Origin of the sequence: Rubrivivax gelatinosus (assembly GCF_004340905.1) — a bacterium.
Taxonomy (GTDB): Bacteria; Pseudomonadota; Gammaproteobacteria; order Burkholderiales; family Burkholderiaceae_C; genus Rubrivivax; species Rubrivivax gelatinosus.
Window position 1 is genome coordinate 443870 of the sequence record NZ_SLXD01000001.1, and the last position, 56991, is coordinate 500860.

49 protein-coding genes (2 of these 49 only partly in view) are annotated in these 56991 nt (G+C 71.9%); 19 read left to right on the forward strand and 30 right to left on the reverse strand.

The window, feature by feature from the left end; translation table 11 throughout:
- From EV684_RS02175 to def, 12 genes are all read right to left on the reverse strand, one after another.
- Positions 1-848, reverse strand: partial view of a hypothetical protein gene (locus EV684_RS02175; RefSeq protein WP_132644557.1) — the 5' portion only. 256 nt of this gene lie to the left of the window's left edge; the window shows 848 of its 1104 coding nt (coding positions 1-848); the start codon lies at positions 846-848; the stop codon falls past the left edge of the window.
- A gap of 4 nt (positions 849-852) precedes the next feature.
- Positions 853-1755 (reverse strand): phosphoribosylaminoimidazolesuccinocarboxamide synthase, encoded by a 903-nt coding sequence (locus EV684_RS02180; RefSeq protein WP_132644558.1) that lies wholly within the window; start codon positions 1753-1755, stop codon positions 853-855.
- 113 nt (positions 1756-1868) lie between these two features.
- Positions 1869-2933 carry a class II fructose-bisphosphate aldolase gene (gene fba, locus EV684_RS02185; RefSeq protein WP_132644559.1) on the reverse strand — a complete coding sequence of 355 codons (1065 nt, stop codon included), beginning with the start codon at positions 2931-2933 and terminating at the stop codon, positions 1869-1871.
- 132 nt (positions 2934-3065) lie between these two features.
- The gene (gene pyk, locus EV684_RS02190; RefSeq protein WP_132644560.1) at positions 3066-4493 is read right to left on the reverse strand and encodes a pyruvate kinase; all 1428 of its coding nucleotides are present in this window, start codon (positions 4491-4493) and stop codon (positions 3066-3068) included.
- Between the two features lie 91 nt (positions 4494-4584).
- The gene (locus EV684_RS02195; protein WP_132644561.1) at positions 4585-6912 is read right to left on the reverse strand and encodes an NADP-dependent malic enzyme; all 2328 of its coding nucleotides are present in this window, start codon (positions 6910-6912) and stop codon (positions 4585-4587) included.
- Positions 6913-7025: 113 nt separating this feature from the next.
- On the reverse strand, positions 7026-8219 hold the full coding sequence (locus tag EV684_RS02200; RefSeq protein WP_132644562.1) for a phosphoglycerate kinase: 1194 nt from the start codon (positions 8217-8219) through the stop codon (positions 7026-7028).
- Positions 8220-8280: 61 nt separating this feature from the next.
- Positions 8281-8622 carry an AzlD domain-containing protein gene (locus tag EV684_RS02205; RefSeq protein ID WP_200222369.1) on the reverse strand — a complete coding sequence of 114 codons (342 nt, stop codon included), beginning with the start codon at positions 8620-8622 and terminating at the stop codon, positions 8281-8283.
- Positions 8619-9338 (reverse strand): AzlC family ABC transporter permease, encoded by a 720-nt coding sequence (locus EV684_RS02210; RefSeq protein ID WP_132644767.1) that lies wholly within the window; start codon positions 9336-9338, stop codon positions 8619-8621. The genes EV684_RS02205 and EV684_RS02210 overlap by 4 nt, the downstream gene beginning before the upstream one ends.
- A gap of 57 nt (positions 9339-9395) precedes the next feature.
- Positions 9396-10124 (reverse strand): head GIN domain-containing protein, encoded by a 729-nt coding sequence (locus EV684_RS02215; protein WP_132644563.1) that lies wholly within the window; start codon positions 10122-10124, stop codon positions 9396-9398.
- Positions 10125-10219: 95 nt separating this feature from the next.
- Positions 10220-10591 (reverse strand): hypothetical protein, encoded by a 372-nt coding sequence (locus EV684_RS02220; protein WP_132644564.1) that lies wholly within the window; start codon positions 10589-10591, stop codon positions 10220-10222.
- A gap of 49 nt (positions 10592-10640) precedes the next feature.
- On the reverse strand, positions 10641-11582 hold the full coding sequence (fmt, locus tag EV684_RS02225) for a methionyl-tRNA formyltransferase (protein WP_132644768.1): 942 nt from the start codon (positions 11580-11582) through the stop codon (positions 10641-10643).
- 5 nt (positions 11583-11587) lie between these two features.
- Positions 11588-12106 (reverse strand): peptide deformylase, encoded by a 519-nt coding sequence (gene def / locus EV684_RS02230; RefSeq protein ID WP_132644565.1) that lies wholly within the window; start codon positions 12104-12106, stop codon positions 11588-11590.
- A gap of 237 nt (positions 12107-12343) precedes the next feature.
- Here def and EV684_RS02235 point away from each other — a divergent pair, with 237 nt between their 5' ends.
- Genes EV684_RS02235 through EV684_RS02245 form a run of 3 tightly spaced genes read left to right on the forward strand, consistent with a single transcriptional unit; the run spans position 12344 to position 15126 of the window.
- Positions 12344-13504, forward strand: coding sequence for a LysM peptidoglycan-binding domain-containing protein (locus EV684_RS02235; protein ID WP_165908366.1), 1161 nt, complete (start codon positions 12344-12346; stop codon positions 13502-13504).
- 22 nt (positions 13505-13526) lie between these two features.
- Positions 13527-14627 (forward strand): DNA-processing protein DprA, encoded by a 1101-nt coding sequence (gene dprA, locus EV684_RS02240; RefSeq protein ID WP_132644567.1) that lies wholly within the window; start codon positions 13527-13529, stop codon positions 14625-14627.
- A gap of 46 nt (positions 14628-14673) precedes the next feature.
- Entirely contained in the window at positions 14674-15126 is a 453-nt protein-coding gene (locus tag EV684_RS02245) for a DUF494 family protein (RefSeq protein WP_132644568.1), read from the forward strand.
- 24 nt (positions 15127-15150) lie between these two features.
- Here EV684_RS02245 and EV684_RS02250 read toward each other — a convergent pair whose 3' ends face one another.
- From EV684_RS02250 to EV684_RS02275, 6 genes are read right to left on the reverse strand one after another with little or no spacing between them, the layout of a single operon-like run.
- Positions 15151-17472, reverse strand: a complete 2322-nt coding sequence (locus tag EV684_RS02250; RefSeq protein WP_132644569.1) for a DUF1631 family protein — start codon at positions 17470-17472, stop codon at positions 15151-15153.
- Between the two features lie 49 nt (positions 17473-17521).
- Complete coding sequence (gene secF, locus EV684_RS02255; protein WP_132644570.1) at positions 17522-18556, reverse strand: protein translocase subunit SecF; 1035 nt, start codon at positions 18554-18556, stop codon at positions 17522-17524.
- Between the two features lie 9 nt (positions 18557-18565).
- Positions 18566-20473: a protein translocase subunit SecD gene (gene secD, locus EV684_RS02260; protein WP_132644571.1), complete on the reverse strand. Its 1908-nt coding sequence runs from the start codon at positions 20471-20473 to the stop codon at positions 18566-18568.
- 51 nt (positions 20474-20524) lie between these two features.
- Positions 20525-20848, reverse strand: a complete 324-nt coding sequence (gene yajC / locus EV684_RS02265; protein ID WP_132644572.1) for a preprotein translocase subunit YajC — start codon at positions 20846-20848, stop codon at positions 20525-20527.
- Between the two features lie 51 nt (positions 20849-20899).
- Entirely contained in the window at positions 20900-24055 is a 3156-nt protein-coding gene (locus EV684_RS02270) for a VanZ family protein (RefSeq protein ID WP_132644573.1), read from the reverse strand.
- A gap of 52 nt (positions 24056-24107) precedes the next feature.
- Positions 24108-24533, reverse strand: a complete 426-nt coding sequence (locus tag EV684_RS02275) for a hypothetical protein (RefSeq protein WP_132644574.1) — start codon at positions 24531-24533, stop codon at positions 24108-24110.
- 214 nt (positions 24534-24747) lie between these two features.
- On the opposite strand from EV684_RS02275, the gene EV684_RS02280 reads away from it, so the two are divergent.
- From EV684_RS02280 to EV684_RS02310, 7 genes are read left to right on the forward strand one after another with little or no spacing between them, the layout of a single operon-like run.
- On the forward strand, positions 24748-25938 hold the full coding sequence (locus tag EV684_RS02280; RefSeq protein ID WP_132644575.1) for a right-handed parallel beta-helix repeat-containing protein: 1191 nt from the start codon (positions 24748-24750) through the stop codon (positions 25936-25938).
- The gene (locus tag EV684_RS02285; protein WP_132644576.1) at positions 25935-27650 is read left to right on the forward strand and encodes an asparagine synthetase B family protein; all 1716 of its coding nucleotides are present in this window, start codon (positions 25935-25937) and stop codon (positions 27648-27650) included. Before EV684_RS02280 ends, EV684_RS02285 begins: the two co-directional genes overlap by 4 nt.
- A gap of 4 nt (positions 27651-27654) precedes the next feature.
- Positions 27655-28470: a capsular polysaccharide synthesis protein gene (locus tag EV684_RS02290; RefSeq protein ID WP_132644577.1), complete on the forward strand. Its 816-nt coding sequence runs from the start codon at positions 27655-27657 to the stop codon at positions 28468-28470.
- 26 nt (positions 28471-28496) lie between these two features.
- Complete coding sequence (locus EV684_RS02295) at positions 28497-29450, forward strand: glycosyltransferase family 2 protein (RefSeq protein ID WP_132644578.1); 954 nt, start codon at positions 28497-28499, stop codon at positions 29448-29450.
- Positions 29447-31153, forward strand: coding sequence for an asparagine synthase-related protein (locus tag EV684_RS02300; RefSeq protein WP_132644579.1), 1707 nt, complete (start codon positions 29447-29449; stop codon positions 31151-31153). The genes EV684_RS02295 and EV684_RS02300 overlap by 4 nt, the downstream gene beginning before the upstream one ends.
- Entirely contained in the window at positions 31150-33543 is a 2394-nt protein-coding gene (locus tag EV684_RS24150) for a glycosyltransferase family 4 protein (protein WP_200222273.1), read from the forward strand. The genes EV684_RS02300 and EV684_RS24150 overlap by 4 nt, the downstream gene beginning before the upstream one ends.
- Complete coding sequence (locus EV684_RS02310; RefSeq protein WP_132644580.1) at positions 33540-34496, forward strand: glycosyltransferase family 2 protein; 957 nt, start codon at positions 33540-33542, stop codon at positions 34494-34496. The genes EV684_RS24150 and EV684_RS02310 overlap by 4 nt, the downstream gene beginning before the upstream one ends.
- A 22-nt stretch (positions 34497-34518) precedes the next feature.
- Here EV684_RS02310 and EV684_RS02315 read toward each other — a convergent pair whose 3' ends face one another.
- Positions 34519-35520 (reverse strand): class I SAM-dependent methyltransferase, encoded by a 1002-nt coding sequence (locus EV684_RS02315; RefSeq protein ID WP_165908368.1) that lies wholly within the window; start codon positions 35518-35520, stop codon positions 34519-34521.
- Between the two features lie 368 nt (positions 35521-35888).
- Here EV684_RS02315 and EV684_RS02320 point away from each other — a divergent pair, with 368 nt between their 5' ends.
- The 7 genes from EV684_RS02320 (at position 35889) to EV684_RS02350 (ending at position 42465) form a co-directional block, all read left to right on the forward strand.
- Positions 35889-36839 (forward strand): sulfotransferase family protein, encoded by a 951-nt coding sequence (locus tag EV684_RS02320; RefSeq protein WP_132644582.1) that lies wholly within the window; start codon positions 35889-35891, stop codon positions 36837-36839.
- A gap of 129 nt (positions 36840-36968) precedes the next feature.
- Positions 36969-37745: a polysaccharide deacetylase family protein gene (locus tag EV684_RS02325; RefSeq protein WP_200222274.1), complete on the forward strand. Its 777-nt coding sequence runs from the start codon at positions 36969-36971 to the stop codon at positions 37743-37745.
- Between the two features lie 40 nt (positions 37746-37785).
- Positions 37786-39255, forward strand: coding sequence for a lipopolysaccharide biosynthesis protein (locus tag EV684_RS02330; protein ID WP_132644583.1), 1470 nt, complete (start codon positions 37786-37788; stop codon positions 39253-39255).
- 35 nt (positions 39256-39290) lie between these two features.
- Positions 39291-40151 carry an O-methyltransferase gene (locus EV684_RS02335; protein ID WP_132644584.1) on the forward strand — a complete coding sequence of 287 codons (861 nt, stop codon included), beginning with the start codon at positions 39291-39293 and terminating at the stop codon, positions 40149-40151.
- Between the two features lie 23 nt (positions 40152-40174).
- A complete protein-coding gene (locus EV684_RS02340) occupies positions 40175-41119 on the forward strand; it encodes a glycosyltransferase family 2 protein (RefSeq protein WP_132644585.1) in 945 nt (314 codons plus the stop codon).
- Positions 41120-41140: 21 nt separating this feature from the next.
- Entirely contained in the window at positions 41141-42088 is a 948-nt protein-coding gene (locus EV684_RS02345) for a glycosyltransferase (protein WP_132644586.1), read from the forward strand.
- A complete protein-coding gene (locus EV684_RS02350; RefSeq protein WP_132644587.1) occupies positions 42085-42465 on the forward strand; it encodes a hypothetical protein in 381 nt (126 codons plus the stop codon). The genes EV684_RS02345 and EV684_RS02350 overlap by 4 nt, the downstream gene beginning before the upstream one ends.
- 9 nt (positions 42466-42474) lie before the next feature.
- On the opposite strand, the gene EV684_RS02355 is transcribed toward EV684_RS02350, so the two are convergent.
- From EV684_RS02355 to EV684_RS02385, 7 genes are all read right to left on the reverse strand, one after another.
- Positions 42475-43755 carry a putative O-glycosylation ligase, exosortase A system-associated gene (locus tag EV684_RS02355; RefSeq protein WP_132644588.1) on the reverse strand — a complete coding sequence of 427 codons (1281 nt, stop codon included), beginning with the start codon at positions 43753-43755 and terminating at the stop codon, positions 42475-42477.
- Complete coding sequence (locus EV684_RS02360; protein WP_132644589.1) at positions 43748-45136, reverse strand: phenylacetate--CoA ligase family protein; 1389 nt, start codon at positions 45134-45136, stop codon at positions 43748-43750. The genes EV684_RS02355 and EV684_RS02360 overlap by 8 nt, the downstream gene beginning before the upstream one ends.
- 5 nt (positions 45137-45141) lie before the next feature.
- A complete protein-coding gene (locus tag EV684_RS02365) occupies positions 45142-46380 on the reverse strand; it encodes a glycosyltransferase (RefSeq protein ID WP_132644590.1) in 1239 nt (412 codons plus the stop codon).
- Complete coding sequence (locus EV684_RS02370; RefSeq protein WP_132644591.1) at positions 46377-47336, reverse strand: methyltransferase domain-containing protein; 960 nt, start codon at positions 47334-47336, stop codon at positions 46377-46379. Before EV684_RS02370 ends, EV684_RS02365 begins: the two co-directional genes overlap by 4 nt.
- Before the next feature lie 2 nt (positions 47337-47338).
- The gene (locus EV684_RS02375) at positions 47339-48547 is read right to left on the reverse strand and encodes a TIGR04063 family PEP-CTERM/XrtA system glycosyltransferase (RefSeq protein WP_132644592.1); all 1209 of its coding nucleotides are present in this window, start codon (positions 48545-48547) and stop codon (positions 47339-47341) included.
- Between the two features lies 1 nt (position 48548).
- Positions 48549-49586 (reverse strand): acyltransferase family protein, encoded by a 1038-nt coding sequence (locus EV684_RS02380; RefSeq protein WP_165908369.1) that lies wholly within the window; start codon positions 49584-49586, stop codon positions 48549-48551.
- Between the two features lie 61 nt (positions 49587-49647).
- Positions 49648-51591, reverse strand: a complete 1944-nt coding sequence (locus tag EV684_RS02385; protein ID WP_132644594.1) for an XrtA/PEP-CTERM system amidotransferase — start codon at positions 51589-51591, stop codon at positions 49648-49650.
- Between the two features lie 317 nt (positions 51592-51908).
- Between EV684_RS02385 and EV684_RS02390 the strand changes: the two genes are divergently transcribed.
- Complete coding sequence (locus EV684_RS02390; protein ID WP_132644595.1) at positions 51909-52208, forward strand: type II toxin-antitoxin system RelE/ParE family toxin; 300 nt, start codon at positions 51909-51911, stop codon at positions 52206-52208.
- The gene (locus EV684_RS02395) at positions 52205-52525 is read left to right on the forward strand and encodes a BrnA antitoxin family protein (RefSeq protein ID WP_243651018.1); all 321 of its coding nucleotides are present in this window, start codon (positions 52205-52207) and stop codon (positions 52523-52525) included. Before EV684_RS02390 ends, EV684_RS02395 begins: the two co-directional genes overlap by 4 nt.
- A 184-nt stretch (positions 52526-52709) precedes the next feature.
- Here the strand turns inward: EV684_RS02395 and EV684_RS02400 are convergent, their stop codons facing one another.
- The 4 genes in view from EV684_RS02400 to EV684_RS02415 are tightly spaced (at most 35 nt apart) and all read right to left on the reverse strand, a layout consistent with a single transcriptional unit that may run on beyond the window.
- A complete protein-coding gene (locus EV684_RS02400) occupies positions 52710-53888 on the reverse strand; it encodes a TIGR03088 family PEP-CTERM/XrtA system glycosyltransferase (protein WP_132644596.1) in 1179 nt (392 codons plus the stop codon).
- 22 nt (positions 53889-53910) lie between these two features.
- On the reverse strand, positions 53911-55191 hold the full coding sequence (locus EV684_RS02405; RefSeq protein WP_132644597.1) for a nucleotide sugar dehydrogenase: 1281 nt from the start codon (positions 55189-55191) through the stop codon (positions 53911-53913).
- 35 nt (positions 55192-55226) lie between these two features.
- The gene (gene xrtA, locus EV684_RS02410) at positions 55227-56780 is read right to left on the reverse strand and encodes an exosortase A (RefSeq protein ID WP_132644598.1); all 1554 of its coding nucleotides are present in this window, start codon (positions 56778-56780) and stop codon (positions 55227-55229) included.
- A gap of 11 nt (positions 56781-56791) precedes the next feature.
- Positions 56792-56991: the 3' end of a TIGR03087 family PEP-CTERM/XrtA system glycosyltransferase gene (locus tag EV684_RS02415; RefSeq protein WP_132644599.1), read on the reverse strand. 1012 nt of this gene lie beyond the right edge of the window; the window shows 200 of its 1212 coding nt (coding positions 1013-1212); the start codon falls outside the window, past its right edge — the gene reads right to left on this strand; its stop codon occupies positions 56792-56794.

Consider the following 56991-nt stretch of genomic DNA (forward strand, 5'->3'; position numbering starts at 1 on the left):
AGGCAGGCGGCACGCTCGAGTTCGAGCATCGCGCGGTCGGCATGGAAGCCGAAACGCGTCCGGGCCGGCCGCAACATCTCGTCGTAGAGCGCGACGGCCTGCGCCGCCTCGCCGGAGAGCATCGCGACGCGGGCGCGACAGGCCTGCATCAGCTGCATCAGCGAGAACTGCCGCGCGCCCAGGCAGTAGGCCCAGGCCGACTCGACACCGATGGCCGTCATGCGCAGCTCGTCGCTGTCGAGCCGGCCGCGCAGCGCGTCCAGCCGCAGCGTCACCAGCGCCATCGCCGGCCGGTTGTAGACCAGCGCACCGATCGTCGCGTCGTCGCCGAGCACGATCGCCTCGCGGCGCGCACGTTCGTACCAGGGGCGCGCCGCCTGGCCGTCGCCGGCGAACTGCTGCGCGATGCCGACGACGACGCAGACGCGGCTGCTGGCCTCCAGGCAGGACCCGGGGCGATCGAAGCAGGCGCGCAACGAAGCCAGCATCGCGCCGAAGTCGCCGAGCACGAACTGCATGTGCGCCAGCCACGAGGCGCTAAGGCGGATGAGGTCGTCGTGGCGCCAGGCGAGCGCGACGGTGTGGGCCCGCAGGATGCGGTCGGGGGCGGCCGGATCCATGTTGTCGAAGAACAGGATCAGCCCTTCGAGCAGCATGATGCGCACGGCGACGCGGCTCGCGCGGCCGTCGCCGTGCTCGCGCCGCAGGTCGGCGGCGGCGAGCTGGGCCGCGGCGATGTCGCCGGCGCGCGCGAGGTAGCAGGCGCGTTCGGCGGCCAGTTCGGCACGCTGGAGCGGGTCGCGACAGCCGGCGAGTTCGCGGTCGAGCCGTTCGAGCAGCCGGCTCATCGCATCACGCCGGCGCGGTGAGGCGCTCGCAGGCGAGCGCGTAGCGCGCGGTACTGGCCGCGGCCACTTCGGCCGGCAGCCGCGGCGCCGGAGCGCGTTTGTTCCAGGGCTGGCCGTCGACGGTGGCGGTCTCCAGCCAGTCGCGCACCGGCTGCTTGTCGTAGCTCGGCGGGTTCTCGCCCTCGCGATAACCGGCGGCGTCCCAGAAGCGCGAGGAGTCGGGCGTAAGCACCTCGTCCATCAGCGTCAGCGTGCCGTGTTCGTCGAGGCCGAACTCGAACTTGGTGTCGGCGATGATGATGCCGCGCGTCAGCGCGTGCGCCGCGGCCGCCTCGTACAGGCGGATCGAGACTTCGCGCACCTTGGCGGCGAGCTCGGCGCCGATCATCTCTTCCATGCGCGCGAACGGGATGTTCTCGTCGTGGTCGCCGACCGCCGCCTTGGTGGCCGGCGTGAAGATCGGCTGCGGCAGGCGGCTGGCGTTCTTCAGCCCCGGCGGCAGCGCGACGCCACAGACGGTGCCGCTCTGCTGGTACTCCTTCCAGCCCGAACCGGCGAGATAGCCGCGCACGACGGCCTCGACCGGCAGGCCCTTCAGCCGCTTGACCAGCATCGAGCGGCCGCGCACCTGGGTCACCTCGTCGGGCGCGACGACCGAACACGGATCCTCGCCGGTCAGGTGGTTGGGCACGATCGCGCCGAGCTTGTCGAACCAGAACAGCGCCATGCGCGTCAGCAGCTCGCCCTTGCCCGGGATCGGATCGTCGAGCACGACGTCGAAGGCCGACAGGCGGTCGCTGGCGACCATCAGGATGCGGTCTTCGCCGACGGCGTAGTTGTCGCGGACCTTCCCGCGTGCCAGCAAAGGCAGCGAGTGGAGATCGGACTGGTGCAGGGCGTTGCTCATGCGCTATCGCGGGCGGGCCGCGTCAAAGTTTGGGGCGGAAAATGCACGAGGGGGCCACGATGGCGGCCCCCTCTTCGTCTCGGCGACGGACGCTGCGGCGCCCGCGCAGAACCTCAGTTGACGAGCTGCGCCAGCGTGCCGGCGGTGTAACGGCGCGCCATCTCGCTCATCGCCAGCGGCTGGATCTTGGCGCCCTGGCCTTCGCAGCCAAACTCGAGATAGCGCTGCTTGCAGACCTGCTTGGCGGCCTCGCGCGCCGGCTTGAGCCATTCGCGGGCGTCGAACTTCGACGGGTTCTCATGGAGGAACTTGCGCACCGCCGCGGTCATCGCCAGCCGGATGTCGGTGTCGATGTTGATCTTGCGCACGCCGTGCTTGATCGCTTCCTGGATCTCCTCGACGGGCACGCCGTAGGTCTCCTTCATCTCGCCGCCGTACTGGTTGATCAGCGCCAGCAGGTCCTGCGGCACCGACGACGAGCCGTGCATCACGAGGTGGGTGTTGGGGATGCGCGCGTGGATCTCCTTGACGCGCGAGATCGCGAGGATGTCGCCGGTGGGCTTGCGCGAGAACTTGTAGGCGCCGTGGCTGGTGCCGATGGCGATCGCGAGCGCGTCGAGCTGGGTCTGCTTGACGAAGTCGGCGGCCTGCTCCGGGTCGGTCAGCAGCGCCGAGTGGTCGAGCTTGCCGACGGCGCCGATGCCGTCCTCCTCGCCCGCCTCGCCGGTCTCCAGCGAGCCCAGGCAGCCGAGCTCGCCTTCGACGGTGACGCCGACCTCGTGCGCCATCGCGACGACCTTGCGCGTCACGTCGACGTTGTATTCGTAGCTCGACGGCGTCTTGCCGTCTTCCATCAGCGAGCCGTCCATCATCACCGAGCCGAAGCCCAGGTCGATGGCGCCGCGGCAGATCGCCGGGCTCTGGCCGTGGTCCTGGTGCATGACCAGCGGCACGGACGGGAAGGCTTCGACGGCGGCCTGGATCAGGTGCTTGATGAAGGCCTCGCCGGCGTACTTGCGGGCCCCGGCGCTGGCCTGCAGGATGGCCGGCGCGCCGACTTCCTTGGCCGCTTCCATCACGGCCTGCACCTGCTCGAGGTTGTTGACGTTGAAGGCCGGGATCCCGTAGCCGTTTTCGGCGGCGTGGTCCAGCAGCTGACGCATCGAGACGAGTGGCATGGTGGTCTTCCCGCGGAGTGAAAAAGGTGGCGCCCGGCCGCGCGACCGCGCGCCGGGCATGCGGAAGATTCTAGCCACTGCCCCCTGCCCCGACCCGGTACGACCAGGTCGCAGGCGGGTATGCGCCGCGCCTCAGGCGACGCGGCAGACCTTGAGCATGTTCGTGCCGCCCGGGTGCCCCATCGGCTCGCCGCAGGTGATGGCATAGGTGTCGCCGGGGCGCAGCACGCCGCGCTGCACGAGGATGCGCTCGGCGGCGGCCAGCGCCTCGTCGCGGTCGGTGAACTTGGGCACCAGCAGCGGCGTGACGTTGCGGTACAGCGTCATGCGGCGCTGCGGCGCCGGCGCCGAGGTCAGGCCGTAGATCGGCACCTTGATGTGGTGACGGCTCATCCACAGCGCCGTCGAGCCCGACTCGGTCAGCGCCAGGATCGCGCGGCAGCCCAGGTGGTGCGCGGTGAACAGCGCGCCCATCGCGATCGACTGGTCGATGCGGCCGAAACGTTTGTTGGTGAAGTCGGTCTCGAGATGGAAGTCGTCGGCGGCCTCGGCCTCCAGCGCGATCGCGGCCATCTGCTGGATGGTCTCGACGGGGTAGCGCCCGGCGGCGGTCTCGGCGCTGAGCATCACCGCGTCGGTGCCGTCGAGCACCGCGTTGGCGACGTCGCTGACCTCGGCGCGCGTGGGCACCGCGTTGACGATCATCGACTCCATCATCTGCGTGGCGGTGATGGCGATCTTGTCGGCTTCGCGCGCCATGCGGATCATGCGTTTCTGCAGCGCCGGCACCGCGGCGTTGCCGACCTCGACGGCGAGGTCGCCGCGCGCGACCATGATGCCGTCGGAGGCCTTCAGGATCTGCTCGAGCACGGGGATCGCCTCGCTGCGCTCGATCTTGGCGATCAGCCCCGGCTTGTGGCGCCAGGGTTCGCCGGCGACGTTGCACAGCTGGCGCGCCATCTCCATGTCGGTGGCGCTCTTGGGGAAGCTGACGGCGACGTAATCCGCCTGGAAGCTCATCGCGGTGCGGATGTCCTCCATGTCCTTGGCCGTCAGCGCCGGCGCGGTGAGGCCGCCGCCGGCCTTGTTGATGCCCTTGTTGTTGGACAGCTCGCCGCCGACGACGACGCGGGTGAAGACGCGGTCGCCGACCACCTGCTCGACCGACAGCCGGATCAGCCCGTCGTTGAGCAGCAGCGTGTCGCCCGGGCGCACGTCGCGCGGCAGGTCCTTGTAGTCCAGGCCCACGCCGTCGGCGTCACCCGGCTCGGTGCGCGAGGCGTCGAGCACGAAACGTGCGCCGTTCTGCAGATCGACCTTGCCCTCGGCGAACTTGCCGACGCGGATCTTCGGGCCCTGCAGGTCGGCCATGATGGCGACCTCCTTGCCCGCCGCGGCGGCGACCTGGCGCACGAGGCTGGCGCGGTCGATGTGGTCCTGCGCCTTGCCGTGCGAGAAGTTCATGCGCACGACGTCGACGCCGGAGCGGATCATCGCCTCCAGCACCTCGGGCGACGAGGAGGCGGGTCCGAGGGTGGCGACGATCTTCGTGGCTCGCATGGCGGCTCTTTTCTCGAAACGCTGGAAACCCAGCGCCTGCGATTATCGGCAGAAGGCCTGCCGCCGCCACGTTTGCCCGGGTACGGCCCGATTACGCCGTGGCCTGTCTCACGATCGACAAGGTCGCCGCCTCGGCCACCGCCAGCGCGGTGATGTTGATGACCCGGCGCACGGTGGCCGACGGCGTCAGGATGTGCGCCGGCGCTGCGGTGCCCAGCAGCATCGGGCCGACGGTGACGCCGTGGCCGCTGGTCATCTTCAGCACGTTGAACAGGATGTTGGCGGCATCCAGGTTGGGCAGCACGAGCACGTTGGCGCTGCCGGCCAGCGTGCTGTCGGGCAGGTAGCGTGCCCGCACCTCGGCCGACAGCGCGGCGTCGCCGTGCATCTCGCCGTCGCACTCGATGTGCGGCGCCATGCGCACGAACAGGTCGCGCGCCGCGCGCATGCGCTGCGCCGAAGCCCGCGCCGACGAGCCGAAGATCGAATGCGAGAGGAAAGCCACCTTGGGCGGCAGGCCGAAGCGGCGCACCTCCTCGGCGGCCATCAGCGCGATCTCGGCGAGTTGCTCGGCGCTGGGCTCCTCGTTGACGAAGGTGTCGGCCAGGAACAGCGTGCCGCTGTCCAGCGGCAGCGCGTTCATCGCCGCCAGCGTCCTGGCGCCGGGTTTGAGGCCGATCGCCGCACGCACGTGCTCCAGGTGCGAGTCGTAGCGCCCGGCCAGGCCGCAGACCATCGCCTCGGCCTCGCCGCGGCGCACCATCAGCGCCGAGGTCAGCGTGTGCGAGCGCCGCACCGTCGTGCGCGCCGCCTCGGGCGAGATGCCGTCACGGCCCATCAGGCGGTGGTAGGCCTGCCAGTACTCGTCGTAGCGCGGGTGGTCGGCCGGGTCGACGACCTGGTAGTCGCGGCCGGCTTCGAGCCGCAGCCCGGCCTGCGCCGCACGCTCGGCGATGACCGCCGGGCGGCCGACGAGGATGGGCTGGGCCAGCCCCTCGTCGAGCACGGCCTGCACCGCACGCAGCACACGCTCGTCCTCGCCTTCGGCGTAGACGACCCGCGCCGGGCGCGCCTTCGCGGCGTTGAACACCGGGCGCATGAACATGCCGGTCTGGTAGACGAAACGCGTCAGCGACTGGCGGTAGGCCTCCAGGTCGGCGATCGGCCGCGTCGCGACGCCCGACTCGGCCGCCGCCTTGGCCACCGCGGGCGCGATGCGCAGGATCAGGCGAGCGTCGAACGGCGTCGGGATCAGGTAGTCGGGGCCGAACTTCAGCTCCTTGCCGGCGTAGGCCGCGGCGACCTCGCTGCTGGCCTCGGCCTTGGCGAGCGCGGCGATCTCGTGCACGCAGGCGACCTTCATCGCCTCGGTGATCTTCGTCGCGCCACAGTCGAGTGCGCCGCGGAAGATGTACGGGAAGCACAGGACGTTGTTGACCTGGTTCGGGTAGTCGCTGCGGCCGGTGGCGATGATGCAGTCGGGCCGCACGGCCTTGGCCAGCTCGGGGCGGATCTCGGGCTCGGGGTTGGCCAGCGCCAGGATCACCGGCTGGGAGGCCATTGTCGCCACCATCTCCGGCGTCAGCACGCCGGCAGCCGAGCAGCCGAGGAAGACGTCGGCCCCGGCCACCGCGTCGGCCAGCGTGCGGCCCTCGCTGCGCTGGCAGTAGCGCATCTTCGACTCGTCGAGCCTGCCGGCCAGCACGTCGGCGCGCTGGTCCTGGATCAGGCCCTTGGAGTCGCAGACCCAGACGTTCTCGCGCCGCACGCCCAGGTCGACCATCAGGTCCAGGCAGGCGATGGCCGCGGCGCCGGCGCCGGACACGGCCAGCTTGACGCTCGCGATGTCCTTGCCGACGAGTTCCAGCGCGTTGAGCAGCGCCGCCGACGAGATGATCGCCGTGCCGTGCTGGTCGTCGTGGAAGACCGGCACGTTCATGCGCTCGCGCAGCTTGCGCTCGATGTAGAAGCACTCGGGGGCCTTGATGTCCTCGAGGTTCACGCCGCCCAGCGTCGGCTCCAGCGCGGCGATGATCTCGACGAGCTTGTCGGGGTCGCGTTCGGCGAGCTCGATGTCGAAGACGTCGATGCCGGCGAACTTCTTGAACAGACAGCCCTTGCCTTCCATCACCGGCTTGCCGGCCAGCGGGCCGATGTCGCCCAGGCCCAGCACCGCGGTGCCGTTGGTGACCACGGCCACCAGGTTGGCGCGCGAGGTGTACTCGGCGGCCAGCGCCGGGTCTTCCTCGATCGCCAGGCAGGCGTAGGCGACGCCGGGCGAATAGGCGAGCGACAGGTCGCGCTGGTTGGACAGCGGCTTGGTCGGGGTGACGGAAATCTTGCCGCGCACGGGGGCGCGGTGGTAATCCAGCGCCGCCTCGCGCAGTGCGGCTTCGGCGTCGGAGAGCTTCTTGTCCAAGGGGGAACTCCTCGCGCCCCGGCGTTGATGCCTTGCCGGGGGCGAATGCAAAACGGCCGGCGGCGCCCGCCGCCGGCTCGTGGGCACCGGCGTGCGCCGGTGCCGCCGGGGCTTCAGGCAGCCGCGCGGCGGGTCAGGATCTCGAAGGCCGGCAGCGTCTTGCCCTCGAGCACCTCGAGGAAGGCGCCACCGCCGGTGGAGATGTAGCCGATGTCCTTCTCGATGCCGTACTTGGCGATCGCGGCCAGCGTGTCGCCACCGCCGGCGATGCTGAAGGCGTCGCTTTCGGCGATCGCACGCGCGACGGTCTCGGTGCCGTGCGAGAAGGCGTCGAACTCGAAGACACCGACCGGGCCGTTCCAGACGATGGTGCCGGCGGCCTTCAGCTTGTCGGCCAGCAGCGCCGCGGTCTTCGGGCCGATGTCCAGGATCAGGTCGTCGGCGGCGACGTCGGCCGCGTCCTTGACGGTGGCCGGCGCGTCGGCGGCGAAGGCCTTGGCGGTGACGACGTCGACGGGAATCGGCACCTCGGCGCCGCGCGCCTTCATCGCCTCGATGACGGCCTTGGCCTCGCCGACCAGGTCGGCCTCGGCCAGGCTCTTGCCGATCGGGAAGCCCGCGGCGAGCAGGAAGGTGTTGGCGATGCCGCCGCCGACGATCAGGCCGTCGACGTTCTTGGCCAGGCTCTGCAGGATCGTCAGCTTGGTGCTGACCTTGCTGCCGGCGACGATGGCCACCAGCGGCCGCTTCGGGTTCGCCAGCGCCTTGCTGATGGCGTCGATCTCGGCGGCCAGCAGCGGGCCGGCACAGGCGATCTTGGCGTACTCGGCGATGCCGTAGGTGCTGGCCTCGGCGCGGTGCGCGGTGCCGAAGGCGTCGTGCACGAAGATGTCGCACAGCGCGGCCATCTTGCGCGCCAGCTCTTCCTTGTTCTTCTTCTCGCCCTTGTTGACGCGGCAGTTCTCGAGCAGCACGACCTGGCCGGGCTGCACGTCGACGCCGTCGACCCAGTTCGCGACCAGCGGCACCTCGCGGCCGAGCAGCTCGCCCAGGCGCCTGGCGACCGGCGCCAGCGAGTCCTCGGGCTTGAACTCGCCTTCGGTCGGGCGGCCCAGGTGCGAGGTGACCATCACCGCGGCGCCGGCGTCCAGCGCCATCTGGATGCAGGGCACCGAGGCGCGCACGCGGGTGTCCTCGGTGATCTGGCCGTCGTCGGACAGCGGCACGTTGAGGTCGGCACGGATGAAGACACGCTGGCCGCGGGCACGGCCGGCCGCGGCGAGGTCGGAAAAGCGCAGGACGTTCATGGTGTTGAGCGACAGGCTGACGTAAGACGGCCGCTAGTGTCGCATCCCGCCCGGCGCGGGGCTACCAGCCGAGGCCCAGGCGCAGCGCGACCATCACCGCGCTGCCGACGACGATGGTGCCGAGGATGCCGCGGCGCCAGAAGAACCAGCCCGCGCCGGCGGCCGCGGCGAACAGCCGCGGGTCGCGCCAGGTGTCGATCAGCTGGCCCTGGGACATCACCACTTCGGGCGCGACGACGGCCATCAGCGCCGCCAACGGCGCGTAGCGCAGGCCTTCGCGCAGCCAGCCCGGCATCGGCAGCTCGCGTTCGGGCAGGATGAAGAAGGCGCGCGTGAGCAGCGTGATCACGGCCAGCCCGGCGATCGTCAGCGCCATCTTCAGCAGTTCGGCCCAGTCGATCATCGTGTGCCTCCGACCGGCGTCGCCGGGCCCGGGCGCGAACGGTCCATCAGCAGGCCGATGGCCACCGCGGCGGCGATCGCGACGACGATGTTCAGCCTGAGCGGCAAGGCGTAGGCCGCCACCGCGGCGCAGCCGGCGACGGCCGCGGAGACCAGCGACGAGCGGCTGCCCAGCAGCGAGCAGGCCAGGCCGATCAGCGCCAGCGTGCCGGCGAAACCGATGCCCCACTCGGTCGGGATCACGTCGGCCAGGGCGATGCCGACCAGCGACGGGATCTGCCAGGCGAACCAGTTGGACACCGCACCGCCCCAGAAGTACGGCTTCTGCTCGGGCGCGGGCACCGGCTCGGGAAAGCGGCGCATGAACAGGATGTAGTTCAGGTCGCCGCTGAAGAAGGCCATGCGCGTGCGCTCGGCGCGCGGGTAGGCGGCGAAGTAGGGCCGCCACTGGGCGCTGAAGATGACGAAACGCAGATTGACGCAGAAGGCCGTGGCCCAGACCACCCAGATCGGCGCGCCGGCGGCGATCAGCGGCAGCGCGGCGAGCTGCGCCGAGCCGGCGTAGACGAACAGTGTCATCGCCACCGCCGCCGGCACCGACAGGCCGGCCTTGATCATCGCGACGCCGGTGATCAGGCCCCAGGCGCCGATGCCGGGCAGGATGCCGGCGATCTCGCGGGCGCCACGGCGGAACTCGGGGTGGCGCCAGCCGAACATCCCATCAGACATTCGGTGGATTGTCCCATCGGCCCGCCCCGGCCGCCCGCGCGGGGTCTAGCGGCGGCGCACCGAGCCGCTGCCGAGCACGCTGACCGCCGGGGTCGCGGCGCCGCCGTGGCGAACGTCGCCGGAGCCGACGATGGACACCGACAGGCTCGCGTCGGCGGTGACATCGGCGTCGCCGCTGCCGGCGATCGACACGGTGGCGCTGTCGGCGCGCAGCGAGGCGAGGTCGGCATCGCCGCTGCCGGCGATCTTCAGCGACAGCTGGCCGGCGCGGCCATCGGCGGCGACGTCGCCGCTGCCGGCGATCGACACCGCCAGCGCGCCGGCGTCGAGCGCGCGCAGCTTGACGTCGCCCGAACCGGCCACCGCGACGGCGAGCGACGGCGTCTTCAGGCCCTCGACGACGGCGTCTCCCGAGCCCTTGACCGCCAGCCGCGTGAGCTGCACGGCTTCGACCGTGACGCGGATCGGGCGCGACCACGAGAAGCCGCGATCCTCGCGCAGTCGCACGACCAGCGTGCGCACGCCGCGGCGCTCCTCGACCAGGGTCTCGACACGCGCCTGGTCGGCGGCGTCGGTCTCGACCTGCACCGACTCCCGGCCGGTGGCGCGCACGACGAGGTCGACCGGGCCTTCCAGCTCGATCGCCGAGAACCCGGTAGCACTGCGCGCCTGGCTGGCGGTGGCCGCCTGCGCGGGCGTGGCGGCAAAGGCGGTGAACGCGGCGAAGACGGCGGACATCGCGGCGACGGCGGCAGTGGAAATCAGGCGGTTCATCGTGGGCTCCGGGTGCATGGAGCGCACTGTGCCGGCCAGCGCCGCATGCCGCGACAGCGGCGCGACGAAACGCAGCCGGCGCCGACGAAGCGTCGTCAGGAGCGCTTCTTGCGGCCGGCGTCGGCCGCCGGCTCCTCGTCCTTGGCATCCTCGGTCGCCGCGTCCTTGGCGACCGCGGTGCCGCCGCCCTGCGGCGGCACGACCTCGAGGTTGTTCTCGCGCATGTAGTCGTTCATCTCCTTCCAGCCCGCGAACACGGCGGCCTTGTCGGCCTTCTTGTTCATGCCGAAGCAGTCCTCGATCGCGCGGCCGGCGTGGCGGCAGGCGGCACCGATGGCGCGGCCGTCGGCGTCCTTCTTCGCGGCGACGGCGGTGGCCGACTCGATGCCGAGCTGGTCACAGCCGGCGATCGCCAGCGGCAGCACGACGGCCGCCGCGACACGGAGCGGGGAACGGAGGCGAAGCATCTTCACCCCCGGAATATCGGCCGCCGCGGCGGCGGCTTGAGCGCCGGGTTCAGGCCAGGCGCACGCCCGGCGCGACCGGCCGACCCTTCAGGAACTCGCCCGCCGGCACGCGCCGCCCGCCGGTGCGCTGCAGCTCGCGCAGTTCCAGCGCGCCCTCGCCGCAGGCGACGACGAGACCGCCCTCGCCCGCCGCGAGCACCGTGCCGGGCTCGCCGGCGCCGGCCACGAGCGCGGCGCGCCAGAGCTTGAACGCCTCGCCGTCGAGCGTGAAGCTGCAGCCGGGGAAGGGGTCGAAGGCGCGCACACGGCGTTCGATGACCGCCGCCGGCAGCGTCCAGTCGACGGCGCCTTCGGCCTTCTCGATCTTGGCGGCATAGTTGGCGCCTGCTTCGGGCTGGGGCGTGGGCGTCAGCGTGTCGAGCCGGCCGAGTGCGTCGACGACGAGGCGCGCGCCCAGCGCCGCCAGCTTGTCGTGCAGCGTCGCCGTCGTGTCGTCGGCGGCGATCGCCAGCGACTCCTTCAGCAGCATCGGCCCGGTGTCCAGGCCGGCGTCCATCTGCATGATCGTGATGCCGGTCTCGGCGTCACCGGCCTCGATCGCGCGGTGGATCGGCGCCGCGCCGCGCCAGCGCGGCAGCAGCGAGCCGTGGATGTTGATGCAGCCCAGCCGCGGCAGGTCCAGCACCCACTGCGGCAGGATCAGGCCGTAGGCGGCGACGACGAGCACGTCGGGCGCCGCCTGCTGCAGCGCCGCGCGGCCGGCCGCCGCCTCGTCGGGGTACTTGCCGTCCAGGCGCAGGCTGCGCGGCTGCGCCACCGGCAGGCCGTGCGCCAGCGCGCACTGCTTGACCGGCGAGGCCTGCAGCTTCATGCCGCGGCCGGCCGGGCGATCGGGCTGGGTCAGCACCAGCGGCACGTCGATGCCGGCGGCGAGCATCGCGTCGAGCGCGACGCGCGCGAACTCGGGTGTACCGGCGAAGGCCGCGCGCAAACGGCTCATGCGACGCCGCGCGCTTCTTCGCGGGCGCGCTTGGCCATCTTGATCTTGATGCGCTCGCGCTTGAGCAAGCTGAGGTACTCGACGAACACCTTGCCGTCGAGGTGGTCGATCTCGTGCTGGGCGCAGACCGCGGCCAGGCCCTCGAGCGCGATCTCGAACTCGGCGCCGTCACGGTCGAGCGCACGCACCGTCACGCGGGCGTTGCGCGTCACCTTGTCCCAGACCTGCGGCACCGACAGGCAGCCCTCTTCCCAGATCACCAGCTCCTCGCTGCGGGCGACGATCTGCGGGTTGATGAAGACCATCGGCTGGTCGTGCTCGGGCGAGGTGTCCATCACGAACAGGCGCTCGTGCACGTCGACCTGGGTCGCGGCCAGGCCGACGCCTTCGGATTCGTACATCGTCTCGAGCATGTCGGCGACGAGCTGCTTGATGCGCGCGTCGACGGCTTCGACCGGCTTGGCGAGCTTGTGCAGCCGGGGATCGGGATAACGCAGGATGGGGAGTTGGGCCATGGTGCGGCGGCGAAGGGCGCCCGGTCGTCGGAGCCGGGCCACGTCGCGGCGCCCGGCAGCGTGAACGGCTGCACGCGGGCGCGGCGGCAACGACGAAATCGTTTCGACAGCAAGGGTTTACGGGCAGAATCTGCCAATTCAAGTGAGCAGTTCGCGCCCGCAGCCTTTGCGAATTGTCGCACCGCCGCGCGACGCCCCTTGCGAGGAGAGCCAAGACCCATGAGCCGCCCAAGGCCGATGAAGATCACGCGCTGGGGTGCCGTCGCCGCGCAGGCCGCCATGGCCGCCGCCGTCGCCGCCGCGCTGCCCGCCCTGGCCGCGCCGAACTACCCGGTGACGCCCACGCAACGCGACACCGCGCGCCAGGTCGCCCAGGCCGGCGTGCCGCTGTCCGAACTGGCGCCCGACGCGCCCGAGTCACACGTCGTCAAGCGCGGCGACACGCTCTGGGACATCTCCAGTCTGTTCCTGAAGAGCCCCTGGCGCTGGCCCGAGCTGTGGGGCATGAACCTCGAGCAGATCCGCAACCCGCACCTGATCTTCCCCGGCCAGGTGCTGGTGCTGGTCAAGCGCGACGGCCGCGCGACGCTGCAGGTGGGCCAGTCGCTGAGCGCCGACCCGCCGACCGAAAGGCTGTCGCCGCGCGTGCGCGCCGAACTGCTCGAGAACGGCGCGATCGCGGCCATCCCGCTGCACCTGATCGGCCCCTTCCTCAACGAGGCGGTGGTCTTCGAGACCAACGAGCTCGAGCTCGCGCCGCGCATCGTGGCGACGCAGGAAGGCCGGGTGCTGCTGTCGCGCGGCGAGACCGCCTACGTGCTCGGCGACCTGGGCGGCGCGCGCGAGTTCCGCGTCTTCCGCCAGCCGCAGCCGGTGCGCGACCCCGAGACACGTGAGGTCCTCGGCTACGAGGCGCGCTACGTCGGCACCGCCGACTACGTGCGCCCCGGCGAGGAGCGCCTGGGCGCCGACGGCAAGCCGCGCATCGTGCCGGCGTCCTTCGTCGTCAGCTCGATCCGGATGGAAGCCGGCGTCGGCGACCGGCTCTCGCCGGTGCCGCAGCGTGAACTCACGGCCTACGCGCCGCATGCACCGGCCGCGCCGATCGAAGGCCGCATCGCCTCCATCTACGGCGAAGCGTTGTCGGCCGGACAGAACCAGATCGTCGCGCTGAACAAGGGCCGCCGCGACGGCCTCGAGCGTGGCCACGTGCTCGCGCTCTGGCGCGCCGGGCGTGCCGACTTCGACACCACCAGCGGCAAGAAGACGCCGATCCAGCTGCCCGACGAGCGCCACGGCCTGCTCTTCGTCTTCAGCGTCTTCGAGCGCGTGTCCTACGCCTTGATCGTCAACGTCAAGGACCCCGTCACCCCGGGCGACCGCTTCACGGGCCCCTGAGGCCGCCGATCCGCAGAGCGCGATGGCGTGCCCGGACGACTTCGACGCCTGGTTCCGGCTGCTGCAGACGCCGGGGCTGGGGCGCGAGGGGGCCAGGCGGCTGCTGGCGGCGTTCGGCGGCCCCGAGGCCGCGCTGGCCGCCGCGCCGCAGGCGCTGAGCGACCTGGGCGGCCCGGCACTGGCTGCCACGATGGCGCGGCCGGCACCCGAATGCGACACGCGGCTTGCCGCCGCGCAGGCCTGGCTGGCCGGCGGCGAAGACCGCCACGTGCTCACGCTCGGCGACCCGCTGTATCCGCCGCTGCTGCTGCAGACCGCCGACCCGCCGCTGCTGCTGTACCTGCAAGGCCGGCCGGAGCTGCTGAGCGCCGAGTCGGTGGCCATCGTCGGCAGCCGCGAGGCGACGCCGCAGGGCCTGGCCAACGCGCGCGAGTTCGCCCGCGCGCTGGCCGAGGCCGGCCTGGCGATCGTCTCGGGCCTGGCCGCCGGCATCGACGGCGCGGCGCATGAGGGTGCACTCGCCGCCGGCGGCACGACGATCGCCGTCGTCGGCACCGGGCCCGACCGGGTCTACCCGGCGCGCCACCGGGCGCTGGCGCGGCGCATCGCCGAGACCGGCGCGATCGTCAGCGAATACGACCCCGGCACACCGGTGCTGCCGGAGCACTTTCCGCAGCGCAACCGCATCATCGCGGCGCTGACGCGCGGCACGCTGGTCGTCGAGGCCGCACCTCGCTCGGGTTCGCTGATCACCGCCCGGCTCGCCGCCGAAGCCGGACGCGAGGTGTTCGCGCTGCCAGGCTCGATCCACTCGCCGCAGTCACGCGGCTGCCACGCGCTGATCCGGCAAGGCGCGCTGCTCGTCGAAAGTGCCGGCGAGGTGCTGGAAACGCTGCGCGGCATGCACGCGGCCGTGCCGGCGGCGCCCGCGCCACCCGACCCCGACGAACCGTGCGACCCGGTGCTGGAGGCTCTCGGCCACGACCCGGCGACGCTGGACGCGCTGCTGGCGCGCACCGGCTGGCCGAGCGCCGAACTGAGCGCACGCCTGCTCGAACTGGAACTCGACGGACGGGTCGCGCGCCTGCCCGGCGGACTTTTCCAACGCCGCAGCGCAGGCTGAAAACAGCCCCCCGGCACCCGCCGCCCCCCTGGGTTATAGTGGTTCCATGTTCGACGTCCTCGTGTACCTCTACGAGAACTACTGGCGGCCGGACGCCTGTCCTGACCCCCAGCAGCTCCAGCGCAAGCTGTCGGCCGTCGGATTCGAGTCCGACGAGATCCAGGAAGCGCTGCGCTGGCTCGAGGGCCTGGCGAGCAGCGCCGACTCCTGCGTCGGCAGCACGATGTCCGGCAGCCTGCGGGTCTACACCGAGTCCGAGCGCGACCTGCTCGGCGAGGAGTCCATCGGCTTCATCTGCTTCCTCGAATCCGCGGGCGTGCTGCCGGCACCGATGCGCGAGATGGTCATCGACCGCGCCACCGCGGTCGGCAACGGCCCGATCGACCTGGAGGACCTGAAGATCATCGTGCTGATGGTCTTCTGGAGCCTTGGCGAGGAGCCCGACGCGCTGATCCTCGACGAACTCTTCGTCGCCGCCGAGGACCGGCTGATCCACTGAACGGCGCCCGGCGCCGGCCGCCCCTTAGCTGAGCAGGCGCGACGCGTCGACGTCGAGCTTGGCCAGCGCGCTGCGCGTGGCGCGCACCGTCAGCGCCTCGTCCTGCGCCGGCAGCAGCAGCCCGGCCTGCAGGTACGACGCCAGACGCTGCTGCTGGAACAGCACGCAGCGGCCCTGCGAGGTGACGAACAGCGACAGCTGCCGGCGCATGCCCTGCCAGGCCAGCTGCACCGCCTCGTGGCGCTCGCGGTACTCGAGCATGAACCAGCTGCCGACCTGCAGCTCGCGTGCCCAGGCCAGCATCGCCGGCGACGGCATCGAACCGCCGTCGAGCACGACCTCGAGGTCCGAGCTCTGGTGGCCCGAGAGATCCAGCACCATCGACTCGTCGATGCGCACGTCCTCGGCGTCGGGCAGCAGCTCCTCCAGCGTCTCCAGGCGGTCCATCAGCTCGCGCAGGCGGTCGTCGGGTATGGCCGCGGTCTTGGCGGTGAAGGCCGCCGCCAGCGAGTTGTTGAGCTGCTGGATCTGTTCGTCCTGACGCTCGGCGTCCATGCCGGCCGAGGCCATGCCCTCGCGCAGCGACTTCAGCAGCGGCGGCAGGCGGCGGATGACCTCGGCACGCTCCTCGCGCGTGACCTTGGCGCTGGCCGACCAGATCAGGTCGGCCGCGGCGCGTTTCATCGCGCGCGTCTCCTGCCCCTGGGCGCCGTAACGCACGGCGGTGGTCGCCAGCACGTCGGCCCAGACATGGAACAGGAACTGGCGCACGCCCTCCTGCACCGGCATGTCGTTCAACATGCGGCGCAGCTCGATCGTGTACTGGATCGCCAGCGTCTCGCGCTGCTCGACCTGCTGCGCCAGCGAGACCCCGCGCCGCGTGGCCTCGTTCTCGTTGCGGAAGTAGTGCTCGAGGAACTTCTCGAACTCGGTGAGCACGGTCTGGAACACGCGCCGGCCGGTGTCCGGATAGGCCTCGACGACCTGGACGATGCGCTTGATCTCGCGCTCCAGCGCGTCGCCGACCTTCTGCGCCGCGCTGTCGAAGCCCATCACGCAGGCACCCATGCGGTCGATCAGGCGCCGCGCCGGGTGGTCGACGGTGGCGAAGAAGTCGGGTTCGGTGACGGCCACGCGCAGCACCGGCATCTGCAGGCGCGCGAACCACACGCGCACCGCCGCCGGGATGCGCTCCTCGGTCAGGATGCTCTGGAACAGCAACGCGACGATCTCGATCGTGGCGCGCTCCTCGGGCGTCGCCGCGGCCTTCTTCAGCTGCTGCTTGCGCTGCTGGATGTCCTCCAGCAGCACCGGCGCGGAGGCCTGTGCCTCGGCACCGGCGGCCGTCGTCGTCAGACGCTGGCGGATGCCGGCCTCGGCGGTGTCGATGGCACGCGCCAGACCGGGCGACAGGCCCTGCGGCCGCGTCGACTGGCCGAAGGCCGGCACCTGGCGTCCCACCAGCCGGTTGAGCCGGCCGAGCACCGCCTCGGCGTGGTCGCGGCCGCGCGCCAGCGGCGCGGCGCGCGTCATCAGCCGCGTCTCGTCGCCGACGCCGCGCATCAGCCCGCTGGCCGAGCCGTAGGCCGACGGCGGCCCGGCGACCGGCACGTGGCCGAAGCCCGACGACGGAGTGGCATCGCCGCCGCCGCCGGCGTAGCCGCCGCCCGAGGGCAGCGCCGCGGGATGCGCGCGCGAACGCCGGATGAACGGCCTCAGGTCGACCTCGGGCAGCACGCCGCGTTCGGCGAGCCAGCGGTTGGTCTCGTGGTAGGCCTCCTCGACGAGCAGCGAGAACTCCTCGTGCAGCACCGGCTGCAGCTCGCGCCAGGACGCGAGCGTCTGGCCCGACGAGCGCCAGGCCTCGAAGACGATGCGCGCCAGCACGTGCGCGCGCAGCATGTCGTGGGCATCGAGCTCGGCACGGCCTTCGAGGTGGGCCACGCGCGAACGCAGGTCGGCGAACTCCCAGGACGCGCGGTCCATCATCGCCAGCGCCAGGCGCGAGGTGACGATCTCGAGCTCGATGGTGTCGTCGTCGACCAGCGTCAGCTGGCCCGGCGACATCGACGGCAGGTCACCCAGCCGGGTGGTGGAGCCGCCGTGCAGCAGCGCGTGGCGCAGCCCGTTGACGAGGCCGCGGTGCCAGGACTGCGCGCCTGCGTTCAGCCCCTGCATCATGTCGCGCCGGCGCTGGAACGAGGCGTGTTCGCTGGGCTTCTCGAACAGCGCGCGCGCGCCATCGAGCGCGGCCTGCACGAGCGCCGGCAGGCCCTTCACCAGTTCCTCGGTGTACAGGCGCCGGGCCTGGCTCGCGAGGTTGGTGTTGGGGGCGCCGGTCGCCATCGGTCGGTCGTCCGTCTTTGCAAGGCCGCGGGCGGCCGTTGCGTCGACTCTACACCACGGCCCCGGCGTTCGGGTCGTTCGGATCGTTCTCCTTGCCGCCCGTCTTCACGAGATCCTCGCGCTTGACGCCCAGCCACATCGCGATGCCGGCGGCGACGAAGATCGACGAGTAGATGCCGAACAGGATGCCGATCGTCAGCGCGACGGCGAAGTAGTGCAGCGTCGCGCCGCCGAAGAACAGCATCGACAGCACCATCATCTGGGTGGAACCGTGGGTGATGATCGTGCGGCTGGTGGTGCTCGTGATCGCGTGGTCGATCACCTGGTGCGTCGACATCTTGCGCATCTTGCGGAAGGTCTCGCGGATGCGGTCGAAGATGACCACCGACTCGTTGACCGAGTAGCCCAGCACCGCCAGCACCGCCGCCAGCACCGCCAGCGAGAACTCCCACTGGAAGAAGGCGAAGAAGCCCAGGATGATGACCACGTCGTGCAGGTTGGCGATGATGCCGGCGACCGCGAACTTCCACTCGAAGCGGAAGGCCAGGTAGGCCATGATGCCCAGCACCGTGAAGGCCAGCGCCATTGCCCCGTCGCGCGCCAGTTCAGCGCCGACGGAGGGGCCGACGAGTTCGGTGCGCGACAGCCGCAGCGGCTCGTCACCCGAGGCCGTGGTGCACGACGGGCGACTCACCTGCTCGCCCTGAGGCGTCGTGTATTCCTTGGTGCCGACGCTGCCGCTCTCGGCGGCGCACAGCGCGCCAAAGACCTGGCCCGAGACCTGGTCCTGCTTCTGACCCTCGCGCAGCGGCAGCCGGATCATCACGTCGCGCGAGGTGCCGAAGTTCTGCACCTGCACCTCGCCGAAACCCAGCGTCTCGACCGCCTGGCGCGTGCGCTCCAGATCGGCCGGCTGCGAGTACGCGACCTCGACGACGCTGCCGCCGGTGAACTCGATCGACAGGTGCAGCCCGCGCGTGAACAGGAAGAACACCGCGGCCAGGAAGGTCAGGAACGAGATGAGGTTCAGCGCCAGCGTGTAGCGCATGAACGGGATGTCGCGACGGAAACGGAAGAACTCCATATGTCCCCCTCAGGCCTTGGCGTTTTGCTTGTCTTCGGCGGGCACGGTGTTGCCGCCGTTCGGGCGCCAGACCTGGCCGATCGCCACCGTCTTGAGCTTCTTCTGGCGGCCGTACCAGAGGTTCACCAGGCCACGCGAGAACATCACCGACGAGAACATCGAGGTCAGGATGCCCAGGCAGTGCACGACGGCGAAGCCGCGCACCGGGCCTGAACCGAAGGCCAGCAGCGCCAGGCCCGCGATCAGCGTCGTCACGTTCGAGTCGAGGATGGTGGCGAAGGCGCGCTCGTAGCCGGCGCTGATCGCCACCTGCGGCGGCGCACCGTTGCGCAGCTCCTCGCGCACGCGTTCGTTGATCAGCACGTTCGAGTCGATCGCCATGCCCAGCACCAGCGCGATGGCGGCGATGCCCGGCAGCGACAGCGTCGCCTGCAGCATCGACAGCAGCGCGATCAGCATCAGCAGGTTGAACGCCAGCGCCACCGTCGAGAACACGCCGAACAGCATGTAGTAGGCGCACATGAAGACCGCGATCGCGACGAAGCCCCACAGCACGCTGTTGAAGCCCTTGGCGATGTTCTCGGCGCCCAGGCTCGGGCCGATGGTGCGCTCCTCGATGATCTCCATCGGCGCGGCCAGCGAGCCGGCACGCAGCAGCAGCGCCTGGTCGCTCGCCTCCTCGGTCGTCATGCGGCCCGAGATCTGCACCCGGCCGCCGCCGATCTCGGTGCGGATCACGGGCGCGGTGACGACCTCGCCCTTGCCCTTCTCGAAGAGCAGGATGGCCATGCGCTTGCCGACGTTCTCGCGCGTCACGTCCTTGAAGATGCGCGCGCCGCGGGCGTCCAGCGTCAGGTTGACGGTGGGTTCGTTGGTCTGGCCGTCGAAGCCGGGCTGGGCGTCGGTGAGGTTCTCGCCGGTCAGCACGACGTTGCGGTAGACGATCACCGGCTGGCCGCCGCGCTCCAGGAACCGCTCGCTGCCGAAGGGCACCGGGCCGGCGCCGCGCACCGCGTCGACCGCCTCCTGGGTCTCGTTGACGAGGCGGATCTCCAGCGTCGCGGTGCGGCCGATGATGTCCTTGGCCTTGGCCGTGTCCTGCACGCCGGGCAGCTGCACGACGACGCGGTCCAGGCCCTGCTGCTGGATCACCGGCTCGGCGACGCCGAGCTCGTTGACGCGGTTGTTCAGCGTCGAGATGTTCTGCTTGAGCGCCTGCTCCTGCACGCGCGTGGCGGCCTGGGGCTTGAGCGTGCCGACGAGCTTGAGGTCGCCGGTGGCGGCGTCGGCCGTCGCCGTCCAGTCCAGGTCCTGCAGCTGGTCGGCAAGCACGCTGCGCGCCTGCTCGGCCAGCGCCGTCTCGCGGAAACGCACCGCGACGGCATTGCCCTCGCGCGTGATGCCGGCGTGGCGGATGTTCTTGTCGCGCAGCAGCGTGCGCACGTCGCCGGTGACGGCCTCGGCCTTCTTCGTCAGCGCGGCCTTCATGTCGACCTGCATCAGGAAGTGCACGCCGCCGCGCAGGTCCAGGCCCAGGTACATCGGCAGCGCGTGCAGGCTGGCCATCCACTGCGGCGAACGCGACACCAGGTTCAGCGCGACGACCCAGGTGGGATCGTTCGGATCGGGGTTCAGCGCATGCGCGATCGCGTCCTTGGCCTTGATCTGCGTGTCGGTGTCGTCAAAACGCGCGCGCACCGAGCTGCCCTCGAGCAGGACGAAGTCGGCCTTCAGCCCGGCGCCCGAGAGGATCTGCTCGACGCGCTGGACCATCGCCGGGTCCATCTTGACGGTGGCCTTGCCCGAGGACACCTGCACCGCGGGCGCCTCGCCGTAGAAGTTCGGCACCGTGTAGAGCAGGCCGACCACGAAGGCGAAGGCGAGGATCGCGTACTTCCACCAGGGGTAGCGGTTCATGGGGATTCCTGGGACAGCGTCGGCTGCGGCCGCGCGGGCCGCCCGCGGGTTTTACTTGTAGGAGCCCTTGGGCAGGACCTGGAGCACCGACACGCGCTGCACCTGCAGCTCGACGCCGTCGGCCACCTCGACGTGCAGGATGCTGTCGCTGAGCTTGGCCACGCGGCCGATGACGCCGCCGGCGATGACGACCTCGTCGCCCTTGGCCAGCGCCTCGACCATCGTCTTGTGTTCCTTCTGCTTCTTCATCTGCGGACGGATCATGATGAAGTACAGCACCACGAACATCAGCACCAGCGGCAGCAGGCTGAAGAGCGAGGACTCGGTGCCGCCCGCGGGAGCGGCGGCCTGGGCGAAGGCGGAAGAGATGAACACGGCGATCCTTCTGGATGTCTGGAGCCCGCTGGCGCGGGCGAACCGGCAATTCTAGGGGGCGGCCCCGTCCCGCGGAGCGTGCGGGCCCTCGCTGTGCGGGGAGTCGGGCGGCGCGGCGGCGGCCAGCCAGGGCAGCAGCAGCGCCAGCAGCAGGAAACGCGGCGTGTCCACCAGCGTGTTGAGCAGCCCGCTGGCGACGAAGGCCGCGAGCGCCCCGGCGGCGGCGGCCGACAGCGGCTCGCCGCGGCGCGCACGCGACAGCGCCGCCGCGGCGGCGAGCCCCAGCACCACCGCCCAGGCCGCCAGGCCGAACCAGCCCTGCTCGAACAGCAGGGCCACCGGCAGGCTGTCGATGTGCCAGGCGGGTTCGTAGTCGGTCGAGAAGAACCAGCGCGCCAGGCCGGCGTCGAAACCGCCGTTGGCCAGGCGTTCGGTGCCCGCGGCGTCGCGCAGCGAGACCGCGTCGACGTCCAGCGCCGGGCCCTCGGCCGGCGTCAGCAGCGCCAGCTTCAGCGGCAGCGCACCCGGCGGCACCTCCAGCGTCAGCGGCGCCGCGGCGGCCCAGGCGCCGCCGCCGGCGCCGGCGTCGAGCTGCGCGAAGCGGCAGTCCTGCGAGCTGCGCATCGTCTTGCGGCACAGCGCCACGGCCAGCGTCGCCGGGCCGGCACTGCGGCGCAGCGTCGCGGCGAGCGCGAGCGTCGCGGCGTCGCCCGGCTCGACGATCTGCTCCAGGTACAGCGTCGTGCCCGGCCCCAGGCGCACGAAACGCCGGCCGCCTTCGTCGTGCCAGTGCAGGCTGCCGGCGTGCCGGGCCTCGCGGCTGCGCCAGTAGTGCAGATCGGGGAAACGCCCCAGGCCTTCGCCGAACAGGCGCGAGGCCGCCCCGGGCGCGCGCAGCGCCAGCGCGTCGGCCCAGTGCGCCTGGCGCGTGGCCAGGTCCTGGCCGCTGCGGCCCAGGCGCTCCTGCGCGAAGGAGCCCAGCAGCACCGGCAGCGCCGCGGCCGCCGTCAGCACCAGCGCCACCCCGGCCAGCATGCGCGCGCCACGCGCGGTGCCGCGGCGCGACAGCATCAGCGCCGCGGTGACCACCAGCGCCAGCGCTCCGGCCACCCAGCCGTTGCGCGAGTACGTCACCGCCAGCGCGTAGGCCGCGGCGCCCAGCAGCAGCAGGCCGCCGGCGCGCGCGGCCAGCGTGCGCGCCTGCAGCGTCGCCGCCAGCACGAAGGCCAGCCCGACGGCCAGACAACACTCGACATACGCGCCGCCGCGGTGCATCGCCGAGAACGGCCCGGTGACACGGTAGCCGGCGCCGAAGTCCAGCAGCCCGGCGAAGGCCGAACGTTCGGCGACGATCCAGGCCACGGTCAGCGCCAGCCCCGCCGCCATGCCGGCGCCGAAGACCGTGGCCCGCGCCGCGCCGTCGCGCTCCAGCCGCCGCCACAGCCCGACCAGCAGCCAGGCCTCGAGCGCGCCCTTCAGCAGGCGCAGCGCGTTGACCGGGCTCGTGAAGCTCCACCAGTCGCCCGCCGCCGGCAGCGCCAGCGGCCACAGCGCACGCAGGCCCGATATCGCCAGCGAGACCGCCAGCAGCCCGAAGGCCAGCGCCAGCGCCCGCGGCACGCGGGTGGCCGCCGCCGGCGGCGGCACGCGCGCCGCCACGACGGCCACGCAGGCCAGCAGCAGCAGGTCGAACTCGTCGACGAAGAAGCGGCCGGTCCACGGCGCCAGGTCCAGCACCGGCAGTGCCGCCGGCACCAGCGCCAGCGCCAGCACCGGCCGCCAGGCCACCGCCGCGCAGGCCGCCAGCAGGCCGGCCAGCAGCAGGCCGGCGAAGGGCTGGTAGGCCAGCGCCGCCGCCAGCAGCAGCGGCGGCAGCAGCCAGGGCAGACGCGGGGGCCGCAGCGGCCCGGCGGGCTCCGGGCGGGCCGCCGGCGCAGGCGCCGCGCGCGGCGCTGCGGCCAGCGCCCGCAGCAGCGCGTGCAGCCCCCAGGCCGCTGCCGGCGCGATCAGCAGATTGGTCGGGTCGGGGTGGCGGCCGCCGCCGAGGAAGAGCTTGCCCGCCTCGACCAGCGCCACCGCCGTCAGCACCCACAGCGCCGACGTGCGCGCCGGCCGGCCCCAGGCCCAGCCCAGCGCCGCCAGCGGCAGGTAGGCCAGCGCCACGCTGCCCGCGCTCTGCAGGGCCTGCGCCTCGGTCGTGTAGTAGTGGTAGTAAAAGGGCAGCAGGTGCAGCTCGCGCCAGGACGCCAGCGCGCCGGGCAGGCCGTGCCAGGGCCCGCGCAAGCCACCGTTCACCGCCACCAGCACCGGCAGCCAGGCGATCAGGATCCAGGGCGTCAGCCGGCGCAGCCAGCCGGCGGCCGCCGGTGCGCCGCCGGCGGCCAGCCGCGGCGCCAGCGCGGCGCCGGCGGCGAAACCCGCCGCGCGCGCCAGCACCGAAGCGCCCTGGCTGACCCCCGAAGCCAGCAGCAGCTGCACCACTTCCAGCGCCACGCCCACCGCCACGCCGGCCAGCGCCGCCGCCGCCGCCTCGCGCCGCCAGCGCAGCGCCAGCAGCCAGCCCACCGGCGCCGCGACCGCCGCCTCGACGGCGAGCTTGAGCAGCGCCAGCGCCCCGCCGTCGATCGGCGCGAAGACCCAGCCCCACTGCGGCGAACGCAGCTTGGCCGCCAGCTCGCCCGGCGTCAGCAGCAGGTCGTAGGGAAACAGCGACAGCGCCAGCCAGGCCAGCGCGTACAGCTCCAGCAGGCGCGGCCCCCACAGCCGCGCGCCGCCGTGCAGGCCGTCGAGCAGCCGCCGCACGCCGGCCGCGGCCACCGGGGCCAGCACGATGCCCAGCCCGGCACCGATGAACTCGGCCAGCAGGTCGTTCTGCGAGACCGTGCGCGGCGGGAAGAAGAGCTGCGCGAACTCCACCGCGACCGCCAGCGCCGCCACCCCGACGAAGGCCAGCCACGGCGCCGCCGCGCCCAGGCCCAGCGCACGCGCGCTGCGCGCGGCGAGCACGCCCAGCGGCAGGTACAGCACGCCGTTGGCCACCCAGTCGGCACGCGAACCCACGCCCAGCGACAGGAACGGGATGCGTGTGAAACGCGCCAGCGCCTCGCCAGGCGCCAGCGCCACCGGGTCCAGCGGCACCAGGCTGCCGTAGACGACGAAGAGCGCGTAGGCGGCGAAGGCCGCGATCAGCCGGGAACGGTCAGCCATGCGGGACGGTCGGCGCGATGCGCCGAACCCCCGGGACACACACCGGGGCGGATCAGCGGCAGGAGACTTGGCCGTCCATCATACGAACGCTGACCGACGCCTGGCTGCCCCCATGCGGCAACAGCGTCAGCTGGCGCGGGCCGGTGCGGCACACGCGCCAGCTGTAGCTCGTGCCGTCGTAGGTCTGCACCAGGACCCCGGTGGCGCCGATCTTGTCGGTGCGCCAGCGGCCCACCGGCTTGCTCGGATCCATCTTGCTGGTCGGCCCGAGCTTGTAGTCGACCAGCACGTTGTCGCTGCGATGGAACTCCTGCCAGCGCTCGTCGCCACGCTGGGCGCACATCGTGCTGTTGTTCACCGCGGCGAGGATCTGCCTCTGCATGAGCTCCTCCGAGCCGCTCGGACAGGCGGCCTGCGCCCAGGTGGCCGGAGCCGCGGCCAGCGCCAGCAGCGCGGCGGCGATCGTCTTCGTCGTCATCTCTCGGATCCCTCGTCCCTCGCCCGCCCCTCGCGGACGCTCCGCCGGGCAGTCTAGGGGGGCGTCACCGTTGGAAACAGCCGCACCACCCCCCCGGGAAACGGGGAGCCGCCTCGGGCGGTTCGTGAAGAACGCACGCGGGCGCGTGGCTACACTGCCCCGCGCCCCGAGCCGGTGCCCGGCCGCGGCTGCCACCCGCCTCATGCGCCCGGCCATGCCCTCACGACGCCCTCCCCCTCCGCCGCGTCCCGACCGCCGGCGCGCGCTGGCCGCGCTCGCCGCGGGCCTGGCGCTGCCGCGGCTGGCCGCAGCCGCCGCGCCGCTGCAGGTGGGGCCGGGCCGCCGCTTCGAGCGCATCGCCGATGCCGCGCGCGCCGCGCGCGACGGCGACGTCATCGAGGTCGACGCCGGCGAGTACCGCGGCGACGTCGCCGTCTTCACCCAGCGCCGCCTGACGCTGCGCGCCCGCGGCGGCCGCGTGCGCCTGCTCGCGGACGGACGCGCCGCCGAGGACAAGGCGATCTGGGTGCTGCGCGGCGGCCACTTCGTCGTCGAAGGCTTCGACTTCGAGGGCTGCCGCGTCGCGAGCCGCAACGGCGCCGGCATCCGCTTCGAACGCGGCCGCCTCGTGGCGCGCGACTGCCGCTTCGTCGGCAACGAGATGGGCCTGCTGACCAGCAACGACCCCCAGGCCGAGCTGCGCGCCGAGCGCTGCGAGTTCGCCCACAACCTGCGCCCCGACGGCCACAACCACCAGCTCTACGCCGGCGCGATCCGCACCCTGGCCGTGCACGGCTGCTGGCTGCACCACGGCAGCATCGGCCACCTGATCAAGAGCCGCGCCGCCGCCAGCCTGGTGCTGCACAACCGCCTCACCGACGAGCGGGGGGGGCGCTCCAGCTACGAGCTGGAGTTCCCCAACGGCGGCGTCGCCGTCGTCGTCGGCAACCTGATCCAGCAGTCGCCGGGCACCGACAACCCGATCCTCGTGTCCTTCGGCGCCGAGGGCTACCGCCCGACGCGCCAGGCGCTGGTGCTGGTGCACAACACGCTGGTCGACGAACGTGGCGGCGACAGCCGCTTCCTGCGCGTGGCGCCCGGTGCCGAGGTCGAGCTGCGCGCGCTGAACAACCTGCTGTGCGGCGACGCCGCGCCGCTGGAAGCCGCCGGCCCCGGCGAGTACCGCCACAACCCGCGCGTCGCGCGCAGCGCCTTCGCCGACGCCGCCGCTTTCGACTACCGCCCGGCCGACGATCGCGCCGTGCCCGCCGACGCCGTCGACTGCGGGCGCTTCGACGGCCACGCGCTCGCCCCCGCCTTCGAATACCGACACCCTCGCGGCCTGGCGCCGCTGGCCGGCGCGGCACGCCGGCCCGGCGCCCTGCAGCAGATCGCCCACGCATGATGACCACGACCACGCTGCCGCTCACGCGGCGCGCGCCCGACCACGAACTCGCCGTCGGCGAGCCCCGCTTCAGCGACCCGCAGCTCGCCGAACTGGCGCGCCGCGACGGCCCCGCCGCCGCCTGGCACCGCGCCGCCGCGACCATCGACAGCCTGGACGCGGCGGTGCGCGCGGCCGCCGCCGTCGACGGCCCGTTCGCCGTCGGCCTGGCCGACGCGCGCGGCCGCGTCTTCCTCGCCGTCGACCGTTTCGCGGTGCGCACGCTGTGCTGGCGCCGGGTCGGCACCCGGCTGCTGTTCGCCGAGCGTGCCGACGCGCTGGCCGCCGCCGAGCCCGCGGCGGAGCTGTCGGCGCAATCGATCTACGACTACCTCTATTTCCACGCCATCCCCTCGCCGCGCACCGTCTTCGAAGGCGTGTTCCGCCTGCCGCCGGGGCACTGCGCCTGGTTCGACGGCCAGCACATCGAGGTGCGGCGCTACTGGGACGCACGCTTCGAGGAGCCGGCGCGGCCCGACTTCGACGCGCTGGCGCGGGGTTTCCGCAGCCGGCTGCGCGAGGCCGTGGCGGGCGAGCTCGACGGCAGCAAGCCCGGCTGCTTCCTGTCCGGCGGCACCGACAGCTCGACGGTGGCCGGCATGATCAAGGACGTCGCCGGGCGCGCGGCGACCTACTCGATCGGCTTCGAGGCCGAGGGCTACGACGAGATGGCCTTCGCGCGCATCGCCGCCAAACGCTTCGGCACCGAGCACCACGAGTACTACGTGACCCCGGCCGACCTGGTGCGCAGCATCCCCGAGGTGGCGCGCCATTTCGACCAGCCCTTCGGCAACTCGTCGGCGCTGCCGGCCTTCTACTGCGCGAAGATGGCGCGCGAGGACGGCGTCACGCGGCTGCTGGCCGGCGACGGCGGCGACGAGCTCTACGGCGGCAACGCACGCTACGCCAAGCAGCGCATCTTCGGCTGGTACGACGCCGTGCCCGGCGTGCTGCGCCGCGGCCTGCTCGAGCCGCTGCTGGAAGGCACGCCGGTCGGCGCGCTGCCGCTGGCGCGCAAGGGCCGCAGCTACGTCGAGCAGGCCAAGGTGCCGCTGCCCGACCGCATGCAGATGTACAACCTGCTGCTGCGCCTGGGCACGGCCGAGGTCTTCACGCCCGACTTCCTGGCCCGCGTGGACGCCGGGGACCCGCTGCGCCAGCAGCGCGCCGTGTGGCGCGAAGCCGGCGAGGCCAGCGCGCTCAACCGCATGCTGGCCTACGACTGGCGCTACACGCTGGCCGAGAGCGACCTGCCCAAGGTCTGCGGCGCCACCTCGCTGGCCGGCGTGGCGGTGGCCTTCCCGTTCCTGGAGCGTGGCGTCGTCGACTTCTCGCTGGCGCTGCCCACCGACTGCAAGCTCAAGGGGCTCAAGCTGCGCTGGTTCTTCAAGGAAGCGCTGCGCGGCTTCCTGCCCGACGAGATCCTGACGAAGAAGAAGCAGGGCTTCGGCCTGCCCTTCGGCGTCTGGGCCACGCGCCACCCGGGGCTGCGCAACTTCGCCACCGACACGCTGCACTCGCTGGCCGGGCGCGGCATCGTGCGCCGCGAGTTCATCGAGACGCTGCTCGCCGAGAAGCTGCCCGCGCACCCGGGCTACTACGGCGAGATGGTGTGGATCCTGATGATGATGGAGCAGTGGCTGCAGGGGCACGAGGCGGGCCGACGGAGTTGAGCCGATGAACCAGATCTGGATGTACTGGGAGAACGTGCCGGGTTCGCGCGGCATGCCGCCGTTCGTCCAGTTCTGCCTGAAGTCGGTTGAACGCCACCGCGGCCAGGCCAGCCTGCATCTGCTCGACCAGGACAGCGTGCGCGAGTACCTGCCCGACCTGCGCCCGCAGTGGCGCCAGCTGCAGCGCGCCGCCCACCGCGCGGACTACGTGCGCACCCGCCTCGTGCTGCGCCACGGCGGCATGTGGCTCGACAGCGACATGGTGGCGATGCGGCCGCTGGCACCGCTGTTCGAGATCCCGCAGCCGCTGGACTTCGCCTGCCAGGAGATGGCCAGCGCGATCGGCTGCTTCGTCGCGCGCGCCGGCTGCCCGCTGCTGCAGACCATCGCCCGCGAGCAGGACCGGATCCTGGACGCGGACCCGACCTCGTTCGAGTGGAACGCCATCGGCAACGACCTGCTGGCCAGGCACGGGAGCGACTACCCGCACCACACCTGGGTCCGCTGGACGCTGGACGAGATCGCCGGCGGCAAGGTGTCGCGCCTGCTGGAGGACCGCCGCATCGAGGACAACGTCGACCGCAACGCGGCGCTGTTCCACCTCTGCGGCAACCTGCTGACGCCGCTGCTGGCCACCTATGCGCCGCGGCGCCACCAGCGCCTGCTCGGCCAATCGATGCTGCTGTCGCGCATCCTGCGGCGCGCGCTCGATCTGCCCGAGCCGTCCACGCTCGGCCAGCGCCTGGACCCGGCGCTGTGGGGCGACACGATGGACGGCCTGGGCCGCCGGGCCGGCCGCCTGCTGAAGGGCCGCGGCTGACGATGATCCCCGGGGTCCCGCCTGCCATGAATCTGCTGACCGTCGTCGTCTGCACCCACGACCGCGCCGCGCTGCTGGCGCGCACGCTGGACTCGCTGGACGCCGCGCGCCGCCCGGCCGAGGGCGTCGACGTGCTGGTCGTCGCCAACCACTGCCGCGACGGCACGCACGAGATGCTGCAGGCACGCAGCGCGCGCCCCGGCGGCCTGCCGCTGCGCTGGCTGGCCGAGCCGAAGAAGGGCAAGTCGCACGCGCTGAACCTGGCACTGCGCGAGGTGCGCACCCCGCTGCTGGCCTTCGTCGACGACGACCAGCGCGCCGACGCCGGCTTCCTGCAGGCCATCGTCGACGCCGCGCGCGAGCAGCCCGAGGCGGCGCTGATCTGCGGCCGCCTGGTGCCCGACTGGGACGGCCGCGAGCCGCCCTGGGTGCACGACCCGGGCCCCTACCGCATCTACCCGCTGCCGGTGCCCACCTTCGACTGCGGCGACGCGGGGCGCTGGCTGACGCCCGACATCGCCCTGCCCAGCGGCGGCAACGCCGTCGTGCGCACCGAGTGGCTGGCGCGCATCGGCCCGTTCAGCACCGAGCTCGGCCCGGTGGGCCACGACCTGGGCGGCTCGGAAGACTCCGAATGGTTCCTGCGCGCGCTGGGTGTCGGCGCGCGGCTCTGGTACGCGCCGGCGATGCTGCAGCGCCACCACGTCGACCCCGAGCGCCTGGAGCTCGGTTTCCTGATGCGGCTGGCGCGCCGGCGCACCGAGTCAACCGTCGGCCTGCCCGGCCACGAGGCCGGCACCGGCGGCGTGCCCGGCTGGGCCTGGCGCAAGCTCGGCGGCTACGCCGCGCGTGCGCTGCTGACGCTGCGCGCCGACCGGCGCCGCTTCTACCTGATGCGCGCCGCCGCGGCGCTCGGCGAGGTCGAGGGCTACCGGCGGCTGCAGCGCGACGCCCGCCTGGCCGCGGGCCGCCGGCCTTGAGCGCGGCGCCGGCCACGATCGTGGCCGCCACGCGCGGCTTCGCCGGCGCCTGGCGCTCTGCGGCACCCGCAGCGGCGGCGCCCGGCGACGACGTCCACCTCGGCCACGAGGAGGGCCTGGCCGTCGCCTGGCACGGCGAGCTGCACGCGCTGCCGGCGCTGGCGGCCGCGCTCGGCGAGCCCGCGGGCACCGCGCCGGCGCGGCTGCTGGCCCAGGGCTGGCGGCGCTGGGGCAGCGGGCTGCTGGCGCGCCTCGAAGGCTCGTTCGTGCTCGTGCTGGCCGACGCCGACGAACTGCTGCTCTACCGCGACCCGTCCGGCCTGCGCAACCTCTTCCACGCCGCGCGCGACGACGGCGGCATCGCCTTCGCGTCCTGGCTGCCGGCGCTGCTGGCGCCCGGCGCCCCGGCGCTGGCGCCCGCCGGGCTGCACGAGTACCTGCGTTTCCTCGACCTGGCCGCGCCGGCGACGATCGCCACCGGCGTCACCGCGCTCGAACCCGGCCAGGCGCTGCACTGGCGCGCCGGCACGAAACGCAGCGTCACGCCGGTCTTCGACGCGCCGGCGGTGCCCGCGGACTTCGAGGCTGCCGTCGACGCCGTCGAAGCCGCGCTGGACGCCGCCATCGCCACCCGCCTGGACGGCGCCGCGCGCCCGGCGGCCTTTCTCAGCGGCGGCGTCGACTCGGCGCTGCTGTGTGCGCTGGCGGCACGCCGCCGCCCCGACCTCGTCACGCTGACCGTCGGCTTCGACGCCCCGCCCTACGACGAGGCGCCGGCCGCCGCACGCATCGCCGCCCGGCTGGGCCTGCGCCACGAGGTGCTGCGGTTCGACCTGCGCGCGCACGCCAGCGCCGTCGAACGCCTCGCCGCCGCGTCCGACCAGCCGCTGGCCGACCCGTCGACGCCGTCGACGCTGCTGGCGCTGGAGGCCTGCCGCGGGCGCTTCGACGCCGTGCTCGACGGCACCGGCGCCGACGAGGCGCTGGGCCTGATGCCGCCGCGCCACGTCCGCCTGGCGGTGCAGTGGAGCGCCCGGCTGCCGGCCGCGGTGCGCCGGCGCCTGGCCGCCTGGCCGGCGCTGGCCGGCCAGGCGCCGCTGCTGGACTTCGAACACCCGGCCGAGACGATGATCCGCTGGCGCGGCTTCAGGCGCGCCGAGATCGAAGCGCTGTGCGGCGGGCCGGTGGACCTGTCGGGCACGCGCTTCTTCCGGACCTTCGCGCGCTACCGGCCGGGCGAACACTTCGAACGCTGCAGCGCGCTGCTCGACGTGATGCCCAGCGAGCGCCTGACGCAGGCCATGCTGGCCAGCGGCCAGGCGCTGCGTTTCCCCTACGCCGGCACCGCCGCCGACCGGCTGCTGCGCGCACTGCCGCTGGACTGGCGCTGGCGGCCCGGCGAGCCCAAACGCATCCTGCGTGCGCTGCTCGCGCGCCACCTGCCGCGTGAACTCTGGGACACGCCCAAACACGGCTTCGACTTCCCGCTCGCGGCGCTGCTGGCCGGCGAGGATGGGGGGCTGGTGCGCCGCCACCTGGCGCCCGGACGCTGGCAGCATCACGGCTGGCTCGACCCGGCGCTCGTCCAGCGCCTGGCCGGGCGCCTGCTGCAGGGCGAGACCGGTCTCGCCTTCCGCGTCTGGGCCCTGGTGGTGCTGGACGCCTGGCTGCAGGCCCGCAGCGAAACGACCGAGACCCGATGACCGCGCCCCGCCCCGCCCGCGTGCTGATGTACACGGCCTACTTCGCGCCCGAGTACAGCGGCGCGGCCATCCAGGCGCTGACCCTGGCGCGCGTGCTGCGGGCGCGCGGGCACCACGTCGAGTTCGTCACCAACCGCTGGGCCGGGCTGGACGAACGTGCCGAGGTCGACGGCTTCGTCGTGCACCGCATCGAGCCCGGGCGCATGCGCAAGCACCGCGAGTTCCGGCTGTGGTTCAACCTCGCGCGCCACGTCTGGCGCCGGCGGCGCGACTTCGACGTCCTGCACAGCCACGGCGCCTACTTCACCAACGCCTTCATCGGCCCGCTGGCGCGGCTGCTGGGGCTGAAGTCGCTGATCAAGGCCAGCCTCGCCAACGACGACCTGCAGGGCCTGTCGCACTCGGTCGTCGGCCGGCTGCACCGGGCGATGCTCGGGCGCATCGACGCCCACGTGGCGATCAGCCGCGACCTGGTCGACGAGTTCCGCGCCGGCGGCCTGCCGGCGCACCGCGTGCACCACGTGCCCAACGGCGTCGACACCACGCGCTTCCAGCCGGTGGGCGCCGCGCAACGCCAGGAGCTGCGCGCCGAACTCGGCCTGCCCGCCGACCGGCCGCTGGCGCTGTATGCCGGCGTGCTCGACGAGCGCAAGAACATCCTCTGGCTGGCCGAACGCTGGTGCGCCGAGCACGCCTTCGGCAGCGGCGCACTGCTGGTGGCCGTGGGCCCGCGCAGCCGCGACGACGGCGACGGCGCGCTGCGCGGGCGGCTGGCGGCGCTGGCCGCGGCGCACCCGGGGCGCTTTGCGCTGCACGACTTCTGCGCCGACCTGTCGCGCTACTACGGCGCCGCCGACCTGCTGCTGCTGCCCTCGGTGAAGGAAGGCCTGCCCAACGTCGTGCTCGAGGCCATGGCCTGCGGCCTGCCCTGCGTCGCGGCGGCCGCCAGCGGCACGCGCGAACTGGTCGTCGAGGGTGTCACCGGGCGCACCTACGCGCCCGGCGACACCCGCGCGCTGGGCGCCGCGGTGCGCGAGGTGCTGGGCCCCGACGGCGCCCGCATGGGCGCGGCCGCGCGCGCGCTGGCCGAACGGCGCTACGCCATCGAACGCGTGGCCGACCGCTACCAGGCGCTCTATGCCGCGCTGCTGGCGCCGCCGCGGCGCGTGCTCTACGTCGAGAACGGCATCGGCTACGGCGGCGCGATCATCTGCCTGCGCCACCTGGTGCGAAACCTCGACCGCACGCGCTGGGAGCCGATGGTCGTCACCGGGCTGGGCGACGCCAAGTACCAGGACATCGCCCACGAGTCGCGCTGGAAACACATCCCCGACCGCCGGCTGGACACCGTCAGCGCCAAGCGCCGGCTGGCCGCCGCGCGCTGGCCCGATACCCTGCCCGGGCTGCGCTGGCTGGCCAACCAGGTGCTGGCCCGCGCCGACGACGTCGGCAACTTCCTGCCCTCGTTCGTGCAGACGCTGTGGACGGTGCTGCGCTTCCGCCCGGTGCTGATCCACGTGAACAACGAGCCGCTGTGCAACCGCGCCGCGGTGCTGGCCGGCCGGCTGGCCGGCGTGCCGGTGGTGGCGCACGTGCGCGGCGACCAGCAGGGCTCGCCGCTGATGCACTCGCTGTTTCGCATGCCCGACCACTTCATCGCCGTCTCGCGCTGGGTGTCCGAGAGCATCGGCCGCCTGGGCGTGCCCGAACGCAAGCGCTGCTACGTCTACGACGGCATCGAGCTCGACAAGCTCGACCTGGCGGCCGACGGCGGCGCCTTCCGCCGCCGCCACGGCATCGCGCCGGAGGCGTTCGCGGTCGGCCTGGTGGGCATGCTGATCCCGTGGAAGGGCCAGCGCCTGTTCCTGGACGCGGTGGAACGCATCGCCGAGCGCATGCCCGACGCGGTCTTCGTCATCGTCGGCGCCGCGCCCGAGGAGTGCCGCTACTTCGAGGCCGAGCTGCACGAACGTGCGGCCCGGCCGCCGTTGGCCGGGCGCGTGGTCTTCACCGGCCATGTCAGCGGCATGGCCGAGGTCTACAACGGGCTGGACATCGTGCTGTCGGCCTCGACCTCGCCCGAGCCGCTGGGCACGATGATCATCGAGTCGATGACGATGGCGCGGCCGCTGCTGGCGCCGGCGCACGGCGGCGCCGTCGAGATGGTCGAACACGGGCGCACCGGGCTGCTGTTCGAGCCCAACGACGCCGGGGACCTGGCCGCCTGCATGCTGAAGCTGTACGAGGACCGCGAACTCGGCCGCCGGCTGGGCAGCGCGGCGCGCGAGGAGGCGCTGCGGCGCTTTGCGGTGGACGAGCACGTGCGGCAGGTGGAGGCGGTGTACGCCCGCCTCATCGGGCCCGCGCCCCGGGCCGGGACACCACGATGAACCCGCCCCGCGTCTCCGTCGTCATCCCGACCTACAACCGCGCCCGCTTCCTGCCCGCGGCGATCGCCAGCATCCGGGCGCAGACGCTGCCGTGCAGCGAGATCGTCGTCGTCGACGACGGCTCCACCGACGACACGGCCGCCGTGCTCGCCGCGCTGGGCGAGGGCATCGTGCACCTGCGGCAGGCCAACGCCGGCCCGGCGGCGGCGCGCAACCGCGGCATCCACGCCGCGAGCGGGGAGCTGGTCGCCTTCCTGGACACCGACGACCGCTGGTGCCCGAACAAGATCGAGCGCCAGGTCGAGCTGCTGCGCCGCCACCCGGCGGTGGCGCTGGTGTCGGCCGACATGGCGATCGAGGACGAGACCGGCGCCACGATGGTGGCGTCGAACTTCGCCAAGCGCGGCCTGGCCGGCTTCTTCGCCGCGCTGGACGGTGCGCCGGTGCCCGAGGCGCCGCGGCGCCTGCTGCAGCTGAACTTCATCAACACCAGCACCGTGCTCGCGCGGCGCGAGGTGCTGGTCGAGCGGGGCGGCTTCGACACCCGGCTGCGCTACGGCGAGGACCTGGAGCTGTGGCTGCGCATCGCGGCGCGGCACGCCATCGCCTGCGTGCCCGGCGTCGAGGAGATCCGGGTCGAGCACTCCAGCAACGTGACCAAGTCGGTGGAGCCGATGCTCAAGGGCTACGTCGACATGGCGCGCGTGATCCGGGAGTGGGCACGGCCGGCGATGCCGGGATGGGGCGTGGACCCCGATCGTTACGTCGCGGACGCGCTGGCCGATCTGGGGTACTGGTACTTCAGCGCCGGGCGCATGGCCCAGGCGCGCAGCGCCTTCGCCGCAAGCCTGCGCGAGAAGCCTGGACGGCGGGCCGCGGCCTACCTGGCGGCGTCGGGGCTGCCGGCCGCCTGGATCAGCGGCCTCAGGTCCATGAAGGCCCGCCTGCGCTGAGCCGCGCCGTGCGGAGGCCGCCTCAGGACGCGAAGCGCCAGAAGAATCGCTGCGGCAGATGGCGCCGCACGAACGCCGAGCGCATCACCGGGCGCAGGTCCGGGTAACGCCCGTATCGCCGCAACCAGGCCACGACGGAGGGGCGCACGTAGGCCAGGGTCTTCGACGCGGCGGCGCGCCGATCCGACCGCCAGGGCGCTCCCGAGGCCCTGCGCCGGATGAGCAGCCGCACGGCGGGCAGGCGGCGACCGTTCTCGTTGGTATACGCGTGCTCCCGGCACTCGAGGACCTCGACGGGCAGGCCGTCGCAGAGGGCTTCGAAACTGTGCGGCGCGAAGAAGTTGATGTGCGTGACCGGCTCCGGCGGCAGCGGCGCGCCGTCCCAGATCTCCAGCGGCACCTCGGCATAGAGCAGGCCGCCGGGCGCCAGCAGGTCCACCAGGCGCGCCAGGATGCGCCGCGGTTCGGCCAGGTGCTCCAGCACATGGCTGCAGATGACGAGGTCGAATGCCCGGTCCGGGGGGATCTCGTCCAGCGTCGAGCCCAGCCGCTCGACGCCTGGACGGGTCTCGGTGACGTAGTCGCAGACGGCGCAATCGAAGCCCAGGGCCTGGAAGCGCCCCAGCAGCCGGCCGTTGCCGCCGCCGTAGTCGAGCAGACGCCGGCCTTCGGGGCTCGCCGTCGTCAGGATCGCCGCGGCGAGTTCCTCGGATCGCACGGCGTCGGAGGCCAGGCTGATGTTCATCTCGCCGCGGCTGAGTTCGTGCCGGGCGAGGTAGCGGTACTTCGCGTCCAGGTCGGCTTCGGAGGGTCGGGGCGTGAACGCGGCGAAGCCGCAGTGCCTGCAAAGCACCGATGCCATGCGCACTTCGGCCGCCCCGGGAACCCAGACCGAGAACAGCACGTCGTAGCGGGCGCGGACGTATTCCGGCAGACGCGCGGCCGCCGCCAGCTCGTAGGTTCTCGTGCCCAGAGGCTGCCAGTCGTGGCGGTCACAGACCGGGCATGAGGGATCGGTGTTCATGACAGTTCCCTTGGCGCCTGGGCGCCCAGCGCCGCGAGCATCGACACTCCTGCCCCATTGCGCCACCCGGGGATGCGGGGGCACCGCACTGTGTCGCGCGCGCCGCGGGTTGCCGCCGCCCCGTGCCAGAGCCCGAGACGACGGCACACATTGATACAAACCGACCACGCAGTCGTGGGCCGGCCGCCAGGCCAATGGCATCGGCCTGGGCCAGCGCCTATAGACTGCGTGCGCCCCGTCCACGAGTCGCCGCCTCCGTGCGGCATCACGGCTCCGATGCACATGACGTCACCGAGACCGATCCCGCGCCCGTTGGCCATGCTCCTGCCCCCGTGCGGCAAGCCGGCCGGCCTGCGCAGGCGGGCCGCATGAAGCCGGCAGCCCCCGTCTTCGTCGTCGGCGCCCCCCGCTCGGGTACCACATTGCTGCAGTACATGCTGCGCTCGCACCCGGCGCTGTCGATCCCGTCCGGCGAGTCGCACTTCATCGTGCCGCTGATGCGCAACGAAACCGGCTTCGGCGACCTGGCCACGGAAGACGGCGTGCAGCGCGTGCTGGCCTGGATGCGCGGCTTCAACCGCTCGTTCATCGAGACCGACCTGCACGGCCTGCGCTTCGACGAGCGTGAGCTGGCGCAGCGCTTCGTGGCCGAGGGCCGGCACACGATGCGCGACATCGTCACCGGCCTGTTCGAAGCCAATGCCGCCGGCGAAGGCAAGCCGCGCTGGGGCGACAAGACGCCGTACTACGTGCTGCACATGCCGCGCCTGCTCGCCTGGTGGCCCGACGCGCGCTTCATCCACATCGTGCGCGACGGCCGCGACGTCGCGCTGTCGCTGTTCGCACGCGGCGGCTTCGGCGTGCACAACATGTTCTACGCCGCACGCTACTGGCAGCAGTACGTCGACACCGGCCACGACGACGGCGAGCAGCGCGTGCCCGCGGGGCAGTACCTGGAGCTGCGTTACGAGGACCTGATCGCCGACCCGTCGGCGACGCTGCGCCGCGTCTGCGACTTCCTGGGCATCGTGTTCGACGAGGCGCTGCTCGACTTTCGCAAGCCGATGACCGAAGGCGGGGACACCCCGCTGTTGAGACAGCCACCGCGCGCCGACAACGCCGGCAAGTGGCGCGCCAGCATGACGTCGCGGCAGATCTCGGTGTTCGAACGTGCGGCAGGCCCGACCCTGCGGCGCATGGGCTACGAACTGGACACCTCGGCCCGCCCGCTGCCGCTGCCCGCACGCGCTCTCTATCGCTGGCACAACGGCCTGGTCCAGCGCTACCACCACGCGACCGGCCGCGCGACTTGGTCGTGACATAGCGCACATCGGCGGCAGCCGCCCCCCGCGGCTCCATGATGGTCGTACGCGCGCGGCCCTCCTAGACTCTCGGCCTTCCGCCCCCGGTGCGCCCGCCGCCTCGCCGCTTCCATGAGTCCCGCCCGCATGCCCGTCCTGATGTACCACCGGGTGGGCGACATCGAATCGGCCGCGGAAGCCAAGTACTGCGTCACGCCGCAGCGTTTTGCCGCCCAGATGCGGCGCCTGGCCGCCGCCGGCTGGCGCAGCGTGCCGATCGACGCGCTGGCGGCCTGGCTGGACGGCGGCCCCGCGCCCCGTGAGGGCGACTTCGTGCTGAGCTTCGACGACGGCTTCGAGGGCGTGCTGCACCATGCGGCGCCGGTGCTGGAGGCGCTGGGCTGGCCGTACACCGTGTTCGTGGTCTCGGGCCGCATCGGCCGCAGCGACGACTGGAACCACCACGACGGCAGCCAGCGCCGCCACCGGCTGCTCGACGCCGGCCAGCTGGCCGAACTCGCACGCCGCGGCTGCAGCCTGCACTCGCACACGCGCAGCCATGCCAGCCTGCCCGGGCTGGACGATGCGCGCCTGATGGAGGAACTGGCCGGCTCCCGGCAGGACCTGCAGGCGCTGCTGGGCGCGGCGCCGCGTTATCTGGCCTATCCCTACGGCCACCACGACGAGCGTGTGGTGGCGGCGGCGCGTGCCGCCGGCTACGGCGCGGCGTTCTCGGTGCAGCCGGGCTTCAACCGCCAGGACGTCGACCGCTACCGCGTGCGCCGGCTCGACGTCTTCGGCACCGACACGCCGGCGCAGCTGCTGCGCAAGCTGCGCCTGGGCAGCAACGACGGCCGCTTCGGCAGCGCCGTCGCGTACTACGCCCGCCGCCTGGGCGAACGACTGATCGGCGCCCGCGCGTGAAGCACGCCCGCCCAAAGGCCTGCCAGGGCGGCCGGACCCGATGACGGCGCCCGTGTCACTGCGCCGCGGCGTCGCCTGGCTGTTCGCCGGCAGCGCCGGCGAACAGCTGCTGAGCTTCGCCTTCGGCATCGTGCTGGCCCGGCTGCTGGCGCCCGAGGCCTTCGGCATGCTGCTGACGATCCAGGTCTTCACCGGCATCGCCGGCTTCGTGGCCGGCGGCGGCATGGGCCAGGCGCTGGTGCGCGCCAAGGCGCCGACGAAGCAGGACTACGACGTCGTGTTCACGCTGCAGCTGCTCGTCGGCTGCGCCATCTACGCCTTCTTCTTCGCCATCGCGCCCTGGCTGGCGCGCTGGTACGACGAGCCGGTCTACACCGACCTGCTGCGGCTGTCGGCACTGAGCTTCGTCATCCGGCCGCTGGTCAACATGCCGTCCAACCTGCTGTACCGCGAGATGCGCTTCAAGGCCCAGACGGCGGCCAACGTCGCCACCCTGGTGGTGTCCAGCGCGGTGAGCATCGGCCTGGCCTGGCGCGGCGACGGCGTCTGGGCCCTGGTGTGGGGCGGGCTCGCGGGCTCGCTGTTCCAGGCCGCCGTGCTCGCCCGTCTGGCGCACTGGCGCCCGGGGCTGTCGGCCGAGTTCCGGCGCGCGGGCGACATGGCGCGTTACGGCCTGCTCGTGTCGAGCAACGACCTCGTCGACTACGCCAAGTCCAAGGCCAACATCTTCATCCTGTCGCAGTCGCTGGGGCCGCAGTCGGTGGGCCTGTTCAACAAGTCTGAAAGCCTGGCGCGCATGCCGTTCAGCTTCGTGTCCGGCTCGGTCTACAAGGTGGCGTTCCGCGCGCTGGCCGCCGAGCAGGACAACCTGGACAAGTGCCGCTACGTCTTCCAGCGCAGCGTCGCGCTGGTCGCGGTCTACGGCACGCCGTTCTACGTCGGGCTGCACTGGGTGGCCGGGCCGCTGGTGCGCGGCGTCTACGGGCCGCACTGGCTGCCGGCGGCCGCGCCGCTGGAGATCCTGATCTTCGCGTGGCCGTTCTGGCTCGTGGCCAATCTCTGCGGCGCCGTCGCCGCCGCCAAGGACCGCCTCGGACGCGAGCTGCAGATCCAGATGATCAATCTGGCCATCACGGCAGCGGCCGTGATCGTGGCGCTGCCCTGGGGCATCGCCGGCGTGGCCTGGGCGATGGTCGTGGCCGCCGTGCCCAGCGCCCTGCTGATGTGGCGGCTCGCCGCCTCGGTGCTCGAACTCCGGCTCGCCGACACGCTGCGGGCACTCGGCCCGGCCCTGGCACTGAACCTGCCGCTGGCCGCGGCGCTCGCCCTGGCCGACCACCTGGCACCGCCCGCGCTGCGGGCCCACGACCTGCTGTACGTCGCCACCCTGGGCGGCCTGGGCGCCTGCGTCTACCTCGGCGCGATGCTGCTGCTGCCGCTGGCCGAACTCGCGGGCGAACGCGAACGCCTGCTCCGCCTGCTGCGCCGTGGCGCGCCGGCACGCACCTGAATCACCCGCGGCCACATCACACTCCCCACACGACCATGAGCGACTCGACCTACAAGACCCTCGCGGCCGCAGCGGCGGCCGGCGCCGCGGGCGCCGCCATCACCGGCTTCGGCGCCGCGCTGGACCTCACCGACGCGGCCGCGATCTGGCCGGTCATGGCCACCTGCGCGGTGGTCGGCGGCCTGCTGCAGAGCGCCAAGAGCTCGCTCGGCGGCATGGTCGACAACCGCACACGCACGCTGCGCGAGCGCCTGGAGGACCTGCGCCGCAGCGTCGGCGACATCCACGGCCTGGTGCGCATCCAGCCGCTGGCGCAGCAGCTGCCGCTGCCCATCGGGGGCGGCTGGGCGCTGACCGGCGACGCGGCCGCGGTGCTGGTGCGCGAAGCGCAGCTGCGCAAGCCGCGCACCATCCTCGAACTGGGCTCGGGCGTGTCGACGCTGCTGCTGGGGCAGGTGCTGCGCAACGCCGGCGGCGGCCGGCTGGTCTCGATCGACCACGACGCGGCCTGGGCCGCGCGCACGCGCGAGAACCTGAAGCTGATGGGTCTGGAGGACGTGGTCAGCGTCGTCGACGCGCCGCTGCGCACCCGCACCGTGGGCGAGCAGCGCTACGACTGGTACGACATCCCCGACGCGGTGCTCGACGAACTCGGCCCCATCGACCTGCTGCTCGTCGACGGCCCGCCGCAGCGCAGCGGCGACACGCTGCCGGCACGCTTTCCGGCCCTTCCGGTGCTCGGCCCGCGGCTGAGCGACGACGCGCTGGTCTTCGTCGACGACGCCGACCGCGCGCAGGAGCGCACGATGGTGCAATGGTGGCTGGAGCAGGACGCGGGCTGGAAGGCCGAGCGCCATCCGACCGTCGACGGCGTCTGCCTGCTGCGGCGCACCTGAGCCCTCAAGCCCCGGCCTCGTCCATGTCCGTTCCCGCCGTCACCGTCGTGATGCCCTGCTTCAACGCCGCGGGGCACCTGGAGCGCAGCATCGGCAGCCTGCAGGCACAGGAGTGCGGCGACTGGGAGCTGGTCGCCGTCGACGACGGCTCCAGCGACACGACCTGGCAGCGGCTGCAGGACTTCGCGGCACGCGACCCACGCATCCAGCCGCTGCGCCGGGCCAATGCCGGCGCCGCCGCGGCCCGCAACACGGGGCTGAAGGCCGCCAACGGCCGCTGCATCGCATTCCTCGACAGCGACGACAGCTGGCACCCGTCGTTCCTGCGCCTGATGCGCGAGGCGCTCGACGCCGCGCCCGAGGCCGCCATCGTCTACTGCGGCTGGCAGAACATCGGTCTCGGCGCGGCGCGCGACCAGCCCTACGTGCCGCCCGACTACGAACAAGGCGACAAGATCGCCTCGCTGGTGCGCAGCTGCCCCTGGCCGATCCACGGCGCCCTGACGCGCGCCAGTTTCATCCAGGCCGCCGGAGGCTTCGACGAGACGCTGAGTTCGTGCATGGACTACGACCTGTGGCTGCGCATCGCGGCGCTGCACCCGGTGCGCCTCGTGCCCCAGGTGCTGGCCTACTACCACCACCACGGCAGCGGCCAGATCACCAGCAACCGCGCACGCATCGCGCTCAACCACCTGCGTGCACAGACCAAGTTCCTGCAGGCCCATCCCGACGTGCACCAGGCGCTGGGGCGCGCCCGCGCGCGCGAACTCACCTACGGCGAGCTGATGGCACGCGGCTACGAGAGCTACTGGCGGCGCGACCTGCAGAGCGCACGCACGATCTTCCGCGTGCTGATGCGCCACGGGTTCGGCCGGCCGCAGGACTGGCTGCACATGATTCCCGCCCTGCTGCCGCTGGCCTGGCACCAGCGCCTGCTCGCGGCACGCGACCGGACCGCCCGCACCTAGCCTTCCGGACCGCAGACCTCCATGCTGACATTCGCCTTTTGTACTTACAACCGCGCAAACCGCCTGGAGAACCTAATCGCAGCCATGCGGGACCAAGAGTGCCCGCAGCAGTTTGAAATCCTTGCCATCAACAACAACAGCAGGGATGAAACCAGCAAAATACTGGCCGCGGCCGCTAGTCAGCCGGGACCACGCCTGCGGTGGGTCAATGAGACAACACAAGGCATCGTCGCCGCCAGAAATCGAGCACTTACAGAGGCAATCGACAGCGACATCCTCGCATTCATTGACGACGATGAGTTACCAGAGCCGGGCCTTTTAAAAGCGGCTCACCACGCCATCACGATGGAGGGCGCCCAGTGCGTGGGAGGAAGAGTCTCAGTTGACTTTGGCGAGAACAAGCGTCCCAGCTGGCTTGGAGATAATCTTCTCGGCTTCTTGGCCGAAGTCAACTACGGCGACACCGCATTCTGGATACAGGGCGAAGACACCCCTGTATGGACAGCGAATGTTGCGTATGACATGAGCATCTTTCGTAAAAATCCGCAGCTCCGCTTCGACGGGCGCTTTGATCGCAAAGGAGAGGGAATCGGCGGGGGCGAGGACATACAGATGTTTCGGGCAATACTGCGAGCGGGGCATCGCATACGCTATAGGCCAGAGATGCGCGTCCGGCATGGCGTCGAAGAGTGGAAGCTACGCCGCAGCTATCTCCTGAAACTGCATTACGAAGAGGGAAGGAAGACAGGAAAGTACATTCTGCCCACATTCAAAAACACTTTCCTTGGAATCCCACCATTCCTCGTAAGGCAGGCAGCAATTCAGGGCCTACGGACACTGGCAAAATCTCCACAAGGTCAGGCAGCTCTTTTGAGGCAGACCATGACGCTGACGCATTCATTGGGTTTGATTGCGGGATACATGGACCGCGCCACACCGCCACAGCCAACCAAAAGGGATCGCACATGAAACTGAGAACCATCGCCGCCCTATTTGCACTCTCGGCGCCCGGCATAGCCTCAGCCCAAACCCAGGAGTTCACAGCCTACGACTGGGCAACACTGCCAAAGTACTGCGATGCGCGCCTCCGCGGCGATGAAGCGAGCAAAAATCTATGGTCGGACAGAATCGGCCAAGAGCACTTCATCCATGTCCACCACTTCTGTTTTGGACTTCATTATTTGAACAAGGCCAAGTTCACTTTCGACAAACGAAAGAAAAACGAAGCCATTGAACAAGCCATCAAGCAGTTCGACTACGTCATTCAGCGATGGCAGCCATCGTCGACGTTTCGCGCCGACGCCATCCGTTACCAACAGCAAGCCAGAAGCATGCGAATGCCCTAAGGCGGGCCTTCAGGTCGCAGAGGCCGGGTGCGCACGAACATCTATCGACGTACCGACCTCCGGCTTGCGCACGGCCAGGTAGTGCACCACGACCGCCAGCGCCACCAGGTGGTAGAAGAAGTCGAAGTACGCCAGCCCGAGGAAGGCCCCGCCCACCAGGTAGCCGATCAGGCTGACCTGGACCATCGCCGCCAGGTCCCGCGCCCAGTGCGCCTGCGGCCGCTGGCGCGTATGCCGCATCACGGCACGGCAACGCAGCCAGGTCATCACGATCAACAGCAGGAACAGCACGAGCCCGGGGAAGCCGTGCTCGCCGAGCACCTCGAAGTAGATGCTGTGCACGTCGTGCACCTGGTCCGGAACCGGGGCGTACAGCTGGAAGGTCAGCGGCTTGAACATCTCGAAGCCGCCGCCGGTCAGGCGCGCCTGCGCGACGTTCCACGCCACCCACCAGGCGTTGATGCGCCCCATCGCCGAGGCGTCCTCCTGGTAGGTCTCGATCGTCGCCATGCGCTCGTACCAGGCCTCCGGCATCAGGCTCAGGATGACCGCCGCCACGCCGGCGATCAGCACCGCGAACACCAGCTTGCGCCGCCCCTTGAGCCAGAAGACGAAGCCCATCGCCGACAGCGCCAGCAGCGCGCCGCGCGACTGGCTGCCGATCGCCGCCACCGCGCACAGGAACATCGCAGCCCCCAGCGCCAGGCGCACGAGGCGGCGCTTGTCCTGCAGCTGCAGGTAGCGCAGCAGCGGGATGGTCATCACCAGCGCCAGCGCCAGCTCGTTGTTGCCGCCGATGAAGGTGCCCATCGGGCCCCAGACGCGGTGCTCGCCGCCCTTGGCGATCGTGAAGATGCCGCCCTTGACGCCGTAGAAGGCCAGCGACAGCGCCATCACCCAGACGAACAGGTGCACCTTCTCGCGCGAGGTCAGCAGCAGCAGCGTCATGAAGGTGATCAGCTGGATCTTCAGCACCTTCTCGTACTGCGGCCAGGCCAGCTGCGAGTACATCGCCTGCGTCGTCGTGATGCCCATCCACAGCACCAGGATCACCAGGACGACGATCTCGCGCGACCAGACCATGCGTTTGGCTTCCTTGGAGATCAGCATCCCGACCATCGTCGTCAGCGCGACGACGTAGACGACAGGAAAGCTGAGCATGAAGCCGTAACACAGCCGGTGCGGGTTCATGTAACCCAGCCAGGCCAGCATCAGCACGCCCCAGAAGGGGCGCTTCAGCACGAAGGGCAGCAGGCCGAAGACGACCAGGGCGACGGCAATGTCACGCATGCGGGGCCGCCTCCGGTGCGGGCGACGCCGCCGCCACGTGGCTGACGACGTAGCGGTACTTGCCGGACTTCTCCGGCGCGATGGCGTCGACGTAGTTCACGTCCACCTGCACGCCGGCGCCCAGGCGGCGCTTCAGCCCGGCCTGGATCTCCGCGGCGCGCGCCGGGCGGTCGAAGCCCGCGTCGGCGACGAGCTGCACCTCGGTGCGCTGCAGGCTGTGCTGCACGATCTTGAAGCCGCGCACACCGGGCAGGTCGCGCACGACGTAGACCAGCGCCAGGCCGTGCATCACGGTGCCGTCGGCGGCAACGATGAAGTCGGTGCTGCGGCCCTGGATCTCCTTGACCAGCGGCAGCGTGCGGCCGCAGGCGCAGCGCGCGGTGTCGAGCACGGCGACGTCGCCGGTGCGGTAGCGGATGAACGGGAAGTCCTTCGTCGCCAGATGCGTGACGACGATCTCGCCCGACTGCCCCGGCGGCAGCACGCGGCCGTCGGGGGCGACGATCTCGACGATCACGTCCTCGGCCGTCAGGTGCAGGCCGCCCGACGGGCACTCGTGGGCGATGAAGCCCGCGTCGCGGCTGCCGTAGCCGTTGGCGACGCGGCAGCCGAACAGGCGCGAGATCGTCTCGCGCTGGTCGTCGTACAGGCGCTCGCTGGTGACGAAGGCGACCTCGATGCCGAGGTCGTCCATCCTCTGGCCGCGGCGCTCGGCGTGGCGCGCGATGTGGGAGAGCGCGCTGGGGTAGCCGAACAGCATCTTCGGCCGGCGCGCGCGGATCGCGGCGACGAAGCCGTCGAGCTTGGCTTCGCTCATCTCGAAGGCCGGCAGCAGCTCGGTGCGCAGCAGGCGGTCGCGCCAGGCGCGCACGCGGTCCTGGGCGCCGAGCTCGATCGGGCTGCCCCAGACGACGATCTCGGGGTCGCCGATGTCCACGCCCCACCAGCGCGTGGCGCGCCACTTGGCGGCGACGTCGTGGCTGACACGCTCGCGGCCGATGAAGAAGATCAACGGCTCGCCCGAGCTGCCGCCGGTGTTGAAGCGCGCCAGCCCTTCGGCCTGCTCGTGGCGCAGGCGCTCGCCCTGGGCGCGCACGACGGCCTTGGTCAGGAAGGGCAGGCGCTGCAGGTCGGCCACCGAGGCCACGGTAGACGGGTCGAAGCCGGCTTCAGCGAACAGCTCGCGGTAGTACGGCACGTGCTGTCCGGCCTGCACGAGCAGCGCGCGCAGGCGCTCGACACGCAGCGCCTCCAGGCGCTCGGGCGGCCACCACTGGCTGGCCTCCAGCGAACGGCGCACCGCGACGCTGTCGTGGCGCTTCAGGCGCTCGTGCAGCGGAAACAGGACGCCGGAGGTGAAACGCGTGTAGAGCCCGCTCATGGTGTTCAGGGGGCCGCGGCAGCCGCTCGTGCGCCGGCGCCGGCGTGCAGCGCGCGGAAGGCGGCGACGAGCTCGGCGACACGCCGGTCCCAGGTGTTGGCCGCAGCGTAGCGGCGGATCGTGTCGGCATCCCAGTCGCGCGCCAGCGCGTCGGCGACGGCTGATTCCAGCGCCTGGCCGTCGCCGAAGGGCACGACGCTGCCCAGCTCGGCACGGCAGACGACCTCGGCGTTGCCGCCGACGGCGGTGGTCACGACCGGCAGGCCGCAGGCCATCGCTTCGAGAAACACGTTGGCCCAGCCTTCGTTGCGCGTGGCGAGCACGAAGACGTCGGCCGCCGACAGCGGCCCGCGCAGCGCCTCGGGCGGCAGCGGGCCGAGGAAACGCACGGCCTCGCCCAGCCCGGCGGCGGCCACCTGGGCGCGCAGCTGCGGGCCGAGGTCGCCTTCGGGGCTGGGGCCGCCGACGACGAGGTAGACCAGGCCGGGGAAACGCTCGCGCAGCGCCGGCAGGCGCTCGATGACGCGGTGGAAGCCCTTGCGCTCGCACAGCCCGCCGACGCTGACCAGCACCGGCGCGTCGGCCGCCAGCCCGAGCGCGGCGCGCGCCTCGGCCCGCGGCAGCGGGTTGAAGCGCGCCAGGTCGACGCCGTTGCCGACGACACGCACCTTGTCGGCCGCGATGCCCAGCGCCAGCGCCACCTGGCGCAGCGACTCCGACACCGCGAAGACCTGCGTCGCGCGCTGCAGCGCGGCGCGCAGCTTGGGCGCCAGCGCCGGGTCGCGCGCCTGGCGCTGCTCGGTGCCGCGCAGCGTGATCGTCACCGGCACGCCCAGCCAGCGGCCGAGCAGCGTCGCGGCAAAGCCGTCGGGGTAGGCGAAGTGGGCGTCGATCAGGTCCAGCCGGCCTTCGCGCTTCGGGCGCGCCAGCCGCGGCCAGGCAGCCAGCGCCATCGCCAGCCCGTCCAGGCCCTTGAGCACGCCGGGCACGCTGAGGAAACGCGGGAACCAGACCTCGTGGCCCTGCTGCGTCTCGTGCCGCGGCGCGCCAGGGCGGAAGCTCGGCTTGAAACGCCGCAGCAGCGACTGCAGCGGGAACCAGGGCGTCGGCGCGACGACCGCTAGCGGCAGCTCGCGGCCGACGCGGAACATGCGCTCGCGCACGAAGAGGCCGGCACCGGGCTGCACGGCGCTCGGGAACAGGCTGCTGAAGACGACAACGTGGGGAGCGCTCGACGTGCTCACGGCGCCTCCCCGGGCTTGCGGAAAACGAGCCAGAACCCGAGCACCGCCAGATCGTCGTCGGACACGCCGCGAAACGGCGCCGCGAGCAGCGGGCGCACGTCCGAGACCTGTTCCGGCGCGGCGCAGTGCGTGGCTTCGAACTGCAACACCTCGACCGGCAAACGTTCGACGATGTGGCGGTAGCGGTCGATGCGCCAGCGGTTGGGCACACCCTTGGCCGAGTACATCCAGCGCCACGCCGTCTCCGACCAGGCCAGGAAGTCCAGCGGGTTGCGGCGGTGCAAGCCATGGCTGCGCAGATCGACCAGATGGATAGCCAGCGCCCCGGGACGCATCGCGCGCACCATGTCGGCAAACGTGGCCTCAAGGTCGTCGACGTGTTCGAGCACCGCACGCGAGAACACGAAGTCGAACGCGTCGGTCAGCCCCGACAGGCCGCTGGGGCGCACGAGGTACTCGATGCGCGTGGGCTCGAAGCCCGCGCGCGGGTCCGCAGGGTCGCGCAGGCAGGCGACGAGCCGTTCGCGTTCGCGCCCTGCGCTCGCGGCGACGAGATCCCCGACGACGCGGGCGTTCTTCTCCGACAGGCTGACCAGCGGGAAGCGGTCGACGCAGCACACACGTTCCGCCCCGTGGGCGACCATCAGTGCAGCGACCCCGGGCAGGTCGCCGGGGCCGTACTCCATCAGCGACTTGCCGGCGAGGAAGGCATCAGCAGCGTCGGACGCCAGGCCCAGGCGGGCGAAGTAGTCTTCGACGCAGCGGCGGAAGTAACCGGCCACGTCCGCTGCTGCCTCTTCCGCCGCAGCGCCGCGGCCGGTCTGCCCGGTCAGGCGCACGTACAGGCCGGGGGCGAAACGGGCCAACTGGTTGGTGGCCACGGCGCGCAGCACGCGGTGCGCGGTGGCCAATGGCGTGCCGCCAGTCCCCTGCCCGCCTACCGCGCCGCCAGCCACCGTCAGCGCCCCCCGGCGGCGACCAGGCGCTCGTAGACCGGGCGGTACAGCCCGGCCGAGTTGGCCCAGGTGCGTTCGCGCTCGACGAACTCGCGCCCCGCGGCACGCAGCGACGGCCACTGGTCGCGGCGCGCCAGCAGGTCGTCGATGGCGTTGGCCAGCGCCTCGGCGCTGCCGGCCTGGAACAGCCAGCCGGTCTCGCGGTTGCGGATCAGCTCCTTGTGGCCGCCGACGTCGCTGGCGACGAACAGCCGCCCCTGCGCCATCGCTTCCAGCGGCTTGAGCGGCGTGACGAGTTCGGTCAGCCGCATGCTGTGGCGCGGGTAGGCGAGCACGTCGATGAGGTCGTAGTAGCGCTGCACCTCCTTGTGCGGCACGCGGCCGGTGAACACCACCTTGTCGGCCACGCCCAGCGACTGCGCACGCTCCTTGAGCAGCTGCTCCTGCGGGCCGCCGCCGACGAGCAGCACGCGCAGGTCGGGCCGGCGCTTGAGGAGCCGAGGCAGCGCGTCCAGCAGCAGGTCCAGGCCTTCGTAGGCGTAGAAGCTGCCGATGAAGCCGACGACGGTGGCGCCTTCCAGGCCCAGCCGGGCCTTCAGCGCCGCGTCGGGCTCGCCGCCGGGGCCGAAGTCGTCGACGTCGACCGCGTTCGGGATCACGGTGATCTTGTCGGCCGGCACGCCGCGGCCGACGATGTCGCCGCGCAGCCCGTCGCAGATCGTGAAGACGTGCGCGGCCTCCTTCAGCGCCGCGGTCTCCATGCGCCGCGTCAGGCGGTAGCGCAGGCTGCCTTCGGTGGTCGTGCCGTGGTCGACGGCGGCGTCCTCCCAGAAGGCGCGCACCTCGTAGACCGCCGGGATGCGCTGGCGCTTGGCCACGCGCAGCGCGGGCAGCGCGTTGAGCACCGGCGAATGGGCGTGGATGACGTTCGGGCGCAGCTTGAGCACCAGCTCGTTGATGCGCTTCTCCAGCCGGCGCATCAGCGCCATCTCGCCCAGCCCCGGCATGCCGCCGGCGTTGGCCGGCACCAGGGTGCGGTAGAAGTGCCAGCCCTCGACCGTCTCCTCGGGCACGGTGGTGGCGTGCTTGGGGCTGGTCAGGTGGAAGGTTTCCCACCCCATGCGGCGCTGCTCGGTCAGCAGCGACAGCGTGCGGAAGGTGTAGCCGCTGTGCAGCGGGATGGAGTGGTCAAGGATATGCAGGACTCGCACGTCAGACGCCAATCACGTAACGGCTCCTACGGCCGAGCAGGCGGATCACGGCCTTGACGAGCAGCGCGCTGGCCAGCGCCGCGGCGGCGGCGGCCAGCAGCAGCTGCGGCACGCCGCCGCCGGGCAGCTGGCCGAAGCCGTACTCGAAGGCGAACTTGAAGGCGGTGATCACGTAGGAGTGGACGAAGAAGATTCCGAAGCTCAACGTGCCGGCCCAGCCCAGCCAGGGCGTGGCCCGCGAGCCCAGGCGCAGCAGCGCGGCCACCAGGAACAGGATCAGGACCGTCTTCTGCAGATAGTCCAGATACGTGTGGGTGCCACGGGTGAAGGCCAGCTCGGCGATGCCCAGCGCCACCGACAGCGCCAGCAGCTGCCAGAGGTGGCGCTTCAGCAGCGGCTCGGCCGTCTGCCGGAAGCGGCACATCAGCATGCCCAGCGCCCAGACCGGCAGGAAGTGCACGACGTTGAGCAGGGGATTGTCGCTGCGGCCGACGAAGGCCGGCAGGACGAAGAGCAAAGGAAGGGCCCAGAACGCCCGGTCGTCGCGCGTCGCGTGCAGGATCAGCGGCGACACGAGGTAGAACGAGACGATGGTCGGGATGAACCAGAACGGCGCCAGGTGCTTGCCGGTGATCAGGAAGTACCCCATCTGCTGCCAGTCGGACAGGCCTTCGAAACCGGCCGGCATGCCTTGCCGCGCCGCCAGGAAGACGAAGGCCACCAGCGCCGGGGCCGAGACGATCAGATACGGCAGCACCACGAAGCGCAGCTTCTTGTCCCAGTAGTCCAGCACCTCGTAGCGGCCCTTCAGGTACTCGAACAGGAAGCCCGAGATGAACAGGAAGAAGGTGGTGCCGTTGGCGACGAGGTACTTCAGCACGCGCGCCAGCTCCGGGTTCGCGCTCCAGTCGAACAGGCTCAGCGTGTGCGTCGTGACGATGAACAGCACCGCCAGACCCCGGAAGTCGTGCACGTAGGCGATGCGGTCGCCTGCCGGCCGCGGCCGAACACGGGGTTCGACGGCCGGCACCAGGGTCATAGCCGCGTGCACGGGGGCTTCCGGCGTCGCGCCGGCCAGGGCGTTCGTCGGCGGCAGGCATTCATGCCAGCGCCTCGTCCTCGCGCAGGCTGTCCCGCGTGCCGGCGGCACCGGCATCGACGACGTTGCGCAGGAAGGCCTCGAACATCAGCAGCGTCCACAGCGGCGCGCTGTAGTCGCGGGTGCCGGCCTGGTGGGCGTCCACCAGATGCTGCAGGTAGGGGCGCTCGAACCAGCCCGTCGCCGCCAGACGCTCGCCGAGCACGGCGTCACGCACGCGGTCCTTCAGCGGGCCGCGGAACCAGCGCGCCAGCGGCACCGAGAAGCCCATCTTCGGCCGGTACAGCACCTCGTCGGGCAGCATCGGCTCCATCGCCTTCTTCAGCAGGAACTTGCCTTCCTGGCCGCGCACCTTCAGCGACGAGGGCAGCGTGGCCAGCCACTCGACGAGCTTGTGGTCCATCAGCGGCTCGCGCACCTCCAGGCTGTGCGCCATGCTGGCGCGGTCGACCTTGGTGTTGATGTCGCCGACGAGGTAGGTCTTCAGGTCCAGGTACTGGATCAGCGCCAGCGGGTCGTCGGTACCGGCACGTGCGGCGTGCTGCTCGAAGACGTCCTGCGCGTCGTAGCCGCCCAGCAGGCGCTTCAGCGCCGGGCTGAACAGCTGGCGGCGCATGTCGCCGCGCAGGATCGAGACCGAGTGGAAATAGGCCTCGACCGAGTTGCGCGCCATGCCCTCGAAGGTGGTCTTGGCACGGAACACGCGCGGCGCCCAGTCGGCCTTGGGGTAGAGCCGGCCGAGCATGCCGAACACCGGCTGGCGCAGCGCCGCCGGCAGCGCGCCGCGCATGCGCTCTTCCATCAGGTGCAGGCGGTAGCGGCGGTAGCCGCCGAAGCTCTCGTCGCCGGCGTCGCCCGACAGCGCCACCGTGACGTGCTTGCGCGCGAGCTGGCAGACCCGGTAGGTGGGGATGGCCGAGCTGTCGGCGTAGGGCTCGTCGTAGAGCCGCGCCAGCGTGTCGATGAGGTCGAAGTCGTCGGACTTGACCATCTCGACGCGGTGGTCGGTGCGGTAGCGGTCGGCGACGAGCTGCGCGAACGCGCTCTCGTTGAACTTGGGGTCGTCGAAGGCGATGCTGCAGGTGTTGACGGGGCCGTCGGACAGGCCGGCCATCGTCGCGACCACGGCGCTGGAATCGACGCCGCCGGACAGGAAGGCGCCCAGCGGCACCTCGGCGATCATGCGCAGCCGCACCGACTCGCGCAGGCGGTGCTGCAGCTCCTCGCAGGCGTCTTCGACGGACGTGGGATTGCCGAGCGTGAAATGCACGTCCCAGTACTCGCGCGGCTCGGGCACCGGCTCGCCACGGCGGATGCACAGCGTGTGCGCGGGCGGCAGCTTGCGCGCCTGGCTGAAGATGGTGCGCGGCTCGGCGACGTAGCCGAGCGCGAAGTACTGCTCCACCGCCAGCGGGTCGAGCTCGCGCTTCAGGCCGCCATGCGCCAGCAGCGACTTCAGCTCCGAGCCGAAGAGCAGCGTGCCGTCGTCGAGCAGCGCGTAGTGCAGCGGCTTGACGCCCAGGCGGTCGCGCGCCATGAACAGCGTCTGCCGGTTGCGGTCCCAGAGCACGAACGAGAACATGCCGCGGAAACGTTCGACGCAGCGCTCGCCCCACTGCTCCCAGCCGTGCACGATGCACTCGGTGTCGCTCTTGGTGTGGAAGACGTGGCCGGCCGCCTGCAGCTCGGGGATCAGCTCCTGGTAGTTGTAGATCTCGCCGTTGAAGACGACGACGACCGAGCCGTCCTCGTTGCACAGCGGCTGCTGGCCGGTGGCGATGTCGATGATCGACAGGCGCCGGTGGCCGAAGCCGAGCCCGGGCTCGACGTGCAGGCTGCCCTCGTCGGGGCCGCGGTGCCACTGGGCGTCGTTCATGCGCGCGAGAACGGCCGGGTCCACCGGACGGGTGCCGCGGGTGTCGAAGAGGCCGGTGATGCCGCACATGGGTTGTTGCTCCGCCTGGACTGCCTTGCCTTGGCGACGGGAAGACCTCGCCCCTGGCCGTGGGCCGACGCGCCCGCCGCCATGGTAAGTGCAGGCGACGCCGCGGCTCGGCCTTCGGCGCCGGGCAGGTGACTTGTGCACGCCTCGCCCCCTCGAAGACGGGGGCCGCGGCGGGGCCCAGCGGGGGAAGCGGGCCGCCGCAGCGCCTCGTCGTACAACGCCGGCCTGGGGTCAGGTCTTGCGAGACCGGACCCCGATCCCGAGGGAGCCATGGCCTCGCGTTGACGCGCTGATTTATTTGGGTGCACACTTAAAGCGTGCGCACCGTCGTCGAAACGCCCACCTTTCAACAGCAGGCGGACGCCGTCTGGACCGCGCAGGAGCGGGAGGCATTCGTCGATTTCATCGCCCAGCACCCGGACGCGGGCGACGTCATCCCCGGCGCCGACGGTGCGCGCAAGGTGCGGTGGCAGCGCGCCGGCAAGGGCAAGCGCGGCGGCGTGCGCGTCATCTACTTCCACCTGGTGGGCGACGAGATCGTCCTGCTCGTCATGGTCTACACCAAGGCCGAGCGCGCGAACGTCAGGCCCAAGGACATCGAGAAAGGCCGATCGTGAAGACCCTCAAGACGCTGAACATCGAAAAGGTCGCCGCTGCCGTCGAGGCCGACGCGGGGCAGGCGCTACCGGGCCTGCGCGAGTCGCTGGCCGAGGCGAAGGCCGGCAAGGTCGCGCGCACGCACTCGCCCGAGCAGATCGCGGCGCGCCGGCGCGGGCGGCCCTCGGGCAGCGTGGCCGCCGTCACCAAGGAGCCGGTGAAGCTGAGACTGGACCCGGACGTGCTGGCCGCGCTGCGCGCCACCGGCGACGGCTGGCAGACACGCATCAACGACATGCTGCGCGCCAGCTTGGCGCTGGCGGGCAGGCTGAGCTGACCGTTCACGGCCTGCAACCGTTCAACTCCTCATGGACGCGACACGCGCGACCGGCCAAGGGAGACGGGACGAGTGCACACGCTGAGGCACCTTTCCCACCAGCAAGACCGAGGCCGCCCCCGTGGACGGGTGCACCGCGCCGGCGCACGCCGTCGGACAGGCCCGACCCGCGAGCGCGACGCCCTCAGCGCCCGGCAGACATCGCGGGCGCCAGCAGTTCGTCGTACAGCGCGCGATAGCGGCCGACCATCGCGTCGAGGCTGAAGCCGTCGACGACGCGGCGGCGGCCGGCGGCGCCCCGCGCGGCGGCGCCGGCCGGGTCCGAGGCCAGCGCCACGAGGCCGGCCGCCAGCGCGTCGACATCGCCGGCCGGCACCAGCGCGCCGGTCGTGCCGTCGTCGACCAGCTCGGCGTTGCCGCCGACGCGGGTGGCCAGCACCGGCAGGCCGCTGGCCATGGCCTCCAGGATGGTGTTGGAGATGCCCTCGGCCAGCGACGGCAGCACGAAGGCGTCGAGCGAGCGCATCAGCTCGGGCACGTCGCGGCGCTCGCCGGGCAGCCAGGCCAGGTCGGCCGCGCCGCCCTGCGCCAGCACCGCCTGCGCCTCGGCACGCAGCGGGCCGTCGCCGACCATCACCAGGCGCAGCACCGGCCGCAGCCGCGGCGCGAGCTCCAGCGCGCGCACGAAGGCGCGCGCCAGCAGCGGCTGCGCCTTCACCGTCTGCATCCGGCCGACGGTGCCGGCGACGAACAGCGCCGGGTCGGCGAACGGCGAGCCGGCCAGCGCCTCGCGCCCGGCCGTGGCGGGACCAAAACGCCGGGTGTCGACGCCGTTGCAGATGCGCGCGATGCGCCGCGGCGGCACGCCCACGCGCCGCTCCAGGTAGCCGGCAAGGTCCTGCGACAGCGCCACGTAGCGGTGCACGAACGGGCGGTAGGCGCGCCGCATCCACTGGTAGCGGCGCACCGTGCCGTCGGGGTCGTCGACGTCGCGGCCGTGCTCGCCGTGCACGCGCGCCGGCACGCCGCACCAGGCCGCCGGCACCTGGAACTCCAGCGCTGCGAGGTTGCGCGTGTGCACGACGGCCGGCCGCAGATCACGCAACAGCTGCGTCAGGCGGGGGTACAGCTTGACGCCGTGGCCGGGCGGCTTGTGCAGCGAGACGAACTCGACGTCGTCGCGCCGGATGCGCGCGGCGAAGCCCGGCACGACCTCGGTGATCGCGACCACAGCATGCCGGTAGGTCTCGCCCGGCATGTGGTTGATCAGGTTGACGACCCCGTTCTCCAGGCCGCCGGTGTCGAAGCGGTAGACGAGGTGCAGGACGAGCGGGCGCGTGTCGCCCGCGGCATGGACGCTCATCGCCGTGCCCTGCCCTCCGCGTTCACAGCCGCCAGACGCGGCAGCCCGCCGCCTCCAGCGCCGTCGCGTCGAACGCTGCCTTCACGTCGATGAAGGCACCGCCCTTGACCAGCTTGCGGCACAGGTCGTCGACCGACAGCTCGGCGTACTCGCGGTGCGCGACCGCGGCGACGATGGCGTCGGCACGCGGCAGGTCCTCGAAGGGCACCAGGCGCACGCCGTACTCGTGCATCGCCTCCTCGGCCTCGGCCTGGGCGTCGGTGACGAAGACGTCGACGCCGTAGCTCTGCAGCTCGTGGATGATGTCGATGACCTTGCTGTTGCGCAGGTCGCCGCAGTTCTCCTTGAAGGTCAGGCCGAGCACGTTGACGCGCGCGCCCTTGACGTAGCTGCCCGAGGCGATCATCTGCTTGATCGTCTGCTCGGCGATGAACTTGCCCATGCCGTCGTTGATGCGCCGCCCCGCCAGGATGACCTGCGGGTGGTAGCCCAGCATGTCGGCCTTGTGCGTCAGGTAGTACGGGTCGACGCCGATGCAGTGGCCGCCCACCAGGCCGGGCTTGAACTTCAGGAAGTTCCACTTCGTGCCCGCGGCTTCGAGCACCTCGCTGGTGTCCAGGCCGATCTTGTCGAAGATGATCGCCAGCTCGTTCATCAGCGCGATGTTCAGGTCGCGCTGGGTGTTCTCGATGACCTTGGCGGCCTCGGCGGTCTTGATGCTGCTGGCGCGGTGCACGCCCGGCACGATGATGCGTTCGTACAGCTGCGCCACCTTCTCCAGCGTCTGGGGCGTGTCGCCGCTGACGATCTTCAGGATCTTGGTCAGCGTGTGCTCGCGGTCGCCCGGGTTGATGCGCTCGGGGCTGTAGCCGACGAAGAAGTCGCGTTTCCACTTCAGGCCCGACTCGCGCTCCAGCACCGGGATGCAGACCTCCTCGGTGGCGCCGGGGTAGACGGTGCTCTCGTAGACCACGATCGCGCCCTTCTTCATGTGCCGGCCGACGCTGGTGGACGAGCCGACCAGCGGCGTGAAGTCGGGGATGTGGGCCTCGTCGACCGGCGTCGGCACGGCGACGATGATGATGTCGGCCTCGGCGAGCAGCGCCGGGTCGCTGGTGTAGACGGCCTGCGTGGCGGCGGCGAGTTCGCTGTCGGGCAGTTCGCGCGAGGGGTCGCGGCCGGCGAGGCAGGCGTCGACCTTGTGCTGCGCGATGTCGAAGCCGATGGTGCGCATCTGCTTGCCGAACTCGACGACGAGCGGCAGACCGACGTAGCCCAGACCGATGACGGCAACGGTATTCACGGTGGTTCTCGCTTTCTGCTGTGGATCTGTGGGTGTCAACGGGTGTCGTGCACGCGCTGCAGCAGCGTGCCGAGCGCGGCGTGCTGGCCGCGCAGGAAGTCTTCGATCACGGCGTCGGCCTCGTCGCCGTCGGCGTGCAGCAGCAGCGTCGCGCCCTCGTTGCCGTGGCCGGCCAGGCGCGCCGCAGCGCCGGCGATCTTGGCCTCGACGTCGCCGCCGTAGAAACGCCCGTCGATCCAGTACAGCCGCCAGACCACCAGGCGGCGCTGGCGGCTGCCGGACAGCGAGACGCGGCCGTGGACCTCGGAGCGCCGCAGCACGAGGCGGCGGCCGTCGAGCTCGAGCGTGCGCGCCTCGTGGCGCGGCACGCTGAGATCGGGGTCGCGCATGCCGACGAGCAGGCGGTGGGTGCTGACGACCTTGAGCGTCTCGTCCTGGCCGCGGTAGTAGTCGACGAGCACGCCCACGCTGCCGGACGGGCCGGCGTAGGCGGCACGCGCGCGCGCCGAGGCGTCGTCGTAGTCGGGCGTCCAGTCGGCGACACCGGCGCCGGCCGTGGACCAGGCGCCCAGCGTCGGCGGCAGTTCCAGGCGAGGCGCGGCGGCGGCGCCTTCGGCCCGTTCGAGCATCGCCAGCACGCCGTGCGGCAGCAGCGCGACGGCGGCGACGGCGAGCGCCGCCAGCACGACACGCCGCGCCGGCGGCGCCGAGGCCAGCGCCTCGCCGGCGGCCGGCGTGCGCGCCTCGGCGGCGGGCTCGGACCAGCGCGACCCGACGAAGAACATCGCCAGGATGATCACGCCGAAGAAGACCCAGCCGTAGAGGATGTGGTCGACGCCGACCGCGAGCTTGTTGCCCGAGAGATGGGCCAGCATCACGATCATGTAGGCCCGCAGCCAGTTGGCGACGATGGGCACCGCGATCGACACCGCCATGAAGGCCGCACGCCGCCACCACGAGCGATAGCTCAGGTAGGCGAACAGCGAGCCGACCATGAACGACGCCATCAGGTAGCGGATGCCGCTGCACTCGTCGATGACCGACCAGGTGCCGCTGGGCACGACGAAGTTCTGGCCTTCGCGGTAGACCGGCACGCCGGTCAGCTGCAGCGCGCCGACGACGAAGTCGGCGGTCCACTCCATCATCCACGGCAGCGCGAACTCGCCGAAGGGCACGGCGAAGAACGAGAACATCAGCGGGAAGAAGATCGTGCGCGCCACCGGCCAGCCCAGCACCGCCGGCACCGCCAGCACCAGCGTGGCGACGAAGGCGAACTGGGTCGCGGCGTTGACCGCCACCAGCTCGGCCAGCAGCCACAGCGCGGCGATGCCCAGCATCGGCAGCAGCAGCCAGGGCTGCGGCCGCGGCGCCAGCGCCGCGAGTTCGGCGCGTCTGCGCCAGACCAGCCAGAGCACGATCGGCGGCACCAGCAGGCAGTGGGCGAAGGTCTCCGAGCGCCACCAGACCTCGGCCATGGCCAGCGCGGCGTCGCGGTAGAACCAGCCGACCACCAGCAGCAGCGGCACGAAGACGGCGAGCGCCGGCCGCCAGGGCGAGGCCTCGGGCAGGGTCGCGGGCACGGCGCTCATCGTCGGGGGCCTCAGGCGGCACGCGCGGCCAGCGCCGCGGCAAGGTGGTCGTCGATGCGCGCCAGGTTGGCGCTCCAGGAATAGTCGGCGAGCACGTGCTCCCGCCCCGCGGCGCCCAGCGCCGAGGCACGCGCCGGGTTGGCGAGCAGCGCGCCGACCTCGTGCACGAAGGCCGGCGCGTCGGCGGCGAGCACGATCTCGCGTCCGTCCA

Excerpts from the sequence above, each read along its gene's own strand:
- EV684_RS02180 (WP_132644558.1), bottom strand. The coding sequence starts at position 1,755 with ATGAGCAACGCCCTGCACCAGTCCGATCTCCACTCGCTGCCTTTGCTG.
- fba (WP_132644559.1), bottom strand. The coding sequence starts at position 2,933 with ATGCCACTCGTCTCGATGCGTCAGCTGCTGGACCACGCCGCCGAAAAC.
- pyk (WP_132644560.1), bottom strand. The coding sequence starts at position 4,493 with ATGCGAGCCACGAAGATCGTCGCCACCCTCGGACCCGCCTCCTCGTCG.
- EV684_RS02200 (WP_132644562.1), bottom strand. The coding sequence starts at position 8,219 with ATGAACGTCCTGCGCTTTTCCGACCTCGCCGCGGCCGGCCGTGCCCGC.
- EV684_RS02205 (WP_200222369.1), bottom strand. The coding sequence starts at position 8,622 with ATGATCGACTGGGCCGAACTGCTGAAGATGGCGCTGACGATCGCCGGG.
- EV684_RS02210 (WP_132644767.1), bottom strand. The coding sequence starts at position 9,338 with ATGTTCGGCTGGCGCCACCCCGAGTTCCGCCGTGGCGCCCGCGAGATC.
- EV684_RS02215 (WP_132644563.1), bottom strand. The coding sequence starts at position 10,124 with ATGAACCGCCTGATTTCCACTGCCGCCGTCGCCGCGATGTCCGCCGTC.
- EV684_RS02220 (WP_132644564.1), bottom strand. The coding sequence starts at position 10,591 with ATGCTTCGCCTCCGTTCCCCGCTCCGTGTCGCGGCGGCCGTCGTGCTG.
- def (WP_132644565.1), bottom strand. The coding sequence starts at position 12,106 with ATGGCCCAACTCCCCATCCTGCGTTATCCCGATCCCCGGCTGCACAAG.
- EV684_RS02235 (WP_165908366.1), top strand. The coding sequence starts at position 12,344 with ATGAAGATCACGCGCTGGGGTGCCGTCGCCGCGCAGGCCGCCATGGCC.
- dprA (WP_132644567.1), top strand. The coding sequence starts at position 13,527 with ATGGCGTGCCCGGACGACTTCGACGCCTGGTTCCGGCTGCTGCAGACG.
- EV684_RS02245 (WP_132644568.1), top strand. The coding sequence starts at position 14,674 with ATGTTCGACGTCCTCGTGTACCTCTACGAGAACTACTGGCGGCCGGAC.
- EV684_RS02250 (WP_132644569.1), bottom strand. The coding sequence starts at position 17,472 with ATGGCGACCGGCGCCCCCAACACCAACCTCGCGAGCCAGGCCCGGCGC.
- secF (WP_132644570.1), bottom strand. The coding sequence starts at position 18,556 with ATGGAGTTCTTCCGTTTCCGTCGCGACATCCCGTTCATGCGCTACACG.
- secD (WP_132644571.1), bottom strand. The coding sequence starts at position 20,473 with ATGAACCGCTACCCCTGGTGGAAGTACGCGATCCTCGCCTTCGCCTTC.
- EV684_RS02270 (WP_132644573.1), bottom strand. The coding sequence starts at position 24,055 with ATGGCTGACCGTTCCCGGCTGATCGCGGCCTTCGCCGCCTACGCGCTC.
- EV684_RS02275 (WP_132644574.1), bottom strand. The coding sequence starts at position 24,533 with ATGACGACGAAGACGATCGCCGCCGCGCTGCTGGCGCTGGCCGCGGCT.
- EV684_RS02280 (WP_132644575.1), top strand. The coding sequence starts at position 24,748 with ATGCCCTCACGACGCCCTCCCCCTCCGCCGCGTCCCGACCGCCGGCGC.
- EV684_RS02285 (WP_132644576.1), top strand. The coding sequence starts at position 25,935 with ATGATGACCACGACCACGCTGCCGCTCACGCGGCGCGCGCCCGACCAC.
- EV684_RS02290 (WP_132644577.1), top strand. The coding sequence starts at position 27,655 with ATGAACCAGATCTGGATGTACTGGGAGAACGTGCCGGGTTCGCGCGGC.
- EV684_RS02295 (WP_132644578.1), top strand. The coding sequence starts at position 28,497 with ATGAATCTGCTGACCGTCGTCGTCTGCACCCACGACCGCGCCGCGCTG.
- EV684_RS24150 (WP_200222273.1), top strand. The coding sequence starts at position 31,150 with ATGACCGCGCCCCGCCCCGCCCGCGTGCTGATGTACACGGCCTACTTC.
- EV684_RS02310 (WP_132644580.1), top strand. The coding sequence starts at position 33,540 with ATGAACCCGCCCCGCGTCTCCGTCGTCATCCCGACCTACAACCGCGCC.
- EV684_RS02315 (WP_165908368.1), bottom strand. The coding sequence starts at position 35,520 with ATGAACACCGATCCCTCATGCCCGGTCTGTGACCGCCACGACTGGCAG.
- EV684_RS02320 (WP_132644582.1), top strand. The coding sequence starts at position 35,889 with ATGAAGCCGGCAGCCCCCGTCTTCGTCGTCGGCGCCCCCCGCTCGGGT.
- EV684_RS02325 (WP_200222274.1), top strand. The coding sequence starts at position 36,969 with ATGCCCGTCCTGATGTACCACCGGGTGGGCGACATCGAATCGGCCGCG.
- EV684_RS02330 (WP_132644583.1), top strand. The coding sequence starts at position 37,786 with ATGACGGCGCCCGTGTCACTGCGCCGCGGCGTCGCCTGGCTGTTCGCC.
- EV684_RS02335 (WP_132644584.1), top strand. The coding sequence starts at position 39,291 with ATGAGCGACTCGACCTACAAGACCCTCGCGGCCGCAGCGGCGGCCGGC.
- EV684_RS02340 (WP_132644585.1), top strand. The coding sequence starts at position 40,175 with ATGTCCGTTCCCGCCGTCACCGTCGTGATGCCCTGCTTCAACGCCGCG.
- EV684_RS02345 (WP_132644586.1), top strand. The coding sequence starts at position 41,141 with ATGCTGACATTCGCCTTTTGTACTTACAACCGCGCAAACCGCCTGGAG.
- EV684_RS02350 (WP_132644587.1), top strand. The coding sequence starts at position 42,085 with ATGAAACTGAGAACCATCGCCGCCCTATTTGCACTCTCGGCGCCCGGC.
- EV684_RS02355 (WP_132644588.1), bottom strand. The coding sequence starts at position 43,755 with ATGCGTGACATTGCCGTCGCCCTGGTCGTCTTCGGCCTGCTGCCCTTC.
- EV684_RS02360 (WP_132644589.1), bottom strand. The coding sequence starts at position 45,136 with ATGAGCGGGCTCTACACGCGTTTCACCTCCGGCGTCCTGTTTCCGCTG.
- EV684_RS02380 (WP_165908369.1), bottom strand. The coding sequence starts at position 49,586 with ATGACCCTGGTGCCGGCCGTCGAACCCCGTGTTCGGCCGCGGCCGGCA.
- EV684_RS02385 (WP_132644594.1), bottom strand. The coding sequence starts at position 51,591 with ATGTGCGGCATCACCGGCCTCTTCGACACCCGCGGCACCCGTCCGGTG.
- EV684_RS02400 (WP_132644596.1), bottom strand. The coding sequence starts at position 53,888 with ATGAGCGTCCATGCCGCGGGCGACACGCGCCCGCTCGTCCTGCACCTC.
- xrtA (WP_132644598.1), bottom strand. The coding sequence starts at position 56,780 with ATGAGCGCCGTGCCCGCGACCCTGCCCGAGGCCTCGCCCTGGCGGCCG.